46 protein-coding genes and 4 tRNA genes (2 of these 50 only partly in view) are annotated in these 57,671 nt (G+C 39.4%); 26 read left to right on the top strand and 24 right to left on the bottom strand.

The features are described from left to right. Positions 1 to 642, bottom strand: partial view of a LysR family transcriptional regulator gene (locus WAX86_RS20045; RefSeq protein WP_065170564.1) — the 5' portion only. Its footprint begins 246 nt before the window's first position; the window shows 642 of its 888 coding nt (coding positions 1-642); the start codon lies at positions 640 to 642; its stop codon lies off the left edge, out of view. Between the two features lie 180 nt (positions 643 to 822). Between WAX86_RS20045 and WAX86_RS20040 the strand changes: the two genes are divergently transcribed. From WAX86_RS20040 to cobA, 6 genes are all read left to right on the top strand, one after another. Continuing rightward, entirely contained in the window at positions 823 to 1,377 is a 555-nt protein-coding gene (locus WAX86_RS20040) for a YbhB/YbcL family Raf kinase inhibitor-like protein (RefSeq protein ID WP_005304171.1), read from the top strand. Positions 1,378 to 1,589: 212 nt separating this feature from the next. After that, a complete protein-coding gene (locus WAX86_RS20035) occupies positions 1,590 to 2,537 on the top strand; it encodes an NAD(P)-dependent oxidoreductase (protein ID WP_341489591.1) in 948 nt (315 codons plus the stop codon). Positions 2,538 to 2,702: 165 nt separating this feature from the next. Continuing rightward, a complete protein-coding gene (nirB, locus tag WAX86_RS20030) occupies positions 2,703 to 5,267 on the top strand; it encodes a nitrite reductase large subunit NirB (RefSeq protein ID WP_341489590.1) in 2,565 nt (854 codons plus the stop codon). Beyond that, positions 5,267 to 5,596: a nitrite reductase small subunit NirD gene (gene nirD / locus WAX86_RS20025; protein WP_237030205.1), complete on the top strand. Its 330-nt coding sequence runs from the start codon at positions 5,267 to 5,269 to the stop codon at positions 5,594 to 5,596. Before nirB ends, nirD begins: the two co-directional genes overlap by 1 nt. A gap of 113 nt (positions 5,597 to 5,709) precedes the next feature. Then, positions 5,710 to 6,528, top strand: a complete 819-nt coding sequence (gene nirC / locus WAX86_RS20020) for a nitrite transporter NirC (RefSeq protein WP_106141780.1) — start codon at positions 5,710 to 5,712, stop codon at positions 6,526 to 6,528. A gap of 21 nt (positions 6,529 to 6,549) precedes the next feature. Further along, on the top strand, positions 6,550 to 7,311 hold the full coding sequence (cobA, locus tag WAX86_RS20015; RefSeq protein WP_341489589.1) for a uroporphyrinogen-III C-methyltransferase: 762 nt from the start codon (positions 6,550 to 6,552) through the stop codon (positions 7,309 to 7,311). A gap of 55 nt (positions 7,312 to 7,366) precedes the next feature. Here cobA and WAX86_RS20010 read toward each other — a convergent pair whose 3' ends face one another. From WAX86_RS20010 to WAX86_RS19995, 4 genes are all read right to left on the bottom strand, one after another. Then, on the bottom strand, positions 7,367 to 9,763 hold the full coding sequence (locus tag WAX86_RS20010) for a GH92 family glycosyl hydrolase (protein WP_341489588.1): 2,397 nt from the start codon (positions 9,761 to 9,763) through the stop codon (positions 7,367 to 7,369). A gap of 239 nt (positions 9,764 to 10,002) precedes the next feature. Next, the gene (locus tag WAX86_RS20005) at positions 10,003 to 11,655 is read right to left on the bottom strand and encodes a GGDEF domain-containing protein (RefSeq protein ID WP_341489587.1); all 1,653 of its coding nucleotides are present in this window, start codon (positions 11,653 to 11,655) and stop codon (positions 10,003 to 10,005) included. 393 nt (positions 11,656 to 12,048) lie between these two features. Beyond that, the gene (locus tag WAX86_RS20000) at positions 12,049 to 13,314 is read right to left on the bottom strand and encodes a RidA family protein (RefSeq protein WP_341489586.1); all 1,266 of its coding nucleotides are present in this window, start codon (positions 13,312 to 13,314) and stop codon (positions 12,049 to 12,051) included. A gap of 464 nt (positions 13,315 to 13,778) precedes the next feature. Beyond that, entirely contained in the window at positions 13,779 to 14,594 is an 816-nt protein-coding gene (locus WAX86_RS19995) for an enoyl-CoA hydratase/isomerase family protein (RefSeq protein ID WP_341489585.1), read from the bottom strand. Between the two features lie 147 nt (positions 14,595 to 14,741). Here WAX86_RS19995 and WAX86_RS19990 point away from each other — a divergent pair, with 147 nt between their 5' ends. Further along, positions 14,742 to 15,668, top strand: a complete 927-nt coding sequence (locus WAX86_RS19990; protein ID WP_341489584.1) for a LysR family transcriptional regulator — start codon at positions 14,742 to 14,744, stop codon at positions 15,666 to 15,668. 47 nt (positions 15,669 to 15,715) lie between these two features. Here the strand turns inward: WAX86_RS19990 and WAX86_RS19985 are convergent. Continuing rightward, positions 15,716 to 15,806, bottom strand: a tRNA-Ser gene (locus tag WAX86_RS19985). A 420-nt stretch (positions 15,807 to 16,226) separates the two neighbouring features. Between WAX86_RS19985 and WAX86_RS19980 the strand changes: the two genes are divergently transcribed. From WAX86_RS19980 to WAX86_RS19970, 3 genes are all read left to right on the top strand, one after another. Beyond that, positions 16,227 to 16,424, top strand: a complete 198-nt coding sequence (locus WAX86_RS19980) for a hypothetical protein (RefSeq protein WP_044178142.1) — start codon at positions 16,227 to 16,229, stop codon at positions 16,422 to 16,424. Between the two features lie 274 nt (positions 16,425 to 16,698). Then, the gene (trxC, locus tag WAX86_RS19975; RefSeq protein ID WP_341489583.1) at positions 16,699 to 17,133 is read left to right on the top strand and encodes a thioredoxin TrxC; all 435 of its coding nucleotides are present in this window, start codon (positions 16,699 to 16,701) and stop codon (positions 17,131 to 17,133) included. Between the two features lie 225 nt (positions 17,134 to 17,358). Continuing rightward, positions 17,359 to 18,228, top strand: coding sequence for a hypothetical protein (locus tag WAX86_RS19970; protein ID WP_341489582.1), 870 nt, complete (start codon positions 17,359 to 17,361; stop codon positions 18,226 to 18,228). An 86-nt stretch (positions 18,229 to 18,314) separates the two neighbouring features. On the opposite strand, the gene WAX86_RS19965 is transcribed toward WAX86_RS19970, so the two are convergent. The 3 genes from WAX86_RS19965 to WAX86_RS19955 form a co-directional block, all read right to left on the bottom strand. Continuing rightward, entirely contained in the window at positions 18,315 to 19,286 is a 972-nt protein-coding gene (locus WAX86_RS19965; RefSeq protein ID WP_341489581.1) for an alpha/beta fold hydrolase, read from the bottom strand. A 5-nt stretch (positions 19,287 to 19,291) separates the two neighbouring features. Next, a complete protein-coding gene (locus WAX86_RS19960) occupies positions 19,292 to 20,290 on the bottom strand; it encodes a patatin family protein (protein WP_065171531.1) in 999 nt (332 codons plus the stop codon). Positions 20,291 to 20,530: 240 nt separating this feature from the next. Next, positions 20,531 to 21,991, bottom strand: a complete 1,461-nt coding sequence (locus WAX86_RS19955) for an oligopeptide:H+ symporter (RefSeq protein ID WP_341489580.1) — start codon at positions 21,989 to 21,991, stop codon at positions 20,531 to 20,533. Between the two features lie 608 nt (positions 21,992 to 22,599). Between WAX86_RS19955 and ygjK the strand changes: the two genes are divergently transcribed. The 3 genes from ygjK (at position 22,600) to WAX86_RS19940 (ending at position 27,283) form a co-directional block, all read left to right on the top strand. Then, positions 22,600 to 25,224, top strand: coding sequence for an alpha-glucosidase (ygjK, locus tag WAX86_RS19950; RefSeq protein WP_341489579.1), 2,625 nt, complete (start codon positions 22,600 to 22,602; stop codon positions 25,222 to 25,224). 207 nt (positions 25,225 to 25,431) lie between these two features. Next, the gene (locus WAX86_RS19945; protein ID WP_005304126.1) at positions 25,432 to 26,064 is read left to right on the top strand and encodes a 2OG-Fe dioxygenase family protein; all 633 of its coding nucleotides are present in this window, start codon (positions 25,432 to 25,434) and stop codon (positions 26,062 to 26,064) included. Continuing rightward, positions 26,042 to 27,283: a cysteine desulfurase-like protein gene (locus tag WAX86_RS19940; protein ID WP_341489578.1), complete on the top strand. Its 1,242-nt coding sequence runs from the start codon at positions 26,042 to 26,044 to the stop codon at positions 27,281 to 27,283. The genes WAX86_RS19945 and WAX86_RS19940 overlap by 23 nt, the downstream gene beginning before the upstream one ends. Positions 27,284 to 27,329: 46 nt before the next feature. On the opposite strand, the gene WAX86_RS19935 is transcribed toward WAX86_RS19940, so the two are convergent. From WAX86_RS19935 to WAX86_RS19915, 5 genes are all read right to left on the bottom strand, one after another. After that, positions 27,330 to 28,010, bottom strand: a complete 681-nt coding sequence (locus WAX86_RS19935) for an MOSC domain-containing protein (RefSeq protein ID WP_138222855.1) — start codon at positions 28,008 to 28,010, stop codon at positions 27,330 to 27,332. A gap of 228 nt (positions 28,011 to 28,238) precedes the next feature. Further along, on the bottom strand, positions 28,239 to 28,727 hold the full coding sequence (locus tag WAX86_RS19930; RefSeq protein ID WP_005304117.1) for a hypothetical protein: 489 nt from the start codon (positions 28,725 to 28,727) through the stop codon (positions 28,239 to 28,241). A 173-nt stretch (positions 28,728 to 28,900) separates the two neighbouring features. Then, positions 28,901 to 29,668: an ABC transporter permease gene (locus tag WAX86_RS19925; protein WP_005304114.1), complete on the bottom strand. Its 768-nt coding sequence runs from the start codon at positions 29,666 to 29,668 to the stop codon at positions 28,901 to 28,903. Continuing rightward, positions 29,665 to 30,333, bottom strand: a complete 669-nt coding sequence (locus WAX86_RS19920) for an ATP-binding cassette domain-containing protein (protein WP_341489577.1) — start codon at positions 30,331 to 30,333, stop codon at positions 29,665 to 29,667. The genes WAX86_RS19925 and WAX86_RS19920 overlap by 4 nt, the downstream gene beginning before the upstream one ends. A 174-nt stretch (positions 30,334 to 30,507) precedes the next feature. Next, positions 30,508 to 30,717 carry a cold-shock protein gene (locus WAX86_RS19915; protein ID WP_005304109.1) on the bottom strand — a complete coding sequence of 70 codons (210 nt, stop codon included), beginning with the start codon at positions 30,715 to 30,717 and terminating at the stop codon, positions 30,508 to 30,510. Between the two features lie 401 nt (positions 30,718 to 31,118). Here WAX86_RS19915 and WAX86_RS19910 point away from each other — a divergent pair, with 401 nt between their 5' ends. Beyond that, positions 31,119 to 31,265: a hypothetical protein gene (locus WAX86_RS19910; protein WP_341489576.1), complete on the top strand. Its 147-nt coding sequence runs from the start codon at positions 31,119 to 31,121 to the stop codon at positions 31,263 to 31,265. Between the two features lie 105 nt (positions 31,266 to 31,370). Here WAX86_RS19910 and WAX86_RS19905 read toward each other — a convergent pair whose 3' ends face one another. From WAX86_RS19905 to WAX86_RS19890, 4 genes are all read right to left on the bottom strand, one after another. Continuing rightward, positions 31,371 to 32,006: an NAD(P)H-binding protein gene (locus WAX86_RS19905; RefSeq protein WP_341489811.1), complete on the bottom strand. Its 636-nt coding sequence runs from the start codon at positions 32,004 to 32,006 to the stop codon at positions 31,371 to 31,373. A 136-nt stretch (positions 32,007 to 32,142) separates the two neighbouring features. After that, positions 32,143 to 34,134, bottom strand: a complete 1,992-nt coding sequence (locus tag WAX86_RS19900) for a bifunctional UDP-sugar hydrolase/5'-nucleotidase (RefSeq protein WP_065170592.1) — start codon at positions 34,132 to 34,134, stop codon at positions 32,143 to 32,145. Between the two features lie 143 nt (positions 34,135 to 34,277). Further along, positions 34,278 to 34,368, bottom strand: a tRNA-Ser gene (locus WAX86_RS19895). 138 nt (positions 34,369 to 34,506) lie between these two features. Further along, positions 34,507 to 35,787, bottom strand: coding sequence for an FAD-binding oxidoreductase (locus WAX86_RS19890; protein ID WP_065170593.1), 1,281 nt, complete (start codon positions 35,785 to 35,787; stop codon positions 34,507 to 34,509). Positions 35,788 to 35,982: 195 nt separating this feature from the next. On the opposite strand from WAX86_RS19890, the gene WAX86_RS19885 reads away from it, so the two are divergent. After that, complete coding sequence (locus WAX86_RS19885) at positions 35,983 to 37,014, top strand: PotD/PotF family extracellular solute-binding protein (RefSeq protein WP_005304094.1); 1,032 nt, start codon at positions 35,983 to 35,985, stop codon at positions 37,012 to 37,014. 6 nt (positions 37,015 to 37,020) lie between these two features. Here the strand turns inward: WAX86_RS19885 and WAX86_RS19880 are convergent, their stop codons facing one another. The 4 genes from WAX86_RS19880 to WAX86_RS19865 form a co-directional block, all read right to left on the bottom strand. After that, on the bottom strand, positions 37,021 to 38,376 hold the full coding sequence (locus tag WAX86_RS19880; protein ID WP_341489575.1) for a sensor domain-containing diguanylate cyclase: 1,356 nt from the start codon (positions 38,374 to 38,376) through the stop codon (positions 37,021 to 37,023). A 155-nt stretch (positions 38,377 to 38,531) separates the two neighbouring features. After that, positions 38,532 to 39,116 (bottom strand): prepilin-type N-terminal cleavage/methylation domain-containing protein, encoded by a 585-nt coding sequence (locus WAX86_RS19875; protein ID WP_341489574.1) that lies wholly within the window; start codon positions 39,114 to 39,116, stop codon positions 38,532 to 38,534. A gap of 217 nt (positions 39,117 to 39,333) precedes the next feature. Continuing rightward, positions 39,334 to 39,714, bottom strand: a complete 381-nt coding sequence (locus WAX86_RS19870; protein ID WP_341489573.1) for a hypothetical protein — start codon at positions 39,712 to 39,714, stop codon at positions 39,334 to 39,336. 522 nt (positions 39,715 to 40,236) lie between these two features. After that, positions 40,237 to 40,327, bottom strand: a tRNA-Ser gene (locus WAX86_RS19865). Between the two features lie 402 nt (positions 40,328 to 40,729). Here WAX86_RS19865 and WAX86_RS19860 point away from each other — a divergent pair. The 9 genes from WAX86_RS19860 (at position 40,730) to WAX86_RS19820 (ending at position 52,360) form a co-directional block, all read left to right on the top strand. Continuing rightward, positions 40,730 to 41,788: a PTS fructose transporter subunit EIIC gene (locus tag WAX86_RS19860; RefSeq protein WP_065170596.1), complete on the top strand. Its 1,059-nt coding sequence runs from the start codon at positions 40,730 to 40,732 to the stop codon at positions 41,786 to 41,788. Between the two features lie 30 nt (positions 41,789 to 41,818). After that, complete coding sequence (locus tag WAX86_RS19855; protein ID WP_005304073.1) at positions 41,819 to 42,133, top strand: PTS fructose-like transporter subunit IIB; 315 nt, start codon at positions 41,819 to 41,821, stop codon at positions 42,131 to 42,133. A gap of 307 nt (positions 42,134 to 42,440) precedes the next feature. Further along, positions 42,441 to 43,283, top strand: a complete 843-nt coding sequence (locus tag WAX86_RS19850) for a helix-turn-helix transcriptional regulator (RefSeq protein WP_005304069.1) — start codon at positions 42,441 to 42,443, stop codon at positions 43,281 to 43,283. A 228-nt stretch (positions 43,284 to 43,511) separates the two neighbouring features. Next, the gene (locus tag WAX86_RS19845; protein WP_341489572.1) at positions 43,512 to 46,016 is read left to right on the top strand and encodes a glycoside hydrolase family 2 protein; all 2,505 of its coding nucleotides are present in this window, start codon (positions 43,512 to 43,514) and stop codon (positions 46,014 to 46,016) included. Between the two features lie 299 nt (positions 46,017 to 46,315). Continuing rightward, the gene (locus WAX86_RS19840) at positions 46,316 to 47,932 is read left to right on the top strand and encodes an ABC transporter substrate-binding protein (RefSeq protein WP_341489810.1); all 1,617 of its coding nucleotides are present in this window, start codon (positions 46,316 to 46,318) and stop codon (positions 47,930 to 47,932) included. A gap of 89 nt (positions 47,933 to 48,021) precedes the next feature. After that, the gene (locus WAX86_RS19835) at positions 48,022 to 49,008 is read left to right on the top strand and encodes an ABC transporter permease (protein ID WP_005304062.1); all 987 of its coding nucleotides are present in this window, start codon (positions 48,022 to 48,024) and stop codon (positions 49,006 to 49,008) included. Between the two features lie 2 nt (positions 49,009 to 49,010). Then, positions 49,011 to 50,030: an ABC transporter permease gene (locus tag WAX86_RS19830; protein ID WP_237030239.1), complete on the top strand. Its 1,020-nt coding sequence runs from the start codon at positions 49,011 to 49,013 to the stop codon at positions 50,028 to 50,030. A 15-nt stretch (positions 50,031 to 50,045) separates the two neighbouring features. Then, positions 50,046 to 51,419 carry a leucyl aminopeptidase family protein gene (locus WAX86_RS19825; RefSeq protein ID WP_341489571.1) on the top strand — a complete coding sequence of 458 codons (1,374 nt, stop codon included), beginning with the start codon at positions 50,046 to 50,048 and terminating at the stop codon, positions 51,417 to 51,419. Between the two features lie 14 nt (positions 51,420 to 51,433). Then, complete coding sequence (locus tag WAX86_RS19820) at positions 51,434 to 52,360, top strand: N(4)-(beta-N-acetylglucosaminyl)-L-asparaginase (protein ID WP_341489570.1); 927 nt, start codon at positions 51,434 to 51,436, stop codon at positions 52,358 to 52,360. Between the two features lie 105 nt (positions 52,361 to 52,465). On the opposite strand, the gene WAX86_RS19815 is transcribed toward WAX86_RS19820, so the two are convergent. Then, positions 52,466 to 53,392, bottom strand: coding sequence for a helix-turn-helix domain-containing protein (locus tag WAX86_RS19815; RefSeq protein WP_068946525.1), 927 nt, complete (start codon positions 53,390 to 53,392; stop codon positions 52,466 to 52,468). Between the two features lie 680 nt (positions 53,393 to 54,072). Between WAX86_RS19815 and WAX86_RS19810 the strand changes: the two genes are divergently transcribed. Both WAX86_RS19810 and WAX86_RS19805 read left to right on the top strand, forming a co-directional pair. Then, positions 54,073 to 55,305: a serine/threonine protein kinase gene (locus WAX86_RS19810; protein WP_044179556.1), complete on the top strand. Its 1,233-nt coding sequence runs from the start codon at positions 54,073 to 54,075 to the stop codon at positions 55,303 to 55,305. Positions 55,306 to 55,474: 169 nt separating this feature from the next. Further along, positions 55,475 to 55,551, top strand: a tRNA-Pro gene (locus WAX86_RS19805). A 1-nt stretch (position 55,552) separates the two neighbouring features. On the opposite strand, the gene WAX86_RS19800 is transcribed toward WAX86_RS19805, so the two are convergent. Then, positions 55,553 to 57,671, bottom strand: partial view of an EAL domain-containing protein gene (locus WAX86_RS19800; protein WP_341489569.1) — the 3' portion only. Its footprint extends 14 nt past the window's final position; 2,119 of the gene's 2,133 nt are visible here — the last part of the coding sequence; its start codon lies off the right edge, out of view; it ends in the stop codon at positions 55,553 to 55,555.

The following is a 57,671-nucleotide window of genomic DNA, read 5'->3' as shown; positions in this document are numbered from 1 at the left end:
CCATTTAAGCGGCTTCATACCGTAATGGTGCAATACCAAATCCCACTGAACTAAGCGGTTTGTGGTATAAATTAAAGTTGAAGATTCTAAGAACGACTGTGATAGCTTATCAAAATGCTGCTCATGATAATGCGGCGCACAAACGGCTATCATGTCTTCTTTAAACAACAAATCTGAATATAACCCGTCCGGTTTTTCAAATCCGTAACGAATGGATATATCAATTTCATCTCGCTGTAGATCGAGATAATCCAACGTATCGATAAAAGTCACATTGACCCCTTCAAGCTCATTCGCAATAAGATGAAATTTGGGTAATAGCCACTTATTCAGTAACGCAGGTGGTAAAGCCATTTTTAATTGTTTTTGTTTATGGATTCGACCAAGATCAGTAGTTGCCTGTTCCAGATCACTTAAAATTGATGACGTACGCTCATAGTAACGTAAGCCTGCATTAGTGAGCTTAATAGAACGATTCTGTCGTTGAAATAATTTTTGCCCAATAAACTCTTCTAACGTACTGATTTGATGGCTAACTGCGCCAGGAGTAACACACAACTCTTCTGCAGCTAACTTAAAACTTTGTAATCGAGCTGCAGCTTCAAAATTAATCACCGCTTTAATAGGTGGTATTACTCTCATTGGGTCCCCTTCTGGGTTAAGTTGAATTTTATTCACTTTACAACCCAATTTATTTGAGTTGTCAATTCAAGGTCTTAGCAGCACAATACGAGTTATCGATTATAGCCTATACTCAATAAGAAATACTCGTTGGCTATAAAATTATTTTATTATTCTGAACACAATTAGATGAGGCAGAACATGAAATTAAAACACCTAGCTGCTGGGATCCTTCTTGCTGTACCCGCTTTCATGACCCAAGCAATGACATTAAAAAGTGCTGATGTAACTAACGATAAAACACTAAGCAGTGCACAAGTTTTTAACCAATGGGGTTGTACTGGTAGCAATGAATCACCACAACTTACTTGGTCTGATGTTCCGGCTGGTACTAAGAGCTTTGCTGTAACTATGTACGATCCAGATGCACCAACAGGCAGTGGTTGGTGGCACTGGGTAGCGATTAACATCCCTGCTGATGTACATTCATTAAAAGAAGGTGCAGGTAATGTTGATGGTAAAAATCTACCTGCTGGCGCAAGCATGGTAACAAACGACTTTGGCTTTAAGGGCTTTGGCGGCGCATGTCCTCCACCAAAAGCAAAACCACACAACTACACCATTACGGTTTATGCGCTAAATACCGCGAAGATTGATCTGCCAGCAAATGCATCACCAGCACTTGCAGGTTATAACATTCTAGGTCACGTGATTGGTAAAGCAGAGCTTATTGCTCCAACTAATACACGTAAATAGTTATATATACACACGGTAGTGATAATAGTGCTTCGAATCCGGCATTTTGATATCACTGAGATGTAATGTATCAATCTAACGTAACCGCTGTAATCTTGTATTACAGCGGTTTTTTATTGATCTTACTATCTTTTAATTACCACTTACTCATTGAAACAATAGTAGATTAATCGCTAGTATAGAGATCACTTTTGATTTTATGGATAGTGGTAATGGATTTTTTCCCAGTTTTTCTTCGTTTAGATGATCGCCAAGTCTTAGTCGTTGGCGGCGGTGAAGTGGCATGCCGTAAAGTCGATTTATTACTTAAAGCACAAGCCAATATCACGCTGGTTTCACCACAACTGCACCCTTATTTACAGCAGTTAGTAGCCAATGGCCGACTCACTTATAGACAAAAATGCTATCAAACCGAAGATCTCATTGGATTCGATCAAGTTTGGGCTACAACCAATCAACAAGCACTCAATCAGCAAATTCATAGTGATGCGACCCAACGAAGTCTTTGGGTCAATGTGGTTGATAACCCTCCCCTTTGCCATTTTATAACACCTTCAATGGTCGACCGTAGTCCTATTCAAATTGCAATTTCCAGCGGTGGCGCATCGCCAGTTTTGGTACGTTATTTACGAGAGAAAATTGAAACGGTTCTTCCTCAAAATCTGTCCTTAATTGCCAACTATGCAGGTATGCAACGCACACGTATTAAACAACATTTTGCAACCGTAGATGAACGTCGTAAATTCTGGGAAAAATTTTTTAATCTGACGGCTATCGATATAGCAACAACAGAAGAGGAATTAGAATCCGCTTTTGTTAATTTATTACAAAATAACACTCAGCAAGAACAACATATTACTGTCGTTCATGTAGGTCAAGATCCTGAACTCTTAACCCTTAAAGCTCTAAGGCTTATGCAGCAAGCTGAATTGGTTCTTTTTGCTACCACTACTCCCGATATTTTTATTGATTTATGTCGTCGAGATGCTGATCGTCAATCCTTTATTGATGGTCATGATCTGGTTAAATTACTGGATAACAGCGAAAAATCTCAACGTATTTGTCTCTTAACTCCAGATAAAACCGTTATAGAACAATTACAGCACAATCCAACATACTCAACTCGTTTACTGCTTGTTTCTGCTATGGATAACCAATAAACATACGAAGTATAGGGCAAAAACACAGATTATGAAGAAATGTGACAAATAATCTTTATATACCCCTTTAGGATAGTATTAACTTGTAATTGATTTACATCATATATTAACTTTTCTACACAATCGAAAATCCAGACAGTTATTTTATCAGTGTCAGGATTCGCTATGAGTAGCAAGATCAAGTTGGTCATCATCGGTAATGGAATGGTTGGGCATCGTTTTATTGAAGATTTAGTCGATAAAACAGATCCTCAACTTTTCGATATCACCGTTTTCTGTGAAGAACCTCGCGTTGCCTACGACCGAGTTCACCTCTCCTCCTATTTCTCTCACCATACCGCAGCAGAACTTTCATTAGTCAAAGAAGGCTTCTACCAACAACACGGAATTAATGTCCTTATCGGTGAGCGTGCCATTAACATTAACCGTGAAAATCGAGTGGTTTACTCAAGTTCTGGTCGAGAAGTGGTGTATGACAAACTGATCTTGGCAACAGGCTCCTATCCTTGGGTACCACCGATTCAGGGCAATGAAAATAAAGATTGCTTTGTATACCGCACAATTGAAGATCTTAAAGCAATTGAGGCATGTGCGAAGAAAAGTAAAAGTGGTGTCGTGGTTGGCGGGGGCCTACTTGGTTTAGAAGCTGCTGGCGCTCTCAAGGCGTTAGGTATGGAAACCCATGTTATCGAATTTGCACCTGTACTAATGGCAGAGCAGCTCGATCTTCAAGGAGGTCTACAACTTCGCAATAAAATCGAGCGAATGGGAGTGCAAGTTCATACTAGCAAAAATACCAAAGAAATTATTGCTCAAGGCCAAGATGCACGAAATACCTTAAACTTTGCTGATGGTACCTCCCTCGAAGTGGATTTCATCGTATTTTCAACGGGTATTCGCCCTCAAGATAAGTTAGCTCGTCAAGCAAAACTGGATATTGCACCTCGTGGTGGTATCGCAATTAATGATGTTTGCCAGAGCTCAGATCCTAATATCTATGCAATTGGTGAGTGTGCTTCTTGGAATGAAAGTTTCTTTGGTTTAGTCGCTCCTGGCTACAAAATGGCGACAGTTGCTGTCGATCATCTGCTTAATCGAGAGAGTGTTTTTGAAGGCGCAGATATGAGTGCTAAGCTTAAACTTCTTGGTGTTAACGTTGGCAGTATAGGTGATGCCAATGGTCGTACACCAAATTGTCGAAGCTATGTTTATCTTAATGAAGCAGAAGAAGTTTATAAGCGTCTGATCGTTTCTGAAGACGGCAAAAAACTCTTAGGCGCTGTATTGGTCGGTGATACATCTGATTATGGTGACTTACTGCAATTAACCTTAAATGATATTGAACTTCCTGAACATCCTGATAGCTTGATCCTTCCGGCCCACGCAGGTGCAGAAAAACCCGCACTAGGCGCAGATGCTCTTCCAGACTCAGCCGTTATTTGTTCTTGTTTTGATGTCACCAAAGGCAAGATTGCCCAAGCAGTTGCAGAAGGGAATCATACCCTAGCAGATATCAAGGCAGTCACTGGCGCTGGTACTGGATGTGGCGGTTGCATTCCTCTTGTGACTTCAGTGCTCAATGCGGAACTTGCAAAATCAGGGATTGAAGTTAACCATAATCTGTGTGAACACTTCCCTTATTCTCGCCAAGAAATGTTTCATCTTATTCGTATCGAAGGCATTAAAAGCTTTGAAGAAATGTTGGAAAAGCATGGCAAAGGCTACGGGTGTGAAACCTGTAAACCAGCTATCGGCTCTATTCTTGCCTCATGCTGGGGCGATCATGTTCTAAAGCCACAGAATGTTCCACTGCAAGATACCAACGACAATTTCTTAGGTAACCTACAAAAAGACGGTACTTATTCTGTTATTCCGCGTATGGCAGGAGGCGAAGTGACGCCTTTAGCACTGACTGAACTGGCAAACGTTGCTCGTGACTATAATTTATATACCAAAATCACAGGTGCGCAGCGTATCGGTTTATTTGGAGCCCAAAAAGATGACCTTCCAGCTATTTGGCAGCGCTTAATTGATGCGGGATTCGAAACAGGACAAGCCTATGCCAAAGCGTTGCGTATGGCGAAAACTTGTGTCGGTAGCACATGGTGTCGTTTCGGTGTGCAAGACAGTGTCGGACTGGGTTCTCTGCTAGAAAATCGCTATAAAGGCATTCGTACACCTCATAAGATGAAATTTGGTGTATCCGGCTGTACTCGAGAGTGTGCAGAAGCGCAAGGCAAGGACCTTGGTATTATTGCAACTGATGCCGGCTGGAATATGTATGTATGCGGTAATGGAGGTATGAAACCTCGCCATGCAGACCTTCTCGCAGCCGATCTGGATCAAACAACACTACTGCAATACATCGATCGCTTCATGATGTTTTATATCCGTACCGCCGATAAGCTACAACGTACATCGGTATGGTTAGAAAATATGGAAGGCGGTATCGATTATCTTCGTGAAGTGATAGTCAATGACAGCTTAGGCATCAATGAACAGCTTGAAGCCGATGTTGCCCGTTTAATTGAAAACTATCGCTGTGAATGGACCGAAACTCTGCAAAACCCACAACAACTAAAGCGTTTTAGTCACTTTATTAACAGTGATCAACGCGATGATAACGTGGTCTTTGTTCCTGAACGCGACCAGCACCGCCCTGCAACTTACCAAGAAAAGTATCCTCAACAGCAAGGCGATATTCTACATGTTAGCTTGGAGAACAAATAATGAGTAATTGGCAATTAGTCTGTTCTGTAGACGATATTATTCCAGGTACAGGTGTCTGCGCGCTAGTCAATAACGAGCAAATCGCCCTTTTTAGACCGCGCCATGATGAGCAGGTTTTTGCGATCAGTAATCGAGATCCGTTTGCTCAAGCCAATGTATTATCTCGCGGTTTAATTTGTGAACATCAAGATGAACTATGGGTTGCTAGTCCATTGAAAAAGCAGCGTTTTAATCTAGTTAATGGTCGTTGTTTAGAAGATGAACGCTTTAATGTGAAATCCTATCCTGTTCGCATAAATCAAAACTCGGTTGAAGTTCAAGTGAGTTAACTCATCCATAAAATCAGATGAGTTGAGATATCTATAGCGGTTTATAGGTTTTGTATCATTCACAACATCTATCGAGCCGCTATTAGTGTCTTAATTTATGAAAGGAAACAATCATGTTCGCAGAACCGATCAAGAAATGTGGCGATAACGCGGCTCGTATCAAACGTTTAGCCAGTGAAAATCCATTTGGCTTTTGGCTAAGTTCAGCCATGGCAGGGGCGTATGTTGGATTGGGGATCATTTTAATTTTCACTTTTGGTAACCTTGTCGACCCTGCTATTCGTCCGATTATAATGGGCGCAACATTTGGGGTGGCATTAACCTTAGTGATCATTGCTGGCTCTGAGCTATTTACTGGCCATACGATGTTCCTTGCATTGGGTGCTAAAACCAAACAAATTTCATGGCGCGATAATGCTATTATTTTGCCTCAAACTTGGTTGGGTAACTTATTAGGATCCATTTTTGTTGCAGCTCTCTTTATGTATGCAGGTGGAGGTAAATTACTGCCTGATGCTACGAGCCTAGTTCACAAAGTAGCTTTAGCTAAAACAATGGCTCCTGCTTCGGTTCTGTTTTTTAAAGGCATTTTATGTAACTGGCTGGTGTGTTTAGCCATTTGGATGTGTCAACGTACCGATGGTGCAAGTAAGTTTATTGCTATTTGGTGGTGTTTATTGGCCTTTATTGGTTCAGGTTATGAGCACTCTATCGCCAATATGACAATTTTTGCCCTCTCTTGGTTTGGCCAATCTGCCGCAGATTTCACTCTAGCAGGTATAGGTCATAATCTGCTTTGGGTGTCACTTGGCAATATGGTTTCTGGCGCTATCTTTATGGGTCTTGGCTACTGGTATGTGACGCCAAAAAATGAGCGTCCTGTTACGGTAAGTGATGCTCAAGCCTGTACATCTAATCCAGCTAAAGCGTAACCATAAAGAGTATCTAACCCTATGACAAATGCTTCTGATATCACAACAACAACTGGTTTTGTCTCTTTAGTGGGCGCAGGGCCTGGCGATCCCGATCTTTTAACTGTAAAAGCATTGCGCTTAATTCAAAAAGCGGATGTTGTGGTCTATGACCGATTAGTATCTAAAGAAATCATGGGGTTAGTAAACTCAACGGCCGAGCTTATCTATGTTGGTAAACAACTTGATTATCATTGTGTCCCGCAGCATATGATCAATCAGATCTTGTGCGATCAAGCAAAACAGGGCAAACAGGTTGTTCGTCTTAAGGGCGGTGACCCATTTATGTTTGGACGCGGAGGCGAAGAATTGGAGTTGCTAGCCTCTGAGCAAATTCCATATCAAGTTGTACCGGGAATTACGGCAGCAACAGGATGCAGCGCTTACTCTGGTATTCCATTAACACACAGAGATCATGCGCAAAGTGTGCAGTTTATTACAGGTCATTTGCAACCAAATGGACAAGAACATAATTGGCCAGCATTAGCTCAGAAAAATCAGACCTTGGTATTCTATATGGGCCTTAAACAGTGTGGTTATATTACCGAGAAATTGCTACAGCAAGGGTTATTACCAACTACTTCATGTGCCATAGTTGAACGAGGAACGACTCCAAATCAAAGAGTCTTAATTTGTCAGCTCAATGAGTTACCCAGCTTTGCCGATCAAGCCGAAAGCCCAGCTTTACTGATTATTGGCAGTGTTACTTCACTTCATCATCAGTTGAAGTGGTTTAATTGCTAACGAAAACGGCCAATTCAATCCAAATTGGCCGTTTCTCTATATCTATTTAATTCAATTACATATTTGCACTCATAGCCTGAGACTTATCAGCTGTCATCACAAAGTGTAGAGAACCACCCGCTTTAATTTCACTGTGTTCAAACGTATTAAATTTATTTAATGGTTGACCATTAATCAGTACCGACTTCACATACTTATTTTCAGCACTATTGTTATCTGCCGTAATAGTAAAATCACCATCAGGTAGTGTAATCACAACTTTATCAAAAATAGGACGGCCTATGGTATAAGTTGGATCCGTTGGAGTCACTTGATAAAAGCCCATTGCAGACATAATGTACCAAGCAGACATTTGACCAACATCTTCATTTCCAATGATGCCATCAGGCGTTGGTTTATAGAACTCTTTATAAACCTTATCCAAATATTCTTGTGCTTTCCAAGGTGTTGCTGTTCTGTTGTATAAATAAATTACGTGGTGTGACGGCTCATTACCATGAATATATTGACCAATAAAACCTGTCATATCTTGATGGTTATGACCACCATTTGGATCTGCGGCAAAAAGATCATCAAGCTTTTGTTGGAATCCTACAGGCCCCCCCATCACTTCTGTCAGTTTGTCCATATCTTGCATAAAGGTCCATTGCCACTGCCAAGCATTACCTTCTGTATACCAATAAGCATCGGATGTATATGGATCAAATTTTGCTGATTCAAACTCTTTGTCACAGCTGTTTAATTTTACAGGGACAAAGAAACCAGCATCAGTATCCCAATGATTTAACGACCAATAAGCACGATCATTAAACTCTTGATATGCATCTTCATCACCTGCGGCTTTCGCCATTTGACCAATAGTCCAATCGTAATATGAAAACTCGAGAGCATAAGAAACTGAGTTCCAGTTAGGTAAACCAACACATTTATCACGCTCGTAATAACTTAATTGGCCAGCCATTACCGCTTGTAAAGTATGATCTGGGATCTGAGGGAAATCATAAGGTCGATAATAGGCTGATTTTTTTGCCGCCTCTAACGCAGCTTTAGGATCAACATCAAGACCTTTTACTACCGCATCGCCAATAATTGCTGTTGCAGGATAACCAATCATGGTACCCGTTTCTTCGCCGTAACCTTCCCATTTTGGTAGTAGACCAGTCTCCTGAGATTTACGGATTAAATCATTTGCAAGAGCAGTAGCATGTTCTGGATTTACAATTGTTAGCAGTGGGTGAACCGCACGGAAGCTATCCCATGTTGAATACACTGAGTAGTTCTTATACCCATCTGCCGTATGAATACCACCAAGCAAATCACGATAACGTCCATCAACATCTTGGTACTCAACAGGAGCAATCATGGCGTGATACATTGCAGTATAGAAGTTTGTCTTCTCGGTATCAGTGCCTCCTTCAACTCGGACGCTTGCTAATTCTTGAGCCCAAGCGAGCTCTGCCTTGGCTTTTACATCGGCAAAATTATAGCTTGGTGTTTCAGCTTCTAAGTTCTTTTGTGCCCCTTCCCAGTCAACTGGAGATAAAGCCACTCGCATTTCAATTGGTGTATCACCTTGGCCAAAATCTAAATAAGTGATCTGTTCTTTATTCGGACTATTAATTGAGCCATATACCGCACCCATCTTCATTTCAGTTGGCTGACCACCATCTCGAGCGATAAGCGCTTCTACGATTGGCTGATTAAATTTAGCATAGAAGAAGATATCTTGTCCTTGGAACCACCCGGTCGAGACGCGGCGACCACGAATAGTGTATTCATCAACCATTTCAATACGGTTTTGTAGCGATTCACCGTTATTTGCCGCGAGCGTATGGGCCAAATCTAACTTAATTTTACGTTCTGCCCCCTTCTCATAAGTATAACGATGGACCCCAACACGTGTTGTTGTTGTCAATTCAGCTTTTATCTTGCCCTCATTTAGAATGACAGAATAATAACCTGGTGATGCTATTTCATTTTTCTTATCAAAGCGGTTATTTTCACGGAAATTATCATCTGAATATGGCAGGACTAAAATATCACCAAGGTCGGTAGCACCCGTTCCCGATAGGTGGGTATGAGAAAAGCCATAAATATTCAAATCAGTCGTAAATACATCACCTTTAACATAGTCACTGGCATCCCAATATCCAGAAGCTGAGTGCCATGGGTTTTGTCCCGCTTCTGTATCTTGATTCGTTCCTTTAAAAGTATCAGGTGATAATTGCACCATGCCACGAGGAACAACAGAACCAGGGAAGGTATGGCCTGATGCCGCGGTTCCAATCATAGGATCAATGTATTTCAGTACCGACATATCAATAATGGGTGTCGATGGAATACTGGTTTCTGGAGTAGGTTTAAATACAGAATCAGACGAATCGTTGTTACAGCCAATAAGTCCAAAAGATAACACGATCGACAGCGCCACAGGGGTTAATTTAAAACTCATCTTGTTTCACCTAATTTATTGTTATTTAAAATCCGTTTTGTCATTAGGCCAATAAAGCAAAACGTTTTGATCAGCAAAGCACACAACAGCTGTGCAAGAACTTTGCAGCATCTTAGAGAGGTTCAATGAGATGAGTAAGACGAGATTAAGCACATTTACTGGACTTTTGTAACCAATAAAAGAGAACGTGATTTTGAGTCAAAGATTGACTCCTACCTTTATTGGTAGGAATCGATCTATTAATATTTGCTTTTAAAACTCTCTTTATGCTTATACATATTAGCGTCAGCTTCTACTATTGCATTTTGAGCACTTTCGAATACCACAGAAATACCAAAAGAGAAAGACAGTTTTAGGCCTTGTTGTGAAAATGTGTCAACAATCAACTGATTGATTTCATTTAAACGGCGATTAATTAGCTCTTCATCATACATCATGGTTAACACCACAAATTCATCACCACCATGTCGAATAATTAAGTCATCTTGGCGTAGGTTTTCAGATAAGATTTCAGAGACTTGTCTTAAACTTAGATCACCAATACCATGCCCATATTTATCATTAATGGCTTTAAACCCATTTAAATCTATGAAAATCAATCTATTATAATTATTTGCATAGGGTGTAGATAATATTTCACGGCTATAAAGTCCGGTCAGTGCATCTCTTCGCATCGTTAGCGTATTATTATCTCGATAAACGGTACAAATAATGAATGTTTGATCAAAATACTGAATTTTCTGACGAAACGTTTGGAAACACTCAATGTTATGATCAACACAAACAGATTCATTTGAGATTAAAAAATTAGAGTCTGAGCATAACAGCTTGTTATCTAACTCAATACAGTATTGATAATCGGGATATTGTTCATAGATCTCACTGACTGGTATGCCAACAAAATCTTTTCGCATATAGCTCACATGATTTTCATTATTGTATATAGCAGTACCTTTAATATCTCGAATAATAATAAAACATTCACAGTCTTTAATAAGAGAAGATAACAGTAAAAGTGTTGGCTCTTTTAAACGAGCAATCATACTTTGTGCATTATCTAAAATAACGGTATTCTCTTTATGCAAAAAAATATTATTAAAGCTATTGTGATCAATAACTTGATTCTTATTCAAAGTGAGATCATAAATAAGTTTATCTAACTTTTGCATAAAGTCGACATTATGTTCAGGCTCAAATTCAATACCATTAGATTCATGACAAAAAGCGACATCTCGCTCAAGAGGTGTAGAGTAATAGAATCCTTGAATACAGCAGTTACCGATTAAGTTAATTAGGTCTAGTTGAGTTTGTGTTTCAATCCCTTCAACAATAACCATCTTCTCTAAAATGTTAAGAATTTTACCAATCTTCGTCTTAAGGACTGCATAACTAATATAACTATCAGTAATGTTTGTTACTAAAGAACGATCTACCTTAATAATATCAACTGGTAAACACATTAAAGATTCTGTATTTGAATATCCTCGACCAAAATCGTCTAACGCAAACTTAACACCCGTTTCACTCTTGAGTAACTGAATATTATAAGCGATTAAGTCAAGATTGTTCACTTTGTCGTGCTCAGTAATCTCTAATATAATATTTTTATCTTTCAATAGATTGAGAGCTTCCTTTATGAAATATTCTGACTCCAGACTCAAGATTGATATATTAATTGAGATTGTAAATGTATTCTTAAGCTCTTGAATATCAAAGAGAACAGCTCTTATAACATCAAGATCAAATTGAGGCTTATTTTCTATTGATTGAATGAAGGTCTCTATATTGATGTTTTTATCATTTAACCGCAGTAACGCTTCATAAGACTTAATACGATTATTTGCGTATATGGGTTGATAGTTAAAGCTAAAATCTCTTCTTTCTGTCGACATATATTTACCAATTATAATTTTTATTATGCATAATATTTTTTTAGAAAACTATACAAGAAAAATAGAGCGGTAAAGAAAAGTCAACCTGATAAAACGTATAAGTAATGATGATTTAAATAGTATTTATGCTAATAAGGCTAAAAAATTCATACCATATAGTTATTAACACAAAATAAAAAACCGATTCTCATCGGATGAAAATCAATTTACAATCCCATTTAGATATAAAATATTGAACAAAAAGCAATTAATTCATAAATTTTTAAAACAACAAATGCCATAATACCTTTTCAGGCTATATGGCATTTATAAAAATCAAATTTACACGCTAGATGCATGATTTTATAGCATATAAAGATAACTAACTACCATGCATTCATGTTATTTTATAAATTATTTTCGTGGAGGAGTACCTTCACCATTTGAAACAACAGCGTCGATTTGTACCATAGCACCTTGAGCAATATCATTGACTCCTACAACAGTTCTTGCTGGTAGTTCTCCAGTAAAGAATGTGCTGTAAACATCATCAATTGCTGCTAAATCAGCCATATTTTTAACTTGAATATTAATCTTAACAATATCATCCATCACATGATCAATACTCTCGACAATCGCCTTAATATTTTCTAAACATTGTCTTGCTTGATCATGAGCACCACCGGCTACGATCTTATTTGATTTAGCATCAATAGGTAACTGGGCAGCAATATGATTGTAATGTGAGAAAGCTACTGTCTGAGTGTAAAGCGGATTAATTGGAGCAAGATCTGTGTTATTTGTACGAATCACAATACCATGACGATCTTCAATTTCTTGAGGAGGAGTGCCATCCCCATGAGAAACAACCACATCCATTTGTACTAACGCATTCATTGGCAAGCTTGCTGCTGAAATAACGGTTCTTGCAGGCATATAAGCGACAGCACGAGCAATTGCAGAATCAGGGAAGAAGGTCATATACACTTCGTTTATTGCATCAATGTCAGCCAAATCTTTTAGGTAGATTCGAACATTAACAATATCATCAAACGGTACATCAATGCTCTCTAGCACATTTTTGATATTACGTAGACATTGCGTTGCTTGCTCTTTAATTCCACCTGCAACTATTGCACCGGTTTGAGGCTCTACAGGCAACTGAGCTGATAAGTTATTGTAATGAGAGAAAGCAACAGTTTGAGTAGATAAAGCATCTAATGGTGCACGCTCTGTATTGCGAGACAGCTTAATTAGATCACATGGAGCTTGAGGGGCTGTACCTTCTCCATTAGAGATAAGCGCATCCATTTGAACCAATGCACCTGTTAATGGTAATGCAGCCACACCAACTACTGTGCGAGTTGGGTAGTAATCATTAAAGAATCCTGCATAAACTTCATTAATCGCGTCAATATCAGCCATGTCTTTAACAAACACGTTAATCTTAACCACATCATCCATTACGTGATCGATACTTTCGACTACCGCTTTAATATTTGCTAAACATTGAGCAGCTTGCTCTTTTACGCCACCTTTAACCATTTCACCAGTTACAGGATCCAATCCTAACTGAGCTGAAATATTATTGTAATGAGAAAAAGCAACTGTTTGTGTTGCAGTCATAGCTAAAGGCGCAGTTTGAGTATTTCTTGAAACCTTAATGATAGAACCGCTCATGTTGATCGTTATCCTTATTGTAGAGTACTAAATTCCGTATTTATCTTTATTGGTCGGAATGATGAAAGAGCGGTCATAGTAAAAAAAGTCACTAAGTAGAAATGTGAAATAACTCATAAATAATTAGCACTAACTTTAGCAAATCATTGGCATAATTAATCAATAAATGACTAATTATCCAGCGAATTTACCATGTTAAACCAATCAACTGACTTAATAGGTAAATTCATTCACCATTAAGGAATAGAATGTCAGTGTGAACTTTTTAATTTCTATCTAATTAATATTCATTTTGTCGTAGTACTCACAGAAAAATAACCAACATCAGCAACTGATCTCTTTTTCATTGCGTGAGATTGCGCTATTTGTGAATAAACTCCCAAAACCTACATAGACACACCCAAAAGCCCCCCTCAATCTTGTATACATAAAACTTGAGGGGGTTATATAAAGCGTAAAGCCTACTATTTTTGCATAAGCTCAGCTGCGGTGTCGGCAAAGATACCAGGCATATCTTTTTCCTCTCGCTCTGTTTGACCACCATGTTTTAAAAATGAAGCAATAATATCAGCGGTTTTTTGTTCTTTAGCTCGCTCGAGAAAATATCGTAACTCTAATTCAGCTCCTGCCTCTTCATCGATAATAGAAGTTGCAATGATCTCTTTGTACATAACGATATCACGAATTTCTAATGTACTAATCACTGCTAATGTCGCCTGTAAAAAGTCATTCATTTCAGCTTTAGGAACAAATTGAGTAATGATATTAAGTCTTTCTGCCTGTTGAGCCGTAAAATCATTACCAAGCAACAAAGCTTGCAGAGCCTTTCCTTTACCCATTCTTCGAGCATACTGCACAGCGCCTTGGCCACCTGTTGGGATATTTACGTGGATCTCAGGCTGAGCAAATACCGCATTTTCTGTTCCATAAGCTAAATCACAAGCCATAACAAACTCATCACCGCCTCCACGAGCCACACCATCAACAACCGCAACAGATAATTGTTTCATCTGTTTTAAGTTAGAGATCATATGATTAAATTCAATTGATGCAGCTTGGCCACCTTGAGTGCCATTAATCACATTAAGATCAAGATGAGCTAAAAAGAACTTATCGTGAGCAGATTTAAAGATAACAATCTTGGTATCGCGATCATCTTTAAGAGATAAGATAAATTCATTAATTTCATTGATTAAATCAATGGTAATTACATTGACTGGTCGATTGTTAATAACAACGGTAGCAATGCCATTCTCATGAGTAATAGAAAGCTTGTTCATAATGTATTCTCTCTTAATAAACTAAAATTATTCAGTGACCCTTAGTCGATGAAGTTACTATACGTTTCCGTTTAACCAAGAAAAACACTACAATCAGCACATCATTGATGCCATAAAAACAACAATAAAAATACCAAAGGAAATGCTATGGATTTTGCTAGCCGTCTACTACTACTGCTTGAAGTCATTGAACAAGGCTCTTTTACTAATGTTGCTAATCAAAAAAACGTCGATAGATCCGTTATATCTAAACAAATAAACAAACTAGAAAAAGAGCTTGGAGTAAGGCTATTAAATAGAACAACACGATCTTTATCATTAACAGCGGCCGGAAATGAAATGGTCAGCCAAGCTGATAAATTGCGCACTCTATTAAGTAATACTCATCGTTTAGCACAAAACTATCATCATGAGCCTCGAGGAACATTAAGAGTAACCAGCTCAATCATGTTTGGCCGTCAATATGTACAAGACGCTATTTCACAATTTCAAAAAGAATATCCTGAAGTAAGCTGTGAATTAAGGCTTGAAGATAGACTTGTAGACATCGTTAAAGAAGGATTTGATATTGGGTTTCGTTTAGGAAAGCCAAAAGACTCAGGACTTATCTGCAAAAAAATTACTAAAAGTCGCTTGTTGATTGTCGCGACGCCAGAGTTTATTAAGCAGTTTGGCCCAATAGATAATATTGAACAGCTCGAAGCAGCGCCAGCTACTGTTTATTCAGCGCCAGGCCTTCTGCTAAACAAGTTCACCTATCAAGATGACAGTGGAATTGAGCAGACTTTCCAGCTAAATCCAGTTTATAAAGTAAATGATACTGAAATGATCGTAAAAAGCGCTCTTGCTGGAAACACACTAGCGGTTGTGACCACACAAATGATTCACAATGAAATACAAGAAGGATTATTGAACCCAATACTGCCTCAATTAAACCTTGATGATTATGGTATTTTCTATGCCGTTTACCCACACAGAGATGCGCCAATAAAAACGAAGCTGTTTATTGAAACATTAAAATCAATTATTGAGAAAGATTCCCAGACCGTAACAAACAGCTTATCGCAGCAATAAGAAACGCAAAAAGGCCGCTGAGCAAAACTCAGCGGCCTTCTTTAATATGGCGGAGAGATAGGGATTTGAACCCTAGATACGCTACAAACGTATGCCGGTTTTCAAGACCGGTGCTTTCAACCACTCAGCCATCTCTCCATTCGGTGAATAATACGAGCATAATTATCGTTTGTAAACCCTTACAAAGCCTAAGTGATTAATAAACACTCACAGCAAACACAACCGAACAATATACAATCAAACAAGACAAATAAAACACTACTTTTCAAGGGTATATAAGATTTAATTGCAAACAAACATAAAGAAATTATATGCACAATTAACAAAGAATTTAGGATGGCAATAAGATGAAAAAAATATTGAAGTTGATCGGATTATTTTCTTTCGCTGGAATCTCCTAAACTACGCAAAAAATGTGGCACTGGCTAGCCTTTTTCTACGGTATTTTTTCAATCTTACACCTTTATCACAATCTTAGATTTATCGTCTTAACTCGCTGCAAAAGCTCTGATAAAGATATCTCAACTGATGACGCATGGTTGCTTTAGGAGGTTTACTGTGTCTATCAATTCTATTGATCATTCTGAAATGGCTTCTGTATCTTCAAAGTGGGACTACAAAGACGAAAGCGCTTCTCGTATTGCAGACAGTAAGAAACAACAAGCTGAGGCTCGTCGCCGTATCGAACTACTAAGGGATATAAGAGAAAGTGGTTTAACATTAGAAGAAGCTCGCGAACTAGGGCTACTTCACTAAGACAGAGAGAATGAGGATTCAAAGTTAAGTCGGTTACGCATGATATCTAAAGTAACTTTACTGACTGACTATTAAATAAGAATTATAAGATGCTGTTATCTACTGAGCCCGACCCAGTTCAGTGATAACGGCATTTTGTTGTTACCCTTGTCATCATAATCATAGCTATTTACTTCATAGGTTTAACCTATCAAATTAAGATGTAAAATCTGCTTCCAAATTTTGACTAAAAGCGTAAATTAACAATCAATATAATAAAGATTGGAAAGCAGCTATGACTATGATTACAACACGTTGCCCTCACTGTAAGGCACTAAACCAACTTCCTGCTGAGCGTATTAATGAAGCTGCGACTTGTGGCTCATGTAAAGAACAACTTCTAGATGGACATCCAGTAGAAGGTACAGCAGATAACCTAGCAACACTTATCACTGGTGAGAAACCTGTTGTTGTTGATTTCTGGGCACCGTGGTGCGGTCCTTGTGTTGGTTTTGCTCCTGTATTTGAAGACGTAGCAGAAGAGCGTGAAGGTGACGTACGTTTTGTTAAAGTGGATACTGAAGCTCAACAAGAGCTTGCCATGCAGTACCGTATCCGCAGTATTCCTACTATTATGGTCTTTAAAAATGGCCAAATGGTCGATGTGATTAATGGTGCATTACCAAAAACACATTTCAATGAATGGTTAGATCAAGCTTTAGATAAATAATTCTTCATAGCTAATGAATATGTAAAAGGCTCTGCAATCTGTGTTGTAGGGCCTTTTGGCTATTTATGGCTTAGTAGAGTTAACGTTATTTTGCTCAATTGAAAAGCATAGGACAGATGACGAGATTTCATCTTCTGACAAAATCATTACCTTGGGTTTATATAAAAAACCGCTATAATGCCAATTAGATGAGAATTTAAGGAAGTATTTCGTTTGGGGGATTTAATGCAACGTATCACGACCCATCGCTTAGCCATTGCGGTTACAGTTGTAGCACTCGCTGGCTGTAGCTCAACACCAAAACAGCAACAGCCAGAGACCAATCAGCTTCCAGTTTATAAATTCACTGATGTGGCACACAATTTTATTGCTGAAAACGCTGAACGTAGCAGTGGCACTGTGGTTGATAAAGGCTTTTTTAACCCAAAGAAAAATAACTCTTTTGGTTATCGTTACTGCGCCTCAAGCCCAGATGCAGCAAGTACCGATATGGAAGCATTTAAACTGCTAGCTCAATCGACCTGTGATACTAATCTTGGAACAATGGTTGACCTGCCACATGGAACATGGTGTGTTTATAACCCTAATACACCAGAAGAAACCCCTATTTTCTCAGCTTATATTTCAGATAGTGACTTGTGGACAGATCTTTGCCCAACAGGGCCTTTTGTGACTATGAAGGTTAATGAAAACCGAGAATACACTAAAGACCAATGGTTTAAAGAAGCACAAGTCTTAGGTTATGAACCTTACTCTATTCACCGTAAAGTTGAACCAGTAAAAAGTGGTGTACGCTCAGAATCATTCCGAACTACCCCAGCAACAGACAAAAACCTTGATACTTGGGCAGACGAAAGCTATTACATCTATAAAAATATTGGCGCTACCGTTTGTTTGGTCGATAAACAAAAAAGTGTCCCTTATGATGTGACATATCGAGGAAAAGTCGTGAGCGCAAAAGATGGGCGAGTTCGTGTTTTGGCCACGCAGAAATTTAAAGGTGATGTACGTACAGCACCTAAATATGAGGTGTTACCTTGGCATAAGAAAGCCTATATCAATGCCGATGTAAACTCTTGGTTCTTATGTGAGTAAATTATAACTACCGCAAACAGTCGCCGTATTTAATGGATTATTATCATTCAATACGGCGGCTGTTTTATTCTGAGTAACTCTCAATATTAATGGTTATGATGCTCAAAAAAATGTAACGTATCGGCAAGAACCTGTTCGCGCAATCCATCTCTTTCCATCAATAACTCATGCTTAGCGCCTGGTATTACGTGAATTCTGCAACACGGTGTTTTCGAATTAAATTGTTCATGAGCATGGTTATCCACAATAGAATCTCGACCAGCTTGTAATAATAAAATCGGTGTTGATATCTGATTTGCATGCAACACACATTGATTCGCAGCTTCTATCGCTTGCCAAATCCAGCGAGGACTTGGGCCACCAACTCTAAGCTCAGGATGCTCCTTATATAAGTGTCGATACCAATAGTAACGCACAACACTTTGACTCTGTTCATTCTTTTCAAATGGGACATCTTGATACGGCTTTTGCCCCCAAAAGAAAGAAGGAACAGGTTGTAACAGTTCGGAGAATCTCGCTACTTTAGATGCTACTTTGGTTAAGGGAAAACGAAGGGAAATCCCAAACATAGGAGCATTGAGTACTGCGGCATTAAAAACTCGCTTTGCTTTACGTTCTAGGTACAATGTAGCCACTGCACCTCCCATCGAATGAGCCAGCAAATACCGATTTTTATACCGTTCTGGTTTCACGATATCATAAATAAAGGTATCAAGATCATCGACATAATAATCAAACTCAGCGACATACCCTACCTGAGGATCTTTTAATATCCGACCTGACTCCCCTTGTCCTCGATGATCATAAGCATAAACATCATAGCCATGGCTATAAAGTTCATAAAAGAGCTCTTGATACTTCCAATAACTCTCATTGCGACCATTAACAATCACAACACAGCGGTCATGCTCAGGCTTTGTGATACTAATCCATCGAATAGGAATATTACGAACCCCTAAAAACTCTCCATTGGTTCGCTGCTGCCACATTTTTCTTACTTCACATCCCATCAAATCAGAAAAATTAGACTCCTTTGTAAGGATTGCTGATGTGTTCATTTTTACTACAACCTTACGTTTGCCATTGGGATGCAATTTAATTGATCATTTGCTGCGGGTTGACCAAATTGATGATGCATATGTTTACCCATCGTATTTAGGAAATACACTCCCGTTTGATAACCCAAATGATAATCGGTATTTAACATCGAAATATCGCTACCAATTAATTTTGAGACCAATGGCTTTTGTGGATGTATTTCATAAATAGTGACATCATCAGGCGGATTACTTAGGAATTGCTGTGTTTTACGGTAGTTATCTTCGTGCTCCAACAGCATTTCAATTACACCAGCTGCACGAGATTTCCCTAAGGCCTGCTGCACACTGGTCATCCAACAATGATCATATTGCACATCAAGAGGTACAGTTCGGACAACAACAATATGACGATATCCTCGCTCGTAGGCTTCTTGAACTGGGATTGGCGCACACAACCCACCGTCAACCCAATACTCATTCTGAGAAAAAATAGGCTGTCGATTTAAAATAGGAATAGCACAAGAAGCTTTAAGCGCTAAGGTTCGATTATCAGTATCTAAGTCAAAATAGGATGCCCGATGGCTCATAATCCCACTCGCACTGGCAAGAACAGTACGATAACGCATATTTTCATGGCCTTGCTTCCAATTTAGCTGTAGGCGTGCATCCAAACTTTCATTGGTTTGCCCAACTAACCAATCGAGGTTCAAACCTTCGCGGCCAAAGATAAAACGGTAGACATCAAAAAACTGATGATTGGTTGTTGCCTCGGTGATCACACGATAGGCATGCTTATATTGACCACAAATATAAGAAGCCAAATTTAGAGAACCTGCCGATGTACCGACCAACAATGAAAAAGGATTAAAATTTGCTTCGAGAAAAGCATCTAAAACACCTGCGGTAAAGATTCCTCGTTGCCCACCGCCTTCTGTCACTAATGCAACTTTTGTAACTTCAGTACCTATATGTGATAGAGCATCAGTATTGTGTACTGCGTATGAAACGTGAGTTCCTGTCATACGCCCATTCTCCACGTTATTCTTGATTTGAATGATTTCTAGAGAATACATCCAAATTACTATTATTTATATTTAATAATCCTTTTCTTTGCTTTAAAGGGATATTAACCATTAAAAGCACCCAATCGAAATCAAATTAACTAATAATCTGGTTTCATTCCTAAATAAAAACGCCTAACTAAATTCTAGCTAGGCGTTCTATTGTGTTTATCTATCTTAATGTTATTTAAGCAAATACTCTTAAACAGCTTTATGACGATTTTTAAAATCAACCAATAAGCCAAGAACAAGAACGGCAACAGTCACAAATAAAATAGACTGGAACACATGGTGATATTGAGCAGCAGATGCAATTAAATCAGTCGCATCTGCATTAACTGGTGTGTTGCTTGCCGTAAATTCTGCAATATTTGCAGCAATATAGTTGGCAACCGAACCACCCATCAACATATAGATACCTGCTAACGTACTGGTTGCTCCTTGTGGATTCAAACGAGTAATCGCAGCTAAAGCAACAGGGTCAATAAAGAGCTCTGCAACGCCAATTAAGAATAAGCCAATGAACAACCATAAGAACGTTGTATGACCTGTATTCATAGCTAATTTTGATGAAATAGTAATAAGAGTAAAGCCTGCAGTTAGCAGTAACAGGCCCATATTTAGCTTAGTTAAGGTGCGAACAGAAATACTCTTTGATGCCAGCACCTTCCATAACCACGCAACAGCACCACCACCAACAATAACCGCAACAGGGTTAACAGACTGGAAGAAAGCCGTTGGGATATGGAAGCCAAAAATATCCGTATTAATATTACGTTCAATAAATAGGCTGATTGAGCTTCCGCCTTGCTGATCAAAGGCCCAGAACACTGTACCAAAGATCATAAAATAGAGAATTGAATTTAACTTTGAACGATCACTTGGTGAGCTTCGACGGTATAAAGCGACAATTTGATAAAAAGAAACTGCACAGATAACCGCTAAAATATAACCAGCAAGAAGATCTTTTAGTACAAAAACAAGACCGAATGCAGTAAGAGCTAGAAGCACAATAATAATCAACCAGTGTGGAACACCCGCTGACTTTTGAATCAATGCATCTTTATTGCACTTTTTCACATGAGTAAAGTTACGACGACCCGTACTAAAGATAATAAGGCCGATAAGCATACCAATACCCGCGAGAGCAAAACCGACATGCCAACCCCATTTCATTGCTGCATAACCACAAAAAATTGGAGCAAGAGCAGAACCTACGTTACCGCCAACATAAGAGATGGAAAATCCCGACTCTCGTGATTTCTCATGCTCTTTTGTATACAGTTCACCAAGCAAGCAGCTGGAGTTGGTCTTAAAGAAACCATAACCGCAGATAATTAAAGAGAGCGCAATATACATACTGATATTGCCAACGGATGGGATACTTAATACTGCGTGTCCTGCAACCATCAATAAAGCGCCAATAACTACCGACCAGTAGTTACCAAAGTATCGGTCTGCTAGGTAGCCACCAATAATTGGAGTGACATAAACAAGTGAGGTATAAGCCCCATAGAGTGCGTATGCATGATGATCTGTCATTAAAAGTTTTTGAGTTAAAAACAGGATTAACAGAGATCGCATACCGTAGTAGCTAAAAAATTCCCACATCTGTATGGCGATGAGGTGAAAGAGGCCTTTGGGCTGGGAGGCTAAACGCATGATATTACCTACAAAGTTCAAGCTGTGTTGCTATACATAATTATTGTTATATAGGGTTAAGGTATTTTTGTGATTATGATCACTATTAATACTCCCATACCAGCTCAGTACAAGTAGATTTTCCCCTCATTTTTAATATCTAACATTGCAGAGAAGATCGATTCTATCTTTTGCAATCTCCACTCAAGTATTTACTAAATAATTTATATTCGTTTATCTTTAAAAATTAACTCATTCAAACGCACAAAATAAAAGACAAAAAGATATTTAAAAGACATATGTTGAGTTAATTAAATCCCATTAAAATATATATGCAAAAATTAAATCATAATATTTTCAAAGTAACTTACATTTCAAACTGTTTATTTTACAGGTTAAAATAAGGCCTTATTTTTACTATATTTACTTACTGATGAGATAATTTTAGTTAATTTTTTACTTTCAAATTAACCTATTAATTATGATTGCCATCACATTATTTTTAATATTCAATATTGGTTTTGTGATATTCAGTCCTATATTCATTTTCGTTTCGTGACAATAAAATTGAAAATAGTAACTTCTTGCCGAAATTATTATTCCCATAAAAATAAATACGGACGTGACAAATGAAGACAAAACTATCTCTTCTGGCATTATGTGTAGGTACATCAATGCTAACTGGCTGTTTTGATTCTGATAATTCAGGCATTTTCAACAAAGTAAACCCTCAACCTACTCTGGCAAGTCAATATAAAAACGTACTTGATCGTACGGGTACACCAAACCATTTAATTGAAGTGGGTAATGGTAACCATATGGCTTACACACCATTACATGATAATGGCGCATGGCATGGTCACTTATTACCAGATCTAAAAGCAGCGCCAGAAACAGCTGGCGGCTTTGGTACTACTCTTATTGCCGAAGAATATAATGTCTCTCTAGCACAATATTTAGATAAAATTTCAGTTTCTATCGATGGTGAAAAAATAAACTTTACTACCGAAGCTTATAGTATTGCTGGTGCATTAATTCAAAAAATGACATCAGCAGAAGGTATCAGTATCGAAATGACCATGCGTTTTGTTTCTGGCCGATCTTCTTTATTAGAAACCAAAATAACAAACCCAACAGGTAAAGAATTAACCATTGAGCTTGATGGTAAGCTAGTAACCGATTATTACGCTAAGAATGGTAACGCAGCAAAAGAGACCATAAACGAAAAACTACCAAACTATACTCGCGAAGTATCATCTGATGATAATGGCGATATTACGATAGATTTTGGTCGCGAGCGTGCTTCGTGGTATGTGCGTACAACCGGAGAATCTGAATTCCATATCACTCGTAACCTTGCAACAACCACAAAATTTACTGATGACAATTATCAGTCTGTTGCCAAAATTGATGGTAACCAAACTATTTACACCGTCTTTACTCACACAATGACCGCAGATGAGTGGAACACAGAACAAAGTGTTGTTGAAGATATTTTAAATCACCCAAATAACTACATCGCAAAAACCGTGACTCGTTGGGAAGATTACCTTGCAAAAGGTCTGAGTAATCCAAATGCCAGCAAAGAACAGGAACGTGTCGCAGTAAAAGCAATTGAGACACTAAACGGTAACTGGCGTAGCCCAGCTGGGGTACTATCTCATGATACTGTAACCCCATCCGTTACCGCTCGTTGGTTCTCTGGTAACCTAACTTGGCCATGGGATACTTGGAAACAAGCTTATGCTATGGCGCACTTCAATCCAAACATTGCCATGGAAAACATTCGAGCAGTGTTCCAATACCAGATCCAAGATAACGACGCGCTTCGTCCATATGACAAAGGCTTCTTGCTTGATGTAGTTGGCATGAATATGAGCGATATTCGTGGTGAAGCCGAAGGTCGCACTGAATTTAACGATGCGCAAACTTGGAATGAACGTAATACCAAGCCATCTCTTGCATCATGGGCGGTATGGGAAGTTTATACTGCACTTAAAAATGAACATAACCGCGAAGCAGATGCGCAAGCTTGGCTAGAAGAGATGTATCCAAAGCTAAAAGCCTATCATGACTGGTGGTTAACGGCTCGTGATACCAATGGTAATGGTATTCCAGAATACGGCGCAACTGTTGATCCTGAGCATACAACAAAAGATGGTCAGCTAATCTATTTCTATAAGCCTAATGCGCAAAGTGATTGGATTGAGGCAAGTGGTATTGATAACTACAATGCTCTTTTAGAGTCAGGAAACTACGTAGATATCAGCAGCCCGGCACAGACTGCTGCATCTTGGGAATCTGGTCGTGACGATGCGGCAGTATTTGGCTTTATTGATACCATTGCTGATGCTAACGGCTACGACAGTTTGAGTGAAACAGAAGCTCAAGAAATTGATCAGCTAGGTCGCTACGCAAAAGACAAATATAGTTTTGATAATAAATTAAACATTGGTACCGATGGAGAAGGTAAAACACTTGTTACTTACTCTAATATCAGCGCGGAGAATACTGCAAAACTCAACCAAGCGAAGAAAGATTGGCAGGTTAAGTTTAGTGAAAACAAAGATGCGAAAGGCGAAGTTATTGGTTACTCCCTATATCAAGAGTCGATTGATCAGGCATCTTACTGGTACAGCGATAATAATTACCTAGCAAAAATTGCAACTGAATTAGGCTTAGGTAACGAAGCAACAGAGTTCACTAAGAAAGCGAACGAAACTAAAGACTACATCAACAAATGTATGTTTGATAAAGAGACTGGCTTCTTCTACGACATCAGTATCGACAATGCACAAGCGCAGGAACTGAATAATGGCTGTGCTGGTAAACCTCTAGTTAACCGAGGAATGGGTGCTGAAGGTTGGTCGCCACTATTTAATGAGGCAGCCACACAAGAACACGCAGATGCTGTTGTAGATAACATGCTAAATGAGGAGAAGTTCAATACTAAAGTGCCACTAGGTACAGCGGCTAAAGATAATCCAGCGTATGGTGCTGATATTTACTGGCGCGGCCGTGTATGGGTTGATCAGTTCTATTTCGGCGTGAAAGGTCTAGATAACTACGGTTATAACAAAGAGGCTGTTGAGCTTACCAATAAGCTATTTGCTAATGCGGAAGGATTAACTCAAGACAAACCAATTCAGGAAAACTACAACCCTGAAACTGGTGCAGTACAAGGTGCAAATAACTTCTCATGGAGTTCTGCTCACCTTTACATGCTTTATAACAAGTTTTTCAAAGCTCAATAATTAAAAATACAATAATTCATTAGCTGCTCTTGTTCCCCCAAGAGCTGTTAATAACAAAGCACTGAACTATATGTTTGGTGCTTTTTTCATTTTTACCATTTACGACTAAAATTTATCAAAAGACAGTTTTTTGTTGGTGGTTAACTCTAGGTAAACTCAATCGTATAAATAAAATAATAAAGCAAATACTGATAGAAGGGGTCGCATATGAATAACACCTTTCTTATAGAAGCTTTTCAAACACCGCCGAGTGTGGCAGAAAACCTGATTCCCTATTTTGAAGATTTGCCACAAGATCAGTATGTTACCCAACATAATCGTTATCGAACCTATGCGCGATTTTCCTACAATGCCCACGATTTTTCGCGACTCGCCCACCACAATTTTTGTCAATCATCTGAAATCAATCGCGCTGTTGGTGATATTGAACGCAATTTTGCACCAATGTCTGAGGAGCTTATAAATACTCCAGAATTTCAGCACTTACTCTCTTCATTTGCACATTATATTGATGTGGATTTAACGCATCGCATTATCGATGTCCATCAAATCCGTGTTACCTGTAACGATCACACCACCAGCAGTGCTGCCCCTGAGGGTATCCATCAAGATGGCTTCGAGTTTGTTGGTATTTATTGTGTCCAAAGAAAGAATATTTGCGGCGGTTTTACGCAACTTTTTACTTCCCCCGTTGATCAACATCCTCACTTAAATACAGTATTAGAAGAAAATCAGTTCATTATTATCAATGATCGTCATTTCTATCATTTTATATCGGAAACGTTAGCCAGTACCCATGACGAGCAAGGAGTGAGAGATGTCTTCGTATTTACCGCTTAATCACCACAATATCGATCACATCCGTCGGCAGTTTCCCGCTCTAACACACGGCGAACAGACTCGATTGTTTTTTGATGGCCCTGGAGGCTCTCAACAGCCAGAGAATGTCATTAATGCCTATCGCAATTTTTTCATTAATGGCAACTCAAATTTAGGTGGACACTTTGCAACCAGCACCCAAACACACCAAATCGTTGATGAAACCAGAAAGAAAGTTGCCACATTAATCGGAGCCTCATCAGGAAAAGAGATTATTTTTGGTGCCAATATGACGTCTCTAACCTTTTCCTTGAGTCGAGCCATCAGCCAAGATTGGCAAACAGGAGATGAGATCATCCTGACTGATATTGATCATGCAGCAAATCGTTCACCATGGGTACTTGCAGCGAAAGAGAAAGGCGTTACGGTCCATTATTTACCCATACAAGATGATCGTTGCCATCTGGATCTTTCTTCTTTCATGTCATTATTAAGCCCAAAAACTAAGTTATTGGCTTTAAGCGCAGCAAGTAACCTAACCGGGACGTACACCGACTTGGCTCCATTTATTGAACTCGCTAAAGCAAATGGTACCTTAACTTATATTGATGCTGTTCATTACTTACCCCATCAACAAATCGATGTCACCCAGCTAGATGCCGATTTTGTTGCAGGTTCAGCCTATAAATTTTTCGGCCCTCATTTAGGTTTTGTCTATGGCCGAGAAGAGCAGTTAGAAAATTACCAACCATTTAAAGTTGCTCCTGCTACCAACAACATTCCAAACTGTTGGGAGACGGGAACATTAAACTTTGAAGCAATTGCGGCTCTTTCTGCCACCATTGATTACCTAGCCTCTTTAGGTACTGGATCGAATCTTACTGAACAAATCACCAGTGCCTATCGCAATATCTATCAATATGAACAAGAACTTAGTCAATATTTTCTTGCAACGCTAAATCAGTTTCCCGAATTAACGTTAATTGGCGAAACAGATAAAGACAAAAGAACACCAACTTTTGCTTTAAGTTTTCAACATCACAATCCTAACGATATTGCGGCCATGCTAGGAAAACACCATATTTTCACTTGGAGTGGGCATCTCTATGCTGAGAGGTTAACGGCTAGTCTTAATTTAGATACGAAGGGCGGAGTTCTGCGTGTGGGAATGATGCACTATAATACCAAGCAAGAAATTGATACTTTCTTTCGTGTATTAGCTCGCTGTTTAAAGCAGTAAACACAAGGCAGAGTGTATTCTGCCTTATTGTTGTTCGAATCGAACTTTATGCGTGACCCAATAGACGGAAATTCCAATTTTCCAACTCATTGCTTTCTAAACGGCGTGTAATGGTCGTTTGCCAATTATGAGAAAGGGCTGTTTGCTGTTGTAATGCCTCAAGGCCTAAACGATTAAGCGGATCGCCAAAATAAATATCACAAACTTGTTTAATTGTTAGCGCATTCTCAGGACGAGAAAGTAATACCAACGGTTCCGAAACACTCACCAGACCCGGTTTTACCACACGATATAACCAACCACAACGGCTCAACTTCTGCATTTGTACCGAGAACTCGGCAACATTCCAGCGGGTGTTTAGCTTATAGCACGGTGAACGAGGTTGGCTCACTTCAATGATGGCCTCACCCCATTGGTATTGATCGCCAATATAGACATTTTCTTCTGTCATCCCTTGGCTACTGATATTTTCACCCATACCAGGCGCGCACCATTCTTTATCCACGCCATACTGCTGTTGCCAAAAAGCATAGTGCTCTACAGGGTATTGATGCAATGCTCGCTCAGTGCCACCATGATGCTTAGTTGAAGCACAGCTATCACCTTCAAGGCCCGTCTCAGAAAGGTAAATACGACCAGATACTAACTGCTTAAACATGGCCGTTTCAATTCCGTCCATATCTGAAACAGAACCACAATATACGCCAATTACGTTATTTTTTTGCATCACTCTTCTCCCTTTAAGAGCAAAAATACTAACACTGATCGACCTAAGCTATCTATAGGAATATACCGATGTGATTTATACCTAACGAAAGAGATAGGGCTTACTATGACAACATTTTGAGAGCCCTTAATTTAGTCATAACTAAAGAGTTTTTCAGCCACTTAGATATAGACAAAAAAAGCCAGCACAAAAGTACTGGCTTCGAGGTACGAAACTGGAAAGTAAAAATTAGATACCTGCGCGCTTAAATAGGCCGTTCATCAGGTTAGAACTTGCTTTTACTTGCTTTGATTTGTTCTTGTAGAAACGAGACAGCTCAGTGTCACCAACTTTGTTAGCAATATAGATCATTGATTGATACATATCTTTTGGTGTTTTCACACGCTCTTTATCATTCAATGGCTTAATTAGCTCAACAACATCAGAGCCTTTCAGTTTATTCTCGTTTGCGTACTCAAGGATCGAATCCAGAAGCTTATCAAGATCAACCATGAATTCAGAGTTCTGAACACCATGCTTCTTCATTTCTTTTTGATTACGCTTGCGAACTTGTTTAATCAAAAAAGCAGGTGTGTTGATCTTACGATAACCATAAATACCAGCAAGAATCAGCAGAATCGCGCCACCTGCAACATAGCCCCATACTGAACCTGAAGATTCAGCGGCAGGAAGAACATCAGCTGCTTTAGTTACTACAGTAACTGGTACATCAGACATATTTGTAACCTTAAAATTCTTTTTCAAACACGGAACAAGCAGACAGTATGCAAATATTGCCAAAAGCGCAATGCGATCAGTCAACTTTTACCACTTTCAGCCAGTAAAATTGAAATTTATATCAACTTTTAACCAGATCACTCTACTTGTATTAAATTATACAACCTATCTCGCTATTTCACCTCTCCATATTCGGAGAATGTTCGACGCTGGATCAAAGTCAGGGTGGTTGCAACGGATAGTATACCTGAGATAAATATCGCAACCATTATTGCTAACTGATATTTAACTGCAATCAAAGGAGCAGTACCCCCCAAAATTTGCCCCGTCATCATACCCGGTAAACTAACAATTCCCAATGTTGTCATTGCAGCAATTTGAGGTAAAACTGCCGCACCCATCGCAGTTTTGATAAAAGGTTGGCTAGGATTCGGCGCCCCCATCGCAACATAAAACTGATATTCTTGATGTTTTTCTTTCAACTGACTTTGCCAACGCTCTAATGCCAAAACATTCGCAGACAAACTATTCCCCAGCAGCATCCCTGCGATAGGAATCATATATTGGGCATCCCACCATGGTGTAGCCTGAATCACCCCAGCAAGCATCGCAGGCAACGCAATAACTAAGGCCACCACCAAACCTATTAAAACTGCGGGTAATACGGTCTTAAGCTCTACCCCTGCCCTCTTACAGACAGTATAGCCAGCAACAGAAATCATCACACTTAACCACAAAACATTTAGACCGATATGATTGAGGCTAAATAAGGTATGCAAGTACAACCCAACAACCGCCAATTGGATTGTCATACGCAGTACTGCCGTAATAAGTGATCGCGTTAATTTAAGCTGCCAACGGAAAAAAAAGTAGATAGGAATCAAAAGTAAGCCGTAGAATCCCGCTAACGCCCATACCGAGATATTAACTGCACCGTTCATAACAGTTCCTTATGTTGGGGATGTTGGGGTGAAACGGTCATTGCGTACTGCATATCTGCAGCGTTGTACCAAATCGGATCATGAGAGACTGAAATGCAAATAGCAGAACTCTCCTTAACTAAAGCAATAAGGTGATCTCGCGAAGACATATCTAACGCCGATGTAGGCTCATCAAGCAACCAAACCGGGCGCTGCATTAATAATAATCGAGCTAATGCTAACCGTTGTTTTTCCCCACCTGAAAGTAAATTCACCTCTTTTGAGAGCGCAACAGAAAGGTTGGCTTGGTTAAGTGCTTGTTCACATTGCGATGGTGTTACTAAAGGGATTGATTTATCCATGGCTTGCATCTGCCATGGTAGAAGTAACACTTGCTCTACGGTATCTCCGCCCATTATTGGTTGTTGAGGTAAATAACCAATTTGTTGACGCCACCAAGGAAAAGAAAGAGGTGTAATGGCGCGGTCCTGATAATAGAACTCACCTTGCTGGGCTGGTTTTAAAGAAGCGATAACTTGAATTAAGCTCGTCTTTCCACAACCTGAGTCACCCCATATTGCTAAATGTTGACCAGAGCAAACTTCATCGGTAAATGTTAAAGAAGGATCTTCAAAGCCTGAGCGCAAAGACTGAAAACGTAAAGAGTGATGAGAAGCAGGAAGCATAGGCCACCTTTATAAAAGCAAACATGAGAATAGCAACTAATTCACTGAGTTTACGTTTTATTGCTTACAGATACCAATTAATAGAAAAGGTATATAAGATTACTAAAATTCATATATAAAAAATGCCGACCCTAGGGATCGGCATTTTAGAAACTTTAAACGTTAAAAGCTAAATTATGCTTTTTCAACGTTAGCAGCTTGAGGACCTTTTTGACCTTGCTCGATGTCAAAAGTAACTTTTTGACCTTCAGCAAGAGTTTTGAAACCTTCACCAGTGATAGCACGGAAGTGTACGAATACGTCTGCACCGCCGTTATCTTGAGTGATGAAACCAAAACCTTTCTCTTCGTTGAACCACTTAACTGTACCAGTTGCTTTAGACATAAAGCCTCCAAAATATAAATAAATAATTCGCAATATTGCGGATGTAGCCAGTAACAAGAATTATCTATGTCATTAACAGCTTATGAATTTGGAAAGCTTCAAGAACGGTATAGCGTTGTAGCGAAGGTTTTCTAAAACATAATCTTAACGAGGTCTATAACTCATAGGCCGAGGTCAATAATAGAGTAATTCCTAGGTTTGTATAGCTTTATTTTAGTTTTTATAACCGAGATCACACATAAAACAAATAAGATTATGATTATAAAGGATTATTTATTTCTCCCCTATTTTATCAATAATAAGAAAATTAGCAGATTTATAAAATTATTGGCGATCTCGCTATTGCTGACCGACACTTGAACTATAGAATTTTAGGTAAAAATTAAACAGAGAAGATGATTATGTTTGAATGGCTTAAAAAATTATTCGGTGACAATCGTACAGAAAACGAGATCATTGACCAACAAGACACCTCACCTGAAGAGCTAGAAAGACAGCAGAGGTATGCGCAAGGTGCGCCATCTGATGATGGAGATGGCGGTGAGTGATCCCGTTTTAAAATAGAGCCAGTTTTAGCACACTTTAACTGGCTTTCGTAAAATAGCGTCACGGCGTTATGTAAACTGTTAAGCTAAATACAGCTAAGTTAAACACTACTGATATTTTGCATTTGGATCGACACAATGATAAATCTGGCCTATAGACGAACTGTCCATCAATAATTGATGACTTAGGCGCGCTACTTCAGTTCGAGAGACACAGCCATGAACTTCCTGCCCTTGGCTAAGCTCCCCTGTATGAGTCAACTCACCATCAATAAGTCCTCCTGGTCGTACAATGGTGTAATCCAATGCGCTTGTCTGCAGCCACATTTCAGCCAACGACTTTTCCCTAACTGCTCGACCGAAAACAGCTTTTGCTCTTGGCGGTAAATATTGCCAAGAGTCGCCACAACCTAATGACGTAATCAATAAAAATCGCAGCCCGCCTCTATCTTCAAGACAATCAATGATATGACGATTTCCTTGATAATCCACGTATTGCTCGGCGTTAAAACTGCCCATGGTTGAAATAACCCAACAACTATTAGGGAGCATCTGAACGGCAGTTTGCACTTGCATTAAATCAAGAGCATCACACTGTATCCACTGACCATTAAGAAGAGAAAACTCAGGGCTTGGCTCATCACCTCGTCCTAAACCAATAACAGAGAACCCTTGCTGGCTATAATACTTGGCCATGGCTAACCCTAGTCCATGGCTTGCACCAAAAATCGCCACATTTTGCATAACAACATCCAATTTAAGTGATAATGACATCTATTATCACTTAAATTGGATACAAAAAAAATCTCTAAACCACTAAGTAGTTCAGAGATTTTCCGTATCAATCGCACTGATTAATCATCAATGTGATCAAACAATACTATTTCGCGCGATTAAATGTCACGACTTCGTAGCTTAGAGGCGTCACAGTCTGGCGATCGTTGGCAATATAATCAATTACTGACTGAGCGTCGGTATTACAGCGAACATTTTCAGCTTTGCAGTTTGGCGCTTTGCCACCGACATAGTTTACTTTGTATTTATCGCCATTTTTCGCGATATTTTTCACTTTGTACCCAGTCAACTTGCCATTTACATACACAAGATCAACTCGGCCTGAATGATCTTTTTGCGATGTGTACAGCGGAGTCCAACCATCATTACCTGTTGCATTGTAGTTGTTAATCGCAACATTGTAGGTTTTGTTATCGTCAAGAGGAGTCCAAACTGGGTGCTTCTCTGTACCTGTCATAACTTCAACAGAATTTAGTTTGCCCGCTTTATGTGCAGTGGTTTCAGTGAAGGTGTAACGAATATGACCACCGTATGGGAATTTGCCGGCATGTGAGCCTTCAGGTAACGTTGCGGATACAGCATTTTGCAACAACTCACGAATAGCACGACCTTTTACAGGTACGACCGACATAAAGTTAGAAAATGGTAGCAACTCAAGAGAAACGTTACCTTCACGGTATTCACCAGCTTCGATGTTGGTGCGAATACCACCAGCGCCAATCAATGAAAAATCAACTTTCATACCCGTTACTTTGCGAACTGCAGGCGTATTAGTCCAGTAATACTGACCTTCAGCTACAATAGGTGCAACATCTGAACCGTGATCGTCAGTACCACGATCTCCTGGACGACGTTCGTGTTTTAACTCAACAGGTACTTGACCGATTGTCTTACCATAAGCTTTATCGACAGCTGGCTTATATTGAGTATCAATTTCAGAGCGCATTGCGCTGTCTTCAGGCGCAATAACAATGTTCTCTTGCTCATCAATAAACTGCTCAACTTTTGCAGTATCTTTTGCTGAGAATTTTTCATTGGCAAGACGATCTGCACTGTGGAAGAACTCGTCATTTGATAGCAGAGTGTTATGGCCTTTACAGCTCACCACATCACCTTGAGCATCAAAAGTCACATTAACACGACCAATCGCTTGAGCATACTCACCCGCTTGAACAACACACGTCTCACCAACACCATTTGGATTTTTTACCATTTGAGCGTAAGTACCGTTGTTGCTTAAACCTAGGTTCGTAAAATCACCTAATAACGTATGCGAGTGACCACCAACAATAAGGTCAATACCATTTACTTTAGAAGCCAGATTTAGATCGACAGAATTACCAATGTGCGTTAGTGCAATAATGTTATCAACACCTTTAGACTGAAGGTAGTCTACCGTTGCTTGCGCTGATTTCACCATATTATTGAACTTCACTTTTCCTGTATGCGGTGCAATATTTGGCATATCATCGAGAGCCAAACCGAAAACAGCGACTAAGTTCTTATCTTTTGGTAAGTGATTAAGATCGGTAACGACGGTTTTTTTGTTGCCATCAAAAGCGAAAACGCGGAAAGGGTGCAAGTTCTTCTGATCTTTTAAATCAGGATCTTGGCTAACATCAACGTTAGCCGCCAAAATTGGGAAGTTTACGCTATTGATAAATTGATTCAGTTTCTTATTACTTAAATCAAACTCGTGGTTACCAAGCGCCATACCATCAAGACCCATTTGACTCAATAGGGCAGCATTCATGGCACCTTGGTTAATCTTAAAGTAAGCACTTCCCTGCCATGCGTCGCCACCATGCAAAAACAGGAAGCTCTGATTATCATTCAAAGCTTCCTGTTTATATTCTTTTGCCATCTGTTGTAGGCGAGGATATCCACCAAACTCGTTATAGACAGAAGTCCCATTGGCTTTAAAACTCGACTTAACCGGGTCAAAGTTGGAGTGCGTATCATTAATATGCGCAACGGTTAACGTAAAGTCCTCATGATTTGATGTGGTTTGAGGATCTTGTGAGCATCCAGCTAAAGCAATGGCAATAGCGATCACAGAAAGCGACTTCTGAAACATTCTAACCTACCTTATTTTTGATACAAAAAAACCCCAGCAAAACTGCTGAGGCTTCAATGACTACGGAGCGTATGGTTAAAACCACACAGATATTTGCTCCAATTCTTTGTTTAAGCTCGGTGATACCCAACTTAAAGAATAAGTGGCGGAGGGATAGGGATTTGAACCCTAGATACGCTACAAACGTATGCCGGTTTTCAAGACCGGTGCTTTCAACCACTCAGCCATCCCTCCGCAGTGCGATGAATAGTACTCTGACTATAATTCCCTGTAAAGCATTAATTTACACAAAGTATTCGTCAGAGCAATAGTTATTCAATTCGCACCAATTGCATGCAATATTCTACATTTAGCACAATGAGCTAAAAACAATTAGCTTCCTAGCGAGTCTTCTAAACGAGCTTTCCAAATCGCCATCGCTAATGCAGGTTTGCGTAAAATTTCTGGTGTTGGGATCCAACCATGTTTAATTCGCGCAAACACATCAAAACGTTCTGCCGTACCAGACATCGCTTCAGCAACCACACGGCCAGCGATATTCGTTAGGCCAACCCCATGACCAGTATAACCATGAGAAACGTAAATATCGTTACCTAAATGATCAATTTGAGGCATGTAAGAACGAGTTACCGCAAATAAACCGCCCCAATGATATTCCATCTTCACATCAGATAGCTGTGGGAATACTTTTAGCATACGTTGACGCAAGCGCTCTTTAGAATCTGAGTATTCACCATTAAATGGATGATTTACGCCACCAAAGAGAATACGACCATCAGGTGTTGGGCGATAATAATCTAGGCTGTTATTTAAATCAGACATCGCCATCATATTGGAGATCGGTTGACGATCGCCTAACTGTTCAGTCACTGCAATATAAGAAGCAACGGGCAATACCACACTTTGTGCTTTTCGATTCAAACCGTCTAAATAGGCATTACAAGCTAATAGAACTTGCTTGGCTTTTACTTGACCTTTTGGAGTACGAATAATATGAGGCTTACCTTGCTCAATCTTAATCGCCGGCGTGTTTTCAAACACAGAAGCACCTAAAGAAATAGCCGCTTCAGCCAAACCTAATGTATAATTTAGCGGGTGCATATGGGCACTATTTGAATCGAACAATCCACCAAGATAACGCTCAGTATTAGCGACTTGCTGAATTTGATCTTTTTCCCACCAACTTGCACTTGGATACTCATAACGAGTTTGTTTTAAGTCATACCAAGATTTTAATTCTTTCTCTTGGCTTTTTTTCAATGCAAGTTCGATATAACCGTGCTGGAAATCACAGTCAATATTAAACTCTTCAATACGTTCACGAGCAATATCAATCGCTTCGCTAGATAAATCCCAAAGCTGCTTGCCCCATTGTGGTCCATATGTTTCATCAACTTCACGTAGGCCCAGGCAGTAACCTACAAGGCATTGCCCACCATTACGACCAGAACCACCCCACGCTAAGCGCTGTGATTCTAATACCACAACCGAGTATCCTTTTTTACGCAGTTCAATCGCCGCGTTAAGACCGGTCATACCACCACCAATAACACAAACATCAGCTTCAATGTTTTGATCTAATTGAGGTTGCTCTGGAATTGCATTAATGGTTGCTTGATAGTAACTATCGATATATTGACTGTCGTTCGACATTCCATTTGCTCACAAAAAATATATGCGGGATAAAAAACGCGCGCATATTGTCACGACAAATAAGAACTGACAAGTAATATATTATCGTGATGTGTATCAAATTTATAAGATAACTTTTTTGACAGTTTAGAAACTCTAAATAATATGCGCGCTTCAAATACCATAACCATTTTGGTTTATTAGGATATAAACGTAATGAAAAAAATTCTTAAAGGGGTGACTACACTAACATTCGCACTTTCAGCATTTAATGTTTCGGCGGCAAATGATGTGCTTAACGTATATAACTGGGCAGAATATATGCCAGATAGCGTACTTAAAGCATTTGAAAAAGAATATGATGTCACTATTAACTATTCTACTTTCGATAATAACGAAGCCATGTACACCAAGCTAAAATTGCTTGATAACAAAGGCTACGATGTTGTTTTTGCTTCTACATATTTCATTGAGAAAATGGCTCGTGAAGGCATGCTTGCTAAGATTGATCATAGTAAGATCCCGAACCTTGCGAATGTATACCCTGGTTTGCTAAACCAAGAATTTGATCCTAAAAATGATTACTCTGCACCTTATGTGTGGGGGGTTACGGGTATTTCTTACAATTCAGAGTTGGTAACAACACCAATTACTGGCTGGAAAGATTTGTGGAATGCAGATTTTGCCCGTCAGGTTATGTTACTTGATGATGTTCGTGATGTATTTGGTATGGCGCTAAAAGCACAAGGCCACAGCATCAATACCACAAACGAAGCAGAAATTAAGCAAGCTTATGAGTCATTACAGAAGCTACGTCCAAATGTCGTGGTGTACAACTCAGACGCGCCACATGTTCCTTATGTTACAGGTGAAGCTAGCATCGGAATGCAGTGGAACGGCAATGCTTATATGGCAAAACAAGAGATGAAAGAGCTTGAGTTTGTGTATCCTAAAGAAGGCTCAATTCTTTGGATGGATAACTTTATCATCCCAGCTGGAAGCGCTAACAAAGAGCTAGCAGAGAAGTTTATTAACTTTATCTATCGCCCTGAAAACCAAGCAAAAATCGTTGAAGAGTTTGGCTTCCCGCCAGCAACTAAAGATGCGAAAAGCCATTTACCAAAAGAAATTCAAGATAACCCAATTATCTTCCCATCAGAAGAAGATATTAATAAGGGTGAATTTACCAATGACGTAGGTAAAGCGGTAAATATTTATCAAAAATACTGGCAACTACTAAAAAGCTAATCGCCATTAAATTGTGTTAGAAAAAGCGTCCGTCATCGGGCGCTTTTTTATTGCTTTCATTCGATACATATCATCATCTGCACGACGAATAACCTGCTCTATCGTTTCATCTGATGGGTATCTTTTAGCATAACCACAGCTGATTGTAAGATGGTACAATACATCATCCAGTTGGAATGGAAGTTTGCATAAATCATCTAGCCCACGACGAATAAATTCTTCATCAAACTTAGCAGAGACAATCAGGTTAAATTCATCGCCTCCAACTCGAAAAGCCATCCCCAGCTTATGACTCCAGATATAACGATTTAAACGGGTAGAAAATTGGCGCAATAAACTGTCACCAATTTCGTGACCATAAGTATCATTAACAAATTTAAAGTCATTAAGATCGATATAAACAAAAGAGAAATCACGCTTAGATTCAAACTCTCGATGCAGTTCAACATCCAAAGCTTTACGATTGCCTAACCCAGTTAAATAATCAAGCAATCTCTCATTATGAATATTTCTATAGTGTTCAAAGAATTTAAGTGTCAAAAGTAAACAAACTCCAATGCAGATATCAACTAACAATACAATATATAAAACAAGAGATTGATAGTCATTCATCCTATCTGCACTATAAATTTTCATTGTCCATGTGGAATTATAAAATGTCTTCTTAATTGAAAATAAATAGTCATCTTTTTTTAGATCGACTGTACTTAATATCTGGTTTTTTTCTTGTTGTTTATATTGTGTAGTTAATGAAACTGTATAACCATATTGGGTTAGTTCACGAATTCGGCTAAATACCGTTGAATCTGAAATATCAGAAACATAGATAACAAAACCTAAAAATTTATGTGTTCTATGTAGACTGAAAACAGGATTTCGCAGTATAAAAGCTAAACCACCTTGATACAGTTGTAATGGCCCTGATACATACATTGTTTTATTATTTTTTGCATATAATGCGTCCTCTCTTCTGTTTGGATCAGAAAATAGATCAATATATGCACGCTGATCAGAAACATGTGGGTTGGTAACAGTAACTATACCGTTTGGAGCAAACTGAAAGTTCGAACTGCCTTTTACGCCATCAAGTAATTCATCAGAGGCCAACAAGAATGATTTGGGGTTAAAACCTGTGCTTGCGACATAAAAAGATAGCCACTTTAACTTTTCCTGCTCAGCCTTAAAATCATAACCTAAGTCATTTAATGCTGTGTTCAGGTATGATTCAACCCGGCTATTAGAAAACACTTCTCTATTATTGATGACTCTATCAGAGACTATATAGCTTATTAGCAAAACACCTAGATAAAGAAAAGAGGCAATAATATAAACCTTTTTACCAATTTTTCGCTTTACTTTCATATGGTTGGCTTCACAATAAACTTATATTTTTATACGAGAATATAATATCATATAAAAAAGCATGCACAATATGAATTTACATATGCAAGAGTAACAATAAAGTTAATAATTCTAATACTTATAACAATAAAATGAATATTTCTCGTTAATAACAATTAACATCCTTTAGTTATAAGTGTGATAGAATTTTCCTGCGTACCATTATATTGCACTCGACAGTTGAGAATATTTTTATAAGCATCTTTTACATTCGGCATTATATACACGTCATGATCTAAGCTACCATAAACTAAAAAGCCTGCTCCTGTAGGTGACATATCTTTCTGGTATTTCTGACTTTTTCTTGGATAAGCGTCTATTGATAATATTGATTTTAAATTATTAACGACTTTGTCATTTTTAGATGGGTTGTTGCCAAAAACTAAATCTGGATAATATGTATTAGAGTAAACCAAGACTTCATGACCATTAATATTAATGCATCCTGCAATTTTGTCGTCATTATTGGTTCCGTTAAAGTTTTTACAGTTTTCAGGTGCAATTAAGTTAATTTCTGCTTTTGCTTTCACAAGCTGTATTGCTGTTTCCAAAGCTCCTTTCGTTGCCTTTAATGTAGAAATACGAGCATCTTTTTGTAAGTTAAGAAACTTAGGTGCTGCTGTTACTGCTAATATTCCTAATACAACAATCACAACAACCAATTCAATTAAGGTGAAACCTCGGTTAATTTTAATCTTCATACTCATGCTTTATGTAAGAATTTGGTGAAAGTATTACATAATGGGCAAAGGATAAAATAATTAACTTAGAGGTATAATAGCATGCTAACTAAAATGGCTAGCATTCTAAACAAGCATTTCAAATAGAGTCTAGAATGTTATATCTCAATAGAGAATGGGTAAAATTAAAGGGAGCCAAACAGCGTCAATAGTTAATGATTAACGCTGTTCGTATTTGTTAAATGCTCGAATCAAACTCTTCAATCAACCCTTGCTTTTTTAGCTCTGCGATAATTGCACCTCTTGTACGATCATGAATTACAGATAGTTTGTCAACTGATGTATTTGCATTAAATGCCTGTACTAACTTATCGCGTTCTTCTTCAGCCCAAGGAAGTCCAGCATTCTTAGGAAGACCTTTTAAGATATTTTCTTTCTGCTTTTGCTCGACAGATTTTTTTCCCTTCTTTGGTTGTTTTACAGCTCCAATAACGGTGAACAAAGACCGTATTACTTCGGGGTTATTATAAGGTGAGCACTCAGGTAAAACTTCACCTGAAATTGGGTCAATTCCATTCGCTAGTACTTCAACATTTTTTAGGGCCGCCAATATATCCATATACCTTCCAATTTTCCGCTCACATTTTACGCAAGCATAGCATGTTAGTTTCCACGCCAATTAAGGCTAACTTTACCGCTTAATCCTGACCCTAAAATACGAGTGTAAAGAATCGTGTTGGTACATATCGTTGTGTACTTCGTCGCATTACATATTAATTAGATAGATTATTTGCAGTGTGGGCTACCATGCAGGTGTAGATACGCACGAAAAGGGATATTAAGGAGCATGACGAGGCGCTACTTAGTAAAAGAGTGGCCTGCTTTAGAGTAGCAATGATCTTTGTGGTAGGTTGTGTCAATTAATCTACCACAAATGCATTTTTTGGTATTGTTGATAACACAATTTACCAAAGTGACAGAACCAAACCAAAATAGATTTTAGTCTCAATCCATTTTGATCAACAAATTCAAACAATTTAGGTCTGTTACTTTTAACTAAGATTGGCACTGCTTGTTCGAGCTTTTCAGTACCAAAAACGCAAAAAGGCCGCGGAGCAAAACTCAGCGGCCTTCTTTAATATGGCGGAGAGATAGGGATTTGAACCCTAGATACGCTACAAACGTATGCCGGTTTTCAAGACCGGTGCTTTCAACCACTCAGCCATCTCTCCAATGCGGTGAATCATATAGAGTCATTGAGTTACAGTAAAGCCCTCTTAGGTTTGTTTGCTCGATATCTATCCGATTTAGCACTAAATGACTTTCACTCGCTCAAAAACCCTGCGTAATCGTGTTTAAAAAACTATCAGCAACACTTTTTTAGCTATCAATAGCCATAAACGCCATTAATTCCGTGAGCCCTATCACTTTAGGCCTGAGAGCTGAATCACACCTAAAAACGGTGGGTACAAATGTCCAGTTAATGCCCTATTTGTCTCATTTCCTCACAACGGAGTGCGAACCATAATTGCGTCCAACAAGGCAGCATGCAGCCCGACCTTTGATACAGCTATTTATTGCTAGGGTATAAAAGTCCTAGTGATAGCGAATTAAACGAAATGGAGTTTACCGTTATGAAAAACCAATTGTCGCAATTAAAACGACACCTGCTCACAGGTACCAGCCACATGTTACCTTTCGTTGTTGCCGGTGGTGTACTTCTAGCCCTTTCCGTAATGCTTGGTGGTAAAGGTGCGGTTCCTGAAGGTGTGTTCCTTGAAGGTCTTTGGGACATGGGTATTGCAGGCTTTACTCTTTTTGTTCCTGTTCTTGGTGGTTACATTGCTTACTCAATCGCAGACCGTCCTGCACTAGCTCCAGGTATGATTGGTGCTTACCTTGCAAACCAAGTACAAGCTGGTTTCCTTGGTGCTATCGTAGTCGGCTTCATCGCAGGTTATGTAGTTCTTCAACTAAAACGTATTCCGCTTTCTAATAAGCTAAAAGCCATTTCTACTTACTTTATTTTGCCTATTGGCGGTACGTTTATTGTTTCTGCGCTTGTTATCTGGGTTATCGGTGCACCAATTGCAGCGGCAATGGAAGCAATGAATGGCTGGCTACAAGGTATGGCTGGCGCATCTAAAGCATTCTTAGGTGTAATTTTAGGTGGTATGACTGCGTTTGATATGGGTGGTCCTATCAACAAAGTAGCTACTTTATTTGCTCAAACTCAAGTAGGTACTCAACCATGGTTAATGGGCGGTGTTGGTGTAGCAATCTGTGTACCACCACTAGGCATGTTCTTAGCAACTCTTCTTTCTCCTAAGCGTTACACAGACGAAGAGCGTGAAGCAGGTAAAGCAGCAGGTATCATGGGCTGTATCGGTATCACCGAAGGTGCTATCCCATTCGCAGCCGCTGACCCAATGCGTGTAATCCCATCAATCGTAGTTGGCGGTATGGTTGGTAACGTTGTGGCCTTTATGTTCGGTGTTCTTAACCATGCACCATGGGGCGGTTTAATCGTACTTCCAGTTGTTGATGGTCGTCTGTACTACATCCTAGCAATTGTTGCAGGTTCCGTAGCAACAGCCTTGATGGTCAACGCACTGAAAAAACCTATCGAGCAACGTCAAGATTCAGTACAGCAAGATTCTGACGAAGACTCACTAGAACTAACATTTGAATAATTGATAAGTACCAAATTCTGGAGATATAACATGAAACTATTAGGCGTAACTTCTTGCCCATCTGGCGTTGCTCACACTTACATGGCAGCAGAAGCACTAGAAACAGCAGCTAAAGCAAAAGGCTGGGATGTAAAAATCGAAACTCAAGGCTCTATCGGTATTGAAAACGAAATTACATTAAATGAAGTGGCAGACTGCGATATCGTAATTCTAACTAAAGACATTGCAATCAAAAATGAAGACCGCTTTAAAGGCAAAAAAATCGTTCGAGTTGGTGTTGCAGACGCAGTGAAAAAAGCACCACAAATTATGGACAAAATTGAAGCTCACTTCGCTTCTGCTTAATCCATAACTTCCGCCAGAGCTAATATCTATCAGCTCTGGCGGTTATCCATTCCCTTACTCCATATAATTTTACGCCTTAATTGGCATACAATTTCTAATATCAAATAATAAATATCGAATGCCGCACAGTCCCAAAAATAAAGTGGCATCAAGCTAACAAATTCCAGCATCGCGTATCGCGCATATTGCATCATTAAATGATAATAGATGCATAATTATCACAGGCTTATTGACACCTAATCCAAAACGTTAACCTTATCTCTGCAACTATGGAAATCGCAGAGGTCTTCATTTTAGTACTGATATCATGAACAAAACTTTTGTCGACTTACTGGACAATGTCATCACGGATAGCGCTTCAGTTAATAATATCTGGTTTGCTGGCGACTCGATGCCACCACCTGAAGCGGGCTACCAAGTCAACTTTCCTCGCCTTGAGCTGGTTTTTAAGGGCCGCTATGAAAACACGTTAGAAAACCATCAACAACAGGTCGATCATATTGCCCTTGAAGTGGGTGACGCTCTTTTTATTCCAGCCAACGCATGGAACAAACCAAGTTGGGATCATGAATGTTCAGTGCTCAGTTTGCTTTTTGGTAAGAGTCAATTGGGTTTCAGTTTAGTCAGTAAACGAGAAAATGAAGATGGCTTTTATGATGTGGTGAAATACAGTGTTCCACAACGGACAGGCCATGCAGTTGATCATATTTTAAATGCCCTTTCGAGCTTAGCGCATGAAAAGAAAAAGCAGCCTGCTGATAAATTTATGCTGTTGGCTCTGCTTAGCTATTGCAAAGATATGATTGAAACCCCGATGGAAGATACAGCCCGTCGTAGCCAAGATCTGTTTAAAGGGATCTGCATCTATGTGCAAGAAAACTTTCATCGCAACATTAACCGAAATACCGTTGCAGCGCGTTTTAATATTTCACCAAATCACCTCTCACGTCTGTTTCGTCAAGAAGGTCACATGCGCTTTGCGGACTATATCTCTTGGGTTCGATTAGAGCGTGCTAAATTTATGCTCAAGCGCTACAACTTTCGCCTAGAAGAGGTGGCCCAACGTTGTGGCTACCACGATTCCAATTATTTTTGTCGAGTGTTTAAACGCAAAACAGGCAAAACACCGACCGAATATCGCAGCTACTAATCTAAAAGATATCTGAAATAGCCTGTAAGTGACGATTTACTTACAGGCTATTTTTATCATCGCTCTATTTAAACTAAGTATTAAGCTGAGTAATCGGTCAAATTAGAAACAGTTCACAATTTTTTCTATTGGCTACAGAAGTCCAGTTGGTGGCGTTTTTTGCTACTGAAGTGCAATGAAAAGCATACTAAACTGGATGAAAATCAAGCCGACAATAGGGAGTTAGTTGTGGCGACACTTTTACTTGATGGACAATGGCAATTAACCTCACCGCAGCATAGCCATATTGCGATTCCTTGCACCTTGCCTGGCGATGTTCATTCTGCCTTATTAGCCGCAGAACTGATTGTTGATCCCTATTTTGCTGAAAATGAATCTCTTGTTCAGTGGGTCGGTGAAAGTGATTGGTTACTTACCCGTGAGTTTGAGGTTTCACAAGAGATGCTTGATCACCATGCGATTGATTTAACGCTCTCTTTTGTTGATACCGTCGCTGATATTCAAATAAACCAACACAGTGTTCTTCATTGCAGCAATCAATTTCAAACCTACCACCAAGAGGTAAAATCGGCCCTTAAGCTTGGCATTAATCACATCTCTATTTTATTAAAACGCAGTGATATTGAAGCCAAAGCACGAGCAGAAAAGCTGCCTTTCCCTATACCTTGGGCTGAGGGTAATAACCAAATACCGCATATGAATACCTTACGCAAAACACAATGTCATGCAGGGTGGGATTGGGGGATTTGCCTACTGGTTAGTGGTGTTTATCAATCCATTACATTAGAGCCGTTGAATAACACACGCCTGGTCAATGTCCGTACCACACAAAATTGGCTGAGCTCAGAACATTGCCAATTGGAGCTTGCTATTACTTATCAAGCTCTGGCCGCATTTGAACAGCAACAACTCACGATTGATTTTAATCAGCAAGTACACACTATCGCGTTACCTATTGATAACCAAGATATCGATAAAAATTATACCCTTTATTACACCATTGATGTCCACCAGCCAAAACGATGGTGGCCAGCAGGTTATGGTGAACAACCTCTTTATCCATTAGAGATTACGCTTAATGAACAGAGCATCACTAAGCAAATCGGTTTTCGTCAATTAGAACTCGATACATCGCTTGATGATATTGGCTCAAAAATGCAGTTTGTTGTAAATGGACAAACCATCACGGCAAAAGGGGCAAATTGGATTCCACTCGATGCCATGCCAAGTCAACAAACTCCAGAACGATATCGCCAATTACTGCAAAATGCTGTCGATGCTAATATGAATATGATTCGAGTTTGGGGTGGCGGTTCGTATGAACAAGATTGCTTCTACCAGATCTGCGATGAGTTAGGCTTGCTCGTCTGGCAAGATCTGATGTTTGCTTGCGCCCTCTACCCTTCTACGGTTGAATTTATTCAAGAAGTCGAACAAGAAGTTATTCAGCAGATAGATCGATTAGCAGATCACCCTTGTCTTGCGCTTTGGTGTGGGGATAACGAAGTGATTGGTGCTATTAACTGGTATCCCGAATCGCGTCAACACCGAGAAAAATACGTGGTTAATTATGACCGCCTTAATCGCGTGTTAGCGCAAATTGTAGAAAAACACGATTCCTCACGTCGCTTTTGGGCCAGTTCTCCTTGTAATGGTGAACTCGATTTTGGTGATGCTTGGCATGATGATAACTGTGGTGACATGCACTTTTGGGATGTATGGCACTCAGGAAAATCATTAGATGCTTATTATCAGGTAAAACCTCGTTTTTGTTCTGAATTTGGCTATCAATCTTGGCCATCATTACCAACCGTTAAAACCTTTGCTGATTATGATGAATGGAATGTCACTTCGCCAACATTTGAAAGTCATCAAAAAAACAAACGAGGAAATAGCATTATAACGGAAATGTTTACCCGTTATTTTCGCTTCCCTAGTAATTTTGCCAATATGTTGTATTTAAGCCAAGTTCAGCAAGCATTGGCAATAAAAACAGCCAGTGAATATTGGCGTGCACATAAAAATCATTGCCGTGGTATTTTATATTGGCAACTAAATGATTGCTGGCCTGTAAGCTCTTGGTCAAGTATTGAATATACCGGGCGCTGGAAACAATTGCATTATCATGCTAAGCGTTTCTTTGCGCCTCAATTAGTGACTTTTATTCAGCAAGACAATGGGCTATTAACCCTAAGTGCTATAAATGATGAGCATAAAGTCGTGAACTATCAGGGGCAGGTGCTGCAACTTTCATGGCAAGGAGATATTCTCCAAACTTGGCCTATAAATGGAGAATTAACACCAGACAGCAGTGACATCATCTGGCAACATTTTATAAATACATCCAATATCAATGAGAAAGATCACTTCTATCACGTTGAAATTACTATTGAATGTTACTCTGGAAGTAATAACGGACAAACATCAACGATTGAGAATGATTATTTTCCTACCGTATTTAAGCAAGCCAAACTGCAACCGGGAAAAATTCACGCTCAGGTTATTGAAGACGAATTAGGTATCATAATTGAGCTCGATTGTGAGGAACCTTGTCTGTTTGTTCATCTCGAAGTCGATGATCACCTCAGTCGCTTTAGTGATTCCAGTTTTACTTTATTGCCTTCAACGTGTAGCGGATATAAAAAACAGATCCGTTATATAGGACTACTAAATAAGGATTGTATTGAGAAACAATTAAAAATATATCATTTAAGTCAAAGTTATTTATCTTAATTAGACTGATATTAAATAACTTTTAAATTATATCAATAAGAGAAATGCACTTAAATTCATTAGGTGTGTTCTCTCTTATTTTAAATAAACTAATAATGCTTAATATCAAAAAACAGAAAATTTATTTAATTAAATACTTTATTTTCGATTTACCGCTAAGAAATAAAAAGCAAAGCCAGAAATAGTAATTATAGCTATCCCACTTAACACGGATTTTAAGTTCATTCCAATTAGAGTAAGGAACCGTTATGCTCTTCAATCCAAAATACACCTTAACTTGCCTTGTCATATCGGCTGCTATGGCAACCCCTACCGTTATGGCACAAGAAAAAACCCAACTTACGATTGTGCCCGATTTTTATCCAACCATGATTCGTAACTTTAACCCGTTTTTATCAACAAACTTACGTACCACTACAGACTTTATTTACGAACCTTTGGTGATTTTTAACCAAATGCAAGAAAATAAACCCGTAATGCGTTTGGCTAAAAACTATTATATGTCGGAAGATCTCACCCAAGTGACTTTTGAGATCCGTGACGGTGTTAAGTGGTCAGATGGAAAACCGTTTACCGCAGCTGATGTGGTCTACTCTTTTAACTTGATTAAAGCTAAGCCAGAGCTGGATCCTCGCGGTATTAATAGTTGGATCAAAGCCATCAAGCAAGACGGCAATAAGGTGATTTTTGATCTAACCGAAGCCAATTCAAATTTACCTTATGAAATTTCTGCTGTACCTATTGTCCCACAGCATATTTGGCAAGATATTAAAAATCCTGAAAACTACGCTAATGAAAATCCTGTCGGCTCAGGTCCTTTCACAGAAATCGACCTCTTTACACCGCAACTCTATGTTCAATGCCGCAATCCATATTACTGGGATAATGACAATTTGGATGTTGACTGTCTGCGAGCACCACAAATTGCCAACAATGATCAACTGCTCAGTAAAATTATTAAATCAGAACTCGACTGGTCGTCTGCTTTTATTCCCGATATTGAAGCTACCTATGTCGCGCGTAACCCTCATCATAAATACTGGTATCCAGCCTCAACCACTCAGTCATTTATGCTGAACTTTAATACCCCGAAAGAAGGCAACCACGAAGCCATTAACAATATTGATTTCCGTCGTGCGTTCTCGATGGCAATAGATCGTCAAATGATCATTGATGTGGCTTTCTATGGTAACGGTGTGGTGAACGACTACGCCTCAGGCTTAGGCGAAGTATTTAAATTGTGGTCCGATCCTGAGACTCACAATAATTATAAACAATTTAATACTTACAACGTCGACAATGCCAAAGCACTATTAGCCAAAGCAGGCTTTAAAGATCTCGATGGTGACGGCTTTGTCGAAACCCCAACAGGGAAAAAAATTGAATTAGAAGTGCAATCCCCTAACGGATGGACCGATTTTAATAACACCGTTCAATTAGGTGTAGAGCAGCTTCATGCAGCAGGTATCAACGCTAAAGCTCGAACGCCTGATTTTGCGGTATATAACAAAGCGATGGTAACGGGAACTTATGATGTTGCCTATACCAACTACTTTAATGGCGCAGACCCACATCGTTACTGGAGCAGTGCATATCACTCACGTTATCAAGCAGGCGATAGCATGCCGCGTTTTGCTATGCATTTCTTTAAAAACAAAGAATTAGACACATTAATTGACAGTTTCTATAAAACAGCCAGTGTCGATGAGCAAAAGGCCATTTCACATAAGATTCAAAAGATCATTGCCGAAAACCAAGTCACCATTCCTGTAATGTCGGGCGTTGATGTGTATCAGTTTAATGAATCTCGTTTTACCGGTTGGTGGAGCGCAGAAAATCCAAAAGGTCGACCACTTGCATGGGCAGGAGTTCCTGAGCGCCTACTTCATGTGTTGGATCTTAAGCCAAGAAGCTAATTTACACCGTAAATCTCTTTGATGGCAGCGTGCGGTTTTATGCTGCCATCCTTTTGATCTTGCTCCAAAATCGTAATTAGGGATTGATTATGAGCTTTTTCTTACGTCGTTTAATGTTCTACGTTATCGCGCTATTTTTTGCCGCGACCTTAAACTTTATCTTACCCCGCATGATGCCAGGCGATCCGGTCACTATGATGTTTGCCAATGCGATGGCTCACGTGAGTCCAGAGAAAATCGAAGCCATGAAAAAACTGCTCGGCTTTGTCGATGGACCGCTCTATCAGCAATATTTCTCTTACCTTGCCAATATTTTCACTGGGAACTGGGGCACATCAATCAAGTTTTACCCATTATCAGTCAATGAGTTACTGGGAAGTGCTATGGGATGGTCTCTGTTTCTAACAGGAACGGCAATCATTATCTCTTTTTGTATCGGCTCAACTCTTGGGATCTTTGCCGCTTGGCGTCGAGGCAGTAATTATGATGCCTTTATCTCCCCTGGCATGTTAGTTATTCAATCGGTTCCCTCCGTCGTTATTGCGATGCTGGTTATGTTTATCTTTGCCATTGGACTTGAATGGTTTCCAACCGGCAATGCCTATACACCAGGCACAATTCCTGATTGGAGCAGTTGGGATTTTTATAAAGATGTGGCTTATCACATGGTACTTCCTCTAGTGTGTGCCACCGTCACCCAAATCGGGGGCTTTTTGATCAATATGCGTAATAACATGATCAACTTGCTTAATGAAGACTTCATTACCATGGCAAAGGCAAAAGGACTGAGTGAAAACCGAATCGTCTTTAATTATGCGGCTCGTAACGCCATGCTTCCTAGTGTTACAGCTCTGTCTATGGCACTTGGTACTGCCATTGGTGGCCAGTTAATTGTTGAAATGATCTTTAACTATCCAGGACTTGGAACTGTTTTATTAAACGCCATTCATGCCCGAGACTACCAAGTTTTACAGGGACAGTTACTGCTTATGACTCTATTTATGCTGTTCTTTAACTTTATGGCCGACTTGTTGATTGTCTTTCTTGATCCTCGTCTTCGTAATGGGAGTCGTTAAGTATGAAAACCTTTATTAAGTTACTGACAGGTAATCTAAAAGCGTTAACAGGACTTTGCATTTTGGCGCTGTTTTTATTTGTTGCTGTCTTTGCTCCAGTGATCACCAAACACGCCCCTGATAAAGGCACAGGCTACCCCCATGAGTACCCAGCTTTTGTGGTTAAAGCCGCTAAAAACAATCCTGATGGCTGGATAGCAAAAAATCTGGCGACCAACAAACGTACTTTGATGATGTCCCGCAATGCTGATCACGTATTAGGAACATCCAGAATGGGCCGCGATATTTGGTCTCAAGTAGTTTATGGCGCTAGAACTTCTCTATTTGTTGGATTTGGTGCAGGTATTCTGGTTTGCTTTTTAGCGACCTTTATTGGTGTATCAGCTGGCTATTTTGGCGGTAAAGTGGATGAAATATTAACAGCGGCAATGAACATTATGCTGGTTGTTCCACAGCTACCGTTATTATTTATTATTGCTGCATTTATAGGTCAAGCGGGGCCTGCCACCATAGCCGTCGTCATCGCTATAACCTCGTGGGCGTGGGGAGCCCGAGTGGTACGAGCCCAAACTCTCTCCATACGCGAAAAAGAGTTCATCAAAGCGGCGGAAGTTCTTGGGGAATCCCCATGGCGTATTATTGGCGTTGAAATTTTGCCAAATCTTATCTCAATTGTTGGTGCAAGCTTTATTGGCTGTGTTTTACTGGCCATCATGACCGAAGCCAGCTTGTCATTTTTAGGATTAGGCGATCCAAACGCTATCAGTTGGGGCGTAATGTTATATAACGTACAAACCTCATCTTCTATGTTAGTCGGTGCGTGGTGGGAAATTTTAACCCCATGTATTGCCCTTACTTTTATTGCAATTGGTTTATCTCTGCTTAACTTTGCTGTCGATGAAATTGCTAACCCTCAATTACGTTCACACAAAGGGATGCGTCGCTGGCGTGATGCTGCGCAACAACAAGCAAAACAAACGTCTAACAGCACTCCAACAGATACAAGACCACAGCATTCATAAGATAAGGATATCAAGATGTTAATCTTACATCTCCACCATCATGAGATAACCACAAATCGAACCTCAAGTGTACTTATCGATTTAGGTGAACAAAAAAATATAGAGATTGATTTTCAAGCTGAAGACTATGATGGCACCGTCAGTAAAAGCGCCTATTCCATAGCTGATATTCAAGATCTGGGCTGTCTTCTTGGCCAACAATTGAGTAAAAGCCAACAACTGACCCTGTACATCACGCCATTATGCTTACAACACATAGAGGCTGAGTATTGGATAAAATGGCTCTCATTTGGTCTAGCATTAGCTAACTATCGCTACCAGCATCAACCTACAGCGACTATCTCAACGTCAATCACTCAGTATCAATTAGAAACAAGTAATACTCGCTGGCAACAAGTGTTTAATGAAGGAAAAGTGCTGGCACTAAGCCAATTAACCGCTCGCGAACTTATCAATAAACCGGGCAATGTTCTTTATCCTGAAAGTTTTGTCTCAGCAGTAGAACAGTTAGCACTGAGTGGTATTACTTTATCTGTTCTTGATGATATTACAATGCAAGAGCAAGGCTTTGGCGGCTTAATGGGAGTCAGCCAAGGCAGCAATAAAGCTCCTCGCTTATTAACCCTTGAATATACGCCCGCCAATCCCTCTTGTACCATAGCGTTAGTCGGGAAAGGCGTCACCTTTGATTCTGGTGGTATTAGCTTAAAACAGCCAAGCTATATGAGCACAATGAAAACTGATATGGCTGGTGCGGCAGCGGTCGTTGGCGCAATTCAGGCAATCAGCGCATTACAACTTCCTGTTCACGTGATCGGTTTATGTGGGTTAGTGGAAAACATGCCATCTAGCCAAGCCTTAAAACCTGGTGATGTCGTCACTATGTTGTCGGGCAAAAGCGTTGAAATCATCACCACAGATGCAGAAGGTCGCATGGTTCTGGCCGATGTTCTTCATTATGCACAACAACAGTATCAACCTGATTACCTTATTGATATTGCAACCCTAACAGGAGCTGCGGGGATTGCTCTGGGTAAAGCTTACGCAGCAGTAATGGGTAATGATGAAGAGTTGATCAAACAAGCTCAACACTCTGGACTGCAATGTTTTGAGCGTTTGTGGCCTCTTCCTATCGACCCTTGGTATCAAGACATTCTTGCCAGTGATTACGCGGATTACCGCCATGGAGGTGAGACACCAGATGGCAGTCCTTGTGTTGCAGCAACCTTCCTCGCTCAGTTTATTCAACCACAACAAAAATGGATCCACATCGATTGCGCAGCGATGACCTTCCAGCCACAGCGAAAGCTTTACAGCAAAGCAAGCACTGGATTTGGCACTCTGTTATTAACTCAACTGTGCGAACACATCGCCCAAGATAATATTTAAAGGATACGTTTAGCATGATTTTAATTGCAAATTCAGAAGCTTACCCAGGAATTGCAGAAACAGCACGTCAACTCCAAGCTGGCGAAGATGGCCTTATTGCATCTATTGAAGGCATTCGATTGGTTGAAAGCGATCCAAGAGTTAGAACAGTAGGTTATGGCAGTTGGCCCAATGTTCTTGGGGAAATGGAGCTTGATGCCTCGGTTATGGATGGCAACAGTCTTCGTACTGGCGCGGTTGGTGCACTCAAAGGCTTTATGCATCCTATCGATGTTGCCTATCGCGTTATGACCGATCTTAACCATGAGATCTTAGTCGGTGAAGGCGCTGCGATTTTTGCCAAAGAGATTGAAGCCAAAGAGGGTGATAATCTGATTGAGGATTCAAAACGAGTTTGGTGGGAAAAGCTAGAGCAGTCGATGACAGAGGAAGAAAAAAATGCATTTCCCCATATTCCATTAGCAAAATTATCCAATAATGCCACCGATCCAGAACGTGTTCGTGATACAACTGTTTTTCTAGCCTCTGACAGTGAACACAAAATCACAGCCGCCACCTCAACATCGGGCTGGGCATGGAAGTATCCGGGCCGATTAGGCGACAGTCCGATTATTGGGGCAGGATCATATGCCGACAGTCGATATGGAGCTTGTGCATGTACTCATACCGGAGAGATGAATATTCGTTGTTCGACCGCTCATGCTGTGGTGCTTTATATGAAGATGGGGATGAGTTTGGATGACGCTGTTTATGAAGCCATCAATGATCTCAAATACCTAAAAGATGGCTATACCGAGGGTGTGACCATTCATGCTATTGATAATAAAGGTAATCATAAAGTCGTGAGTTTAAACTGCCCAGGGCCTATCCCTTACTGGTTTTGGCAAGATGGCATGCATGAGCCAGAAAAGCGTTTTGCTGAAGTCATTATGACCAAATAGCAGCGGCAAAAATAATTAGAACAAAATGAAAAGCCCTTTACTAAAATGTTCCCTAATCATTAGGTACAAAGTAAAGGGCTCTTTTTTCGATTGATATATTAAAAATTAGCTATTAACTAACTCCAACATTTGTTTTTGTACTTGTCCTTGAACAGATGCAGTCTGCTCAATCCCTTGGCGCATATCCAAATGATTCGTGCGATATTCCCGTGGAGTGACACGCAAAATGGATTTAAATTTCGCATTAAAATTCGATAAAGATGAAAAACCGACCTCTGCACCAATATGTGCCACACTCCAATCAGTAGAAACCAGATAACGCGCAGCTTGCTTTACTCTTTGCTCAATCAAATATTGGCGAAAAGTTACGCCAAGGTTGGCATGAAAAAACCGCGAGAACGTACTCTCTGCCATGCATAATTGTTCGGCAACAACGGTAACAGTTAACGGTTCTGCTAGGTTATTTTCAATGTATTTAAGGGCCATCTGTACCCTATCTTCTGCTCGTTTGCTGTTACTAATTTCGATACAGTTATTGATTAAATAACGCTCTGGGGTAATAGCGGCTAATTCATCAAGCAGAGCCAATAAATTCAAAACTTGTTTAAATTCAAAGGTGTTTTCCATTTTCTGGAAATACGCTTTAAACAGACTTAACTGCTCGCCACTAAATAGCAGACCACTCTTTGCTTGTTCTAACATACTGCGAATATTGGCAAATTGAACGCTATCAACAAAAGTCTGCCCTAGTGCATTCAATCTAAAATGAAGTACATCACAATCATTTACCGAAGCTCGACGGGAACAACTGCTTTTCTCAAGAGATAAACGAAACGGATTAAAAGGAGCTAAGAGAACGATTTGATTAGGCTGTAGCTTGAGATGATGGGTTGCAAGATGAAGAATACATCCGGGGCTATTTGGGTGTATCAATATATAATCAGCACCGAAAATAAGATGCTGAGTTTCCTCTAATTTTTGCATATCAAACATCAAAAACTTGGCTGTTTGCGCCACAGCTCTCTGATACATGATTGTCTCCTCCTTGACTCATCTAAACATTTTAAACCAGCAATCCAGTTTAGTGACTCTGTCTATTCATGTTTAAAAGACAGCTCAGCTTCCATAGCTTTATACCTCAATCATTTATAGATACTTAGGTATATGTTACTTATTCAATATTACCGTTATGGATAAACGAGCTATTCATTCAAATTTATATTAACGACGTATTATTGATTGAATTTGATTAATTCGCCGTTGTAATAAAGTCAAAACGTGATATTCGTCTTCAGCTTAACAAGAACAATGCTGTTTATGTGATAATCAGACAGAAACAAAAAGAAATGAAAATAGCCACTTTCATAAAAAGACAATCTTACGCACAGTTTATAATCGTCAAAAAAACGTCAACAAAGAAAACTCTATCCTTATGATTTAAAAGTCTTTTACTCATAAAAACATCGACAGCAGATTTTTATTAGTTTCCAGCATAACTTGACTATTAAGCAAAAATAAAAAGCGCAATATATAAGTCATTGAAGGGCGGAACAAAGCTCATCAACGGAAAGAAATAGAAACATTATACATTGTGAGAGATACGATCAAAAAATACATTCGCCGTATATCAATAATAATTCACGGCAATAAATAACAATGTTAATGAAGGAATCTATTTCATAATTAATATTCGTTCTCACGGAGAATTAGCAATGAGTATTTCTAATGACTTATATCCAAATGCATCTTTACCACTAGAGCGCAAAGATTCTGGTGTTCCAATTGTGCGCCCTGGATTGCATGTTGAGTCTTATAACGATTTTGACCCTCTTCGCCACGTAATCGTTGGTATCGCTGACAACCAGCATATTCCAGAAGCGTGCCCTGCAAGTAATGAAAAAATCCCTGCTGACTCTCCAATGCGTGGCAGTAAAGCAGGTCGCCGTACACAAGAGACCATCGATCGTGCGAATGAGTGCTTAAATGGCTTTGCTAAAATCCTAGAAAATCGCGGCATTATTGTTGACCGCCCAGGAGCTGTAGACTGGCATTCTCGTATTACTACACCTGATTTCACTATCAGTTCTGGCTTTGGTTGTATGCCTCCTCGTGACTGCTTACTAACTATGGGTAAGAGCATTCTGATGGCACCAATGAGCTTCCGTAGCCGCTACTTCGAATATCTAGCATATGTCGATCTACTACGTGAGTACTTTGAATCAGACCCTGAGTGTATGATCGAGCAAGCACCTCGTCCTCGCCTATCTGATGACAGTTTCCGTATGGACTATGTTGCCGCTTACGAATATCTATCAGATGAAGAAACAATGGCTCGCTCTCTTCGTAAAGAGTACAGCACCAAAGAAACTGATATTCTATTTGATGCTGCCGATGTTATGCGCCTAGGTAAAGACATCTTTGTTCAGCACGGCCTAACTACTAACCTTGCTGGTATTCGCTGGATTAAGCGTAAGTATGAGCCAATGGGATACCGTATTCATACTCTAAGCTTTGAAGATAACCACCCAATTCATATCGATGCAACATTCTGTCCGCTACGTCCAGGATTGATGTTATTGAACCCTCATCGTCCTCTATTCAAAGGCCAGCGTGATATCTTTGAGAAGAACGGTTGGGAAATCGTGGAAGCGGTTCAACCTGCATGGGATAACCCACCTCCGCTATGTTACTCAAGTACTTGGTTATCAATGAATACCTTGATTCTTGACCATAAAACTGTGTGTGTTGAAGCGTCTGAACATGGTCAAATGGAGCAATTTGATAAGCTTGGTTTTGAAGTGGTTCCTGTCGATCTTCGTGATGCTTATGCGTTTGGTGGTGGTCTACACTGTGCAACAGCTGATGTATGGCGTGAAGGTACTTGTGAAGATTACTTCTCTAACCAATTCTTCGGTGCTCATAGCGTTGAGAACTGGGAATACTAAACTATCGAACTCACTCCTTGAGCTAAGATAATCCAGTAATTTAAGAACCTCTATCAATTTGTTAGAGGTTCTTTTTTATTATCGATAGCGTGATCTCACAAACAAAAACCATGACTATCTAATTGAATTAGTTGATTTAAATAAAAAACACTTTTACGGTATATGTTATCGGACTGTAGCGCAGCTTGGTAGCGCACCGTCATGGGGTGTCGGGGGTCGCTGGTTCAAATCCAGTCAGTCCGACCACTTAATTATTTACTTGAAGCCAGTCTTGAGCAAACTGTTCACTTGGTATTGGCTTGGTATACAAAAAGCCTTGGGCAAAATCGCACCCCATTTCACTTAATAGCGCTTCTTGCTGTTTATCTTCAACCCCCTCAGCAACGAGCTGGAGGCATAAGCTTTTTGCTACAGCGATAATGGCAGTTACAATCTTTCGATTAGCGTCATCAATTAATAATTCACTAATAAAACTTCTATCAATCTTTAGCTTATTAACAGAAAAATGTTTTAGCTTACTCAAAGAAGAATAACCTGTACCAAAATCGTCAATAGAAACTGTAAAACCAGCTTTAGCCAATTGATTAATATTATCTTCGGCTAAATGAGGACAAACAACAACAGCTGACTCTGTAATCTCAATATCTAACAAATAAGGAGAAATACCTTCTTCTTCAACTAACTGAATAATACGCTGCGCACAGGATTCTTGGCCTATCTCTTGAGCAGATATATTAATGGATAGACGCCCATTCAATACATAACCTTGATTTTGCCACGACAACATTTGACGACAAGTATGGCGAATCACCCAATTACTGATTTCACTAACTAAATGTCGTTCTTCAGCCAAAGGGATAAACTCAGCAGGCGAAATCCAGCCAAGATCATCATCAAACCAACGGAGCAATACTTCAGCGCCTACACATTGCTGACTATTTAAATCAATGAAAGGTTGAAAGTTAAGTGCGAGTTTATCTTGGCGGATGGCTGATAATAATTTTCTGGCTAATGTTATTTTACGATTTAACGCTAATTCCATCTCTGGTAGATATAAACAAAAACCATTTCCTTGAGCTTTGGCTCGATACATCGCAATATCTGCTTGCTTTAGTAACGTACTAACACTGGGCCCCTGCTTTTCACATACGGTAATGCCGATACTTGCCCCAACCGAAATATTTTGGCCTTTCAGTGGAATGGGTTGAGAAATCGTTTGATGCAATTTATAAGCTATTGTTTGAGCTTGTTCTGCATCAGTATCGGGAGCAATAACAACAAACTCATCCCCACCAAGACGGGCTAATGTGTGGTGAGACTCTAAAATTGAGCGTATTGTTTGCCCTATCGTTTGTAATAAACAATCCCCATGGTCATGACCTTGAGTATCATTGAGTAACTTCTTTAAACGCTTTAGAAAAAGAGCTCGGTTTGGTAACCCAGTCAATGAGTCATAATAAGCAAGCTTTTCAACTTGGTTTCGGGTCGCTTTTGTTTCAGTAATGTCTTTTTTTATCGCCATGTAATGAGTAACAGAACCATCACCATTCTCTTGGCGTATTGGCGTTATACGTGCAAATTCAACATATTCTGAGCCGCAACTTTTTCGGTTAATAAACTCCCCTTGCCATCGCTCTCCACTGCGTAATGTTTTCCATAAATCTCGATAAGTATCCCGAGTTGTCTTACCTGATTGCAGTACGCGAGGATTTTTACCTAAAACATCTTGAGCTTTATATCCAGTCGAACGCTCAAACTCATCGTTCACATACTCGATATTGCCACGAAGATCCGTAATAACGATGGTTTCAGAACATTGATTAATCGCTAAGGATAACTTATCCCAAGTAATGGAAGGGCTTTGATTAACAGAAGTACTTTTCAATGTGTACAGCAGTACAAAATAAGACATCAATGAATAGATAGCTTCCATCTCAACTTGATGAAATGCATTTAAATTAGATGCGCATATTGAAAAATATCCAATAATTCGTTTTGAATTCGTTATAGGAAATAGCGCAATGGATTTTGTACTAAAAGGAAAGACGCTTAAATCATCCTGACTATTAGGATCTAATGTCATAATGAATGGCTTTCTCTGACATTGAGTAAAATCCATGGAAAAATGTTTAAAAACGAGAGAAATAGGTAGCGAGAAATCGTTACTGTAATTACCAGAACGAGTTAAATTGACAAACTGCTCAGTAACACCTTCAAATAAATCAAAAGATGCTCCACATATATTATCTTCTTTTAAGGCACTACTGCATACAGCTTTACAATATGCAATTAATGACATTTTACTTAAATCACTTCTATTAAACTCAGAGAGTAAACGAGTTGACCAATGAGTAAACCCCATTTTA

Origin of the sequence: Photobacterium damselae subsp. damselae (genome assembly GCF_038086725.1) — a bacterium.
Lineage (GTDB): Bacteria > Pseudomonadota > Gammaproteobacteria > Enterobacterales > Vibrionaceae > Photobacterium > Photobacterium damselae.
This window is presented reverse-complemented; position numbering and strand designations above follow the sequence as displayed.

Coding starts and splice junctions, on each gene's coding strand:
- WAX86_RS20040 (WP_005304171.1), top strand. CDS start 823: ATGAAATTAAAACACCTAGCTGCTGGGATCCTTCTTGCTGTACCCGCT.
- WAX86_RS20035 (WP_341489591.1), top strand. CDS start 1,590: ATGGATTTTTTCCCAGTTTTTCTTCGTTTAGATGATCGCCAAGTCTTA.
- nirB (WP_341489590.1), top strand. CDS start 2,703: ATGAGTAGCAAGATCAAGTTGGTCATCATCGGTAATGGAATGGTTGGG.
- nirD (WP_237030205.1), top strand. CDS start 5,267: ATGAGTAATTGGCAATTAGTCTGTTCTGTAGACGATATTATTCCAGGT.
- nirC (WP_106141780.1), top strand. CDS start 5,710: ATGTTCGCAGAACCGATCAAGAAATGTGGCGATAACGCGGCTCGTATC.
- cobA (WP_341489589.1), top strand. CDS start 6,550: ATGACAAATGCTTCTGATATCACAACAACAACTGGTTTTGTCTCTTTA.
- WAX86_RS20010 (WP_341489588.1), bottom strand. CDS start 9,763: ATGAGTTTTAAATTAACCCCTGTGGCGCTGTCGATCGTGTTATCTTTT.
- WAX86_RS20005 (WP_341489587.1), bottom strand. CDS start 11,655: ATGTCGACAGAAAGAAGAGATTTTAGCTTTAACTATCAACCCATATAC.
- WAX86_RS20000 (WP_341489586.1), bottom strand. CDS start 13,314: ATGAGCGGTTCTATCATTAAGGTTTCAAGAAATACTCAAACTGCGCCT.
- WAX86_RS19995 (WP_341489585.1), bottom strand. CDS start 14,594: ATGAACAAGCTTTCTATTACTCATGAGAATGGCATTGCTACCGTTGTT.
- WAX86_RS19990 (WP_341489584.1), top strand. CDS start 14,742: ATGGATTTTGCTAGCCGTCTACTACTACTGCTTGAAGTCATTGAACAA.
- trxC (WP_341489583.1), top strand. CDS start 16,699: ATGACTATGATTACAACACGTTGCCCTCACTGTAAGGCACTAAACCAA.
- WAX86_RS19970 (WP_341489582.1), top strand. CDS start 17,359: ATGCAACGTATCACGACCCATCGCTTAGCCATTGCGGTTACAGTTGTA.
- WAX86_RS19965 (WP_341489581.1), bottom strand. CDS start 19,286: ATGAACACATCAGCAATCCTTACAAAGGAGTCTAATTTTTCTGATTTG.
- WAX86_RS19960 (WP_065171531.1), bottom strand. CDS start 20,290: ATGACAGGAACTCACGTTTCATACGCAGTACACAATACTGATGCTCTA.
- WAX86_RS19955 (WP_341489580.1), bottom strand. CDS start 21,991: ATGCGTTTAGCCTCCCAGCCCAAAGGCCTCTTTCACCTCATCGCCATA.
- ygjK (WP_341489579.1), top strand. CDS start 22,600: ATGAAGACAAAACTATCTCTTCTGGCATTATGTGTAGGTACATCAATG.
- WAX86_RS19945 (WP_005304126.1), top strand. CDS start 25,432: ATGAATAACACCTTTCTTATAGAAGCTTTTCAAACACCGCCGAGTGTG.
- WAX86_RS19940 (WP_341489578.1), top strand. CDS start 26,042: ATGTCTTCGTATTTACCGCTTAATCACCACAATATCGATCACATCCGT.
- WAX86_RS19935 (WP_138222855.1), bottom strand. CDS start 28,010: ATGCAAAAAAATAACGTAATTGGCGTATATTGTGGTTCTGTTTCAGAT.
- WAX86_RS19930 (WP_005304117.1), bottom strand. CDS start 28,727: ATGTCTGATGTACCAGTTACTGTAGTAACTAAAGCAGCTGATGTTCTT.
- WAX86_RS19925 (WP_005304114.1), bottom strand. CDS start 29,668: ATGAACGGTGCAGTTAATATCTCGGTATGGGCGTTAGCGGGATTCTAC.
- WAX86_RS19920 (WP_341489577.1), bottom strand. CDS start 30,333: ATGCTTCCTGCTTCTCATCACTCTTTACGTTTTCAGTCTTTGCGCTCA.
- WAX86_RS19915 (WP_005304109.1), bottom strand. CDS start 30,717: ATGTCTAAAGCAACTGGTACAGTTAAGTGGTTCAACGAAGAGAAAGGT.
- WAX86_RS19910 (WP_341489576.1), top strand. CDS start 31,119: ATGTTTGAATGGCTTAAAAAATTATTCGGTGACAATCGTACAGAAAAC.
- WAX86_RS19905 (WP_341489811.1), bottom strand. CDS start 32,006: ATGCAAAATGTGGCGATTTTTGGTGCAAGCCATGGACTAGGGTTAGCC.
- WAX86_RS19900 (WP_065170592.1), bottom strand. CDS start 34,134: ATGTTTCAGAAGTCGCTTTCTGTGATCGCTATTGCCATTGCTTTAGCT.
- WAX86_RS19890 (WP_065170593.1), bottom strand. CDS start 35,787: ATGTCGAACGACAGTCAATATATCGATAGTTACTATCAAGCAACCATT.
- WAX86_RS19885 (WP_005304094.1), top strand. CDS start 35,983: ATGAAAAAAATTCTTAAAGGGGTGACTACACTAACATTCGCACTTTCA.
- WAX86_RS19880 (WP_341489575.1), bottom strand. CDS start 38,376: ATGAAAGTAAAGCGAAAAATTGGTAAAAAGGTTTATATTATTGCCTCT.
- WAX86_RS19875 (WP_341489574.1), bottom strand. CDS start 39,116: ATGAAGATTAAAATTAACCGAGGTTTCACCTTAATTGAATTGGTTGTT.
- WAX86_RS19870 (WP_341489573.1), bottom strand. CDS start 39,714: ATGGATATATTGGCGGCCCTAAAAAATGTTGAAGTACTAGCGAATGGA.
- WAX86_RS19860 (WP_065170596.1), top strand. CDS start 40,730: ATGAAAAACCAATTGTCGCAATTAAAACGACACCTGCTCACAGGTACC.
- WAX86_RS19855 (WP_005304073.1), top strand. CDS start 41,819: ATGAAACTATTAGGCGTAACTTCTTGCCCATCTGGCGTTGCTCACACT.
- WAX86_RS19850 (WP_005304069.1), top strand. CDS start 42,441: ATGAACAAAACTTTTGTCGACTTACTGGACAATGTCATCACGGATAGC.
- WAX86_RS19840 (WP_341489810.1), top strand. CDS start 46,316: ATGGCAACCCCTACCGTTATGGCACAAGAAAAAACCCAACTTACGATT.
- WAX86_RS19835 (WP_005304062.1), top strand. CDS start 48,022: ATGAGCTTTTTCTTACGTCGTTTAATGTTCTACGTTATCGCGCTATTT.
- WAX86_RS19830 (WP_237030239.1), top strand. CDS start 49,011: ATGAAAACCTTTATTAAGTTACTGACAGGTAATCTAAAAGCGTTAACA.
- WAX86_RS19825 (WP_341489571.1), top strand. CDS start 50,046: ATGTTAATCTTACATCTCCACCATCATGAGATAACCACAAATCGAACC.
- WAX86_RS19820 (WP_341489570.1), top strand. CDS start 51,434: ATGATTTTAATTGCAAATTCAGAAGCTTACCCAGGAATTGCAGAAACA.
- WAX86_RS19815 (WP_068946525.1), bottom strand. CDS start 53,392: ATGTATCAGAGAGCTGTGGCGCAAACAGCCAAGTTTTTGATGTTTGAT.
- WAX86_RS19810 (WP_044179556.1), top strand. CDS start 54,073: ATGAGTATTTCTAATGACTTATATCCAAATGCATCTTTACCACTAGAG.